Genomic DNA, 41522 nt, shown 5'->3' on the forward strand with positions numbered 1-41522 from the left:
GGCGCAACCCTGAGCATGTTCCCCGGCCCTGACGGCGTCATGGGCGGCTTCATGGCTTGGGATGGCCTCAAGGGCAAGCAAGTCTGGTACAACAAAGAGAAATTCTCTGTCTGGAGCGGTGCGCTGGTAACAGGTAGCGATCTGGTCTTCTACGGCACCCTTGAGCGCTGGTTCAAGGCGGTAGATGGCAAAACAGGCAAAGAGCTGTGGAAATTCCGCGTGGGTTCTGGCGTGATTGGTAATGCCATCACCTACACCCACAAGGGTAAGCAATATGTAGGCGTATTGTCCGGCATTGGTGGCTGGGCGGGCGTCGCCATGAACCTGGGCCTGACCAACGAGAACGATGGTCTGGGCGCAGCAGGTGGTTACAAAGAACTGAAGGAGTGGAATGCAGCGCCAGGCGGCGGTGCACTCAACGTCTTCAGCCTGTAATTCACCTAAGCACTACCCCTGCCTTAGGGCAGGGCTCATCTCCATTTTAGAAGTCTCTTCAACCAGCCCAAGCGGGCTGGTTTTTTTTTCCTCTATAGCCCTGCCGCATAACAGTCAGTCTCGTGGCAGCTTGAGCTACAGGGGCGGCCCGCGCTAAAAACCGTTCACCACATCTCTCTTAGCCACTGCGCTCTTCCGCCTAAATACTGTGCAGGCTTTACTCATAACAAGTCATTAATATAAGCAAATTAAAAGCAAATAAATTTGTCAATAAGGCCCAGTAAAAAGTAAAATCATCCCGGTAATCTTCTGGTGACATACCTCTAAAGCCCGCCAGCACGCCCTCACAAGCTGGCGGGTTTGTTTATGTATCACCACTGAACAAGCTATTGAAATTCGCTTTGGCACATAAGCCAAACAACTGGGAGCCTCACATGAAACGCCTTAACATCGCCCGCAAGTTTTACCCACGCCTGCGCTACATCCGCATCAACATCTCCAAATTACTGGCGGCTTTGCTGCAAGTGGGGGTGTTGCAAAGCAGCCTGGTGCAGAGCACGGGCCTGCCGGTGGTGATGGCGAGCCTGGTGGGGGCGGCAGGCACTGCGCATGCCGCCAGAGAAGAGACACTTCAACCCAGAAACTTCAACCCAGGAATTTCCAACCAGGAACTTCAAACACCCAGGCCCCGCTGATGCGGGGTTTGGTGTTTTTGGTGGGGTGAGAAGGAGAGGTTGGGGCTCCCGCTACGGTTGCTATTGCGAGAGACTGCGTTTCGCCTGGATGGCGAGTCACTCTCTTTTGCTTCGCCAAAAGAGAGTAACCAGAGAAAAGGCGACCCGGATATCCCCGCCCCGGCTTACAGCCGGGTAACCTGCGTTGCTCGGCTTTATCGGGGTCACGCTCAAACTCGCTGCGCTCAGACAGTCGCGCGCCCTGATCCGATAAACCCTGCGCTACTCGGCGGGTCTATACGGGAGGGAAAGTCAAAGACTCCGGATCAAGTTGCCACACTGGTAAATAAGCTCGATTACTTTTGTCTGCATCGCCCGGCAAGGCGAAACAAGATCTCTCGTCAGCGGGGGCAGGGGTCAAGACAACCACACCTCCCGCGAAAGCAAATACAGCGGCCAAGCAATGAAAGTAGTTAGGCCGATTTCAATTTGCTGTGATGCATGGAGTAAGCAAAATACACCACCACCCCTATCCCTACCCAAATCAAAAATCGATGCCAGGTCTCTGCTGGCAGAAACGCCATCAACGCGCCGCAGGAGAGTATGCCCAACACCGGAATCAGCGGGTTCCAGGGATTCTTGAACGGACGTGGCAAGTTTGGCTGGCGTATGCGCAGCACCATCACACCAAAGCACACCATGACAAAGCTGGCCAAGGTGCCTATGTTGACGGTTTCAGCCAGGGTGCCGAGTGGGAAGAAGCCAGCGACTACTGAGATGACGCTGCCGCAGAGCAGGATCAAGCGGGTAGGGGTTTGGCGTTCTGGGTTGACCTTGGAGAAGAAGGCGGGGATTAAACCATCGCGGCTCATGGCGTAGAGGATGCGGGTGAGGCCGTATAGCAATACCAGCAATACGGTGAGTAAACCTGCTATCACGCCTGTGGCCACCAGGGTGGATGACCAGGAATAGCCCAGGCGGCTCAGGGCATAGGCAACTGGGGAAGAGACGTTGAGGTCGGTGTAGTGCACCACGCCTGTGAGTACGCCGGAGACCAGGATGTAGATGAGGGTGCAGAAGCTGAGCGCCACGATCAGGCCTATGGGCAGGTCGCGCTGCGGGTTGCGGGCTTCATCGGCGGCGGTGGAGACGGCGTCGAAGCCGAAGTAGGCAAAGAACACCAGAGATGCGCCAGCGAGTATGCCGGTGTTGCTGCCATCAGAGTGGGCGCTGAACCAGCCGAAGGGGGTGAAGGGTTGCCAGTTGTCGGTGTTGATATGGCCGATGGCGATGGCGAGGAAGATGGCGATGGTGCCTAGTTTGATGGCGACCATGAGGTTGTTGACGGTGGAGCTTTGTTTGACGCCGCTGATGAGTACCAGTGTCAGTAGCCAGATAATGCCAAAGGCGGGGAGGTTGATGATGCCGCCCTGGCTGGGGGCTTTGGTCCATATTTCGGGGATGGTGATATGGAAGTTGGCCAGGGTGTTGATAAAGTAGCCTGACCAGCCGTTGGCAACGGCGGCGGCGCCTACGCCATACTCCAGCAACAAAATCCAGGCGATGACCCAGGCAAAGAATTCGCCAAATGCCACATAGGTGTAGCCATAGGCGCTGCCCGAGCCGCCCACTGAGGCGGCCAGCTCGGCATAGGCAAAGCCTGCAAAGCCAGCGGCCAGGCCAGCCAGCACAAAGGAGATGACAACGGCAGGGCCGGAATAGGTGGCGGCGGCGATGCCAGTGAGGACGAAGATGCCCGTGCCTATGGCGCAGCCTATGCCTAGCAGTGCGAGGTCAAATGCACTCAGACAGCGCTTGAGTCCGCTGTCTTTATGGTGCTCTACGGCTTTGGTACGGAATAACTGTGCAAACATGTGGGCTCCCTGAATTGTATTTTTAGTATGCACGAATTATGCCCGGCACTGCGCCATGCGTGCCGGGATGGGGGTTTAAGCCGTAGGTTGCAGCTTGAGCCAGTCACGCCCGGTGATGAAGTCGGTATATAGCTTGGCTTCCTGTGAGCCTGGCTCTGGGTGCCAGTCGTAGCGCCATTTGACGATGGGCGGCATGGAAAGCAGTATCGATTCGGTACGGCCATTGGATTGCAGGCCGAAGATGGTGCCTCTGTCGTAGATCAGGTTGAACTCGACATAGCGGCCACGTCTATAGGCCTGGAAATCACGCTCACGCTCGCCATAGGGGGTGTCTTTGCGGCGTTGGACTATGGGCAGGTAGGCCTGGATAAAGGCATCACCCACGCTGCGTTGCAGCGCAAAGCTTTGCTCCAGCCCCAGCTCGCTGAAGTCGTCAAAGAAGATGCCGCCTATGCCGCGGGCTTCTTTGCGGTGCTTGAGGTAGAAGTAATCGTCGCATTCCTGCTTGAACTGCGGATAGTACTGGTCACCAAATGGTTGCAGGGCATCACGGCAGCTGCGGTGGAAGTGCACAGCATCTTCTTCAAAACCATAGTAGGGCGTGAGGTCCATGCCGCCGCCAAACCACCAGATAGGCGCTTCACCAGGTTTTTCTGCCACAAAGAAGCGCACGTTCATATGCACGGTAGGCACATAGGGGTTGCGTGGGTGAAACACCAGGGAAACGCCCATGGCCTGCCAGCTACGGCCTGCTGCCTCGGGATGTGCCACGCTGGCAGAGGGAGGGAGTTTGTTGCCCAGCACATGGGAGAAGCCTATGCCAGCACGCTCAAATACATTGCCGTCTTCCAATAGGCAGGAAGTGCCTCCACCGCCTTCCGCTCGCTGCCAGCTATCGTGCAGGAAGCGTTTGCCATCGACCAGCTCTATGGCCTCAACAATGCGGCCCTGCAGGCCTTGAAGGTAGTCGAAAATTGCGGTGGTGTTCATGAAGCTCTCCAGTTGGCACCGGACTCTGGTTCACGGACGCACAATTCTGCCCGTGAGGAGATCCTGTATGGTCGAAGGTTTACGCGCACCGCCAGTTCTGCCCGGCAGCACTCTGACTTGAGAGCCAAACAGACGATAGCAGTCGCGTGTGGTTTTGGCCGGAACCCGGCCATTATGGTTTGCACTGGTGGAGACCAGCGCCATGCCGCTGTTGTGACACAAGGCAGCGGCAAAGGGGTGGGCGGTGACGCGCACCGCCAGTGTGGTGTGCCTGCCTTGAGCCAGGCCGGGCAATGCTGGGCGGTAGGCACCAGCCAGGTATGCGGCCCTGGCCAGCGCGCAAACATTTGTTGCTGCTGGCTGGCAGTGGGTGGGGCAATCAGGGATTTAAGCTGCTTGAAGCGGCTGGCGATGATGATCAGGCCTTTGCGCTGCGGCCTGCCCTTGATGCGCAGCAGGCGCTGCACCGCCAGGCGGTTTTTAGGGTCGCAACCCAGGCCAAAGCAGGACTCGGTGGGGTAAGCAATGACACCACCGCTACGCAAATAATGCTGTAGTGCGCGTGCCTGCATAAGTTTGGGTTCCTGACCTAGGACTTTACGGCGCGGTAGCCGATGTCACGGCGCAGCTGTAGGCCGTCAAACTGGATGGCATCGGCAATTTTGTATGCCTGTAATTGCGCATACTTCACGGTTTCGCCTAGCGCGGCAACGCAGAGTACGCGGCCACCGCTGGTGACTACCTTGCCATCTTTCATGGTGGTGCCCGCATGGAACACATGCGCGTCTTCCAGATCTTTCGGTAAACCTGTGATTTCATCACCCAGGCGTGGGGTGTCAGGGTAGTTGGCCGAGGCCAACACCACGCCCAGCGCACTGCGCCAGTCCCAGTCTGCCTGTGCTTCATTGAGTGTGCCATTGACCGCATGCTCGGCCAGGGTGACCAAATCACTCTTGAGGCGCAGCATAATGGGCTGGGTTTCCGGATCACCCATGCGGCAATTGAATTCCAGCGTCTTGACGTTGCCATCTGGCTGATCATCAGGCCCGCGTAAAGGAAGCCAGTGTAAGGAATGCCATCCTTGGCCATGCCTTCCACGGTGGGGGTAATGATCTCGCGCATGACCTTCGCGTGTATGTCTGGCGTCACCACCGGGGCTGGGGAATACGCACCCATGCCGCCAGTATTGGGGCCTTGGTCGCCATCCAGCAGGCGCTTGTGATCCTGGCTAGTTGCCAGGGCCAGGATATTCTTGCCATCGACCATGACAATAAAGCTGGCTTCTTCGCCAGTGAGAAACTCTTCAATCACCACGCGCGCACCTGCTGCGCCCAGCTTGTTGTCGGCCAGCATGGCATCAATTGCCTCATGCGCTTCAGTCTCAGTCATGGCGACAACAACGCCCTTGCCAGCGGCCAGGCCATCGGCCTTGATGACGATAGGCGCACCTTGCTGCTTGACGTAGTCATGCGCAGCAACGGCATCGGTAAAGGTTGCGTAGGCGGCGGTAGGGATGTTGTGGCGCACCATGAAAGCCTTGGCAAAGTCCTTGGAGCTTTCCAGTTGTGCTGCCGCCTGAGTGGGGCCAAAGATTTTCAGCTTGGCGGCGCGGAAGGCATCTACCACGCCTTGCGAAAGCGGTGCTTCAGGGCCAACGATGGTAAGGCCGATGTGCTCTTTTTCGGCAAACTCAACCAGTTCCTGCACCTTGGTGATGGGCACGTTAACCATGTCCGGGTCCAGCGCTGTCCCTGCATTGCCAGGAGCTACATAAACACGGCTGATACGCTCACTTTGAGCCAGTTTCCATGCAAGTGCGTGCTCACGCCCGCCGCCACCGATGACTAGAACTTTCATCATTAATCCTTTTGTATTTCTTACCCTGGGTATTTCGCTGGTCTGGATAATTTCCAGACCTTGGTACTTCAAATTGTAGTATCACGCTAAAAGGCCCATGCACTTGCACGGGCCTTGAGCTTAATGACGGAAATGACGCACGCCAGTGAAAATCATCACCAGGCCATGCTCATCTGCCGCCGCAATCACTTCATCATCACGGATGCTACCACCCGGCTGAATAACGCAGCTGGCACCAGCCTCAGCCAGTACATCCACACCATCACGGAACGGGAAGAAGGCATCAGAGGCCACGGCAGAACCTTGCAGAGACAAGCCTGCATTTTGTGCCTTGATGGCGGCAATCTTGGTGCTATCCACGCGGCTCATCTGGCCCGCGCCCACGCCCAGGGTGGTGCCATTGCCGCAGAAGACAATGGCGTTGGACTTAACGTACTTGGCCACACGCCAGGCAAACAGCAGGTCTTGCAATTGCTCAGGTGTAGGCTGCTTCTTGGTCACTACCTTGATGTCGTCCAGGCTGATTTCGTGGTTATCCGCGGTCTGGATCAGCAAGCCGGAACCCACGCGCTTGGTGTCGTGGGAGTTGCGGCCATGGCTCCAGGCGCTGTCGCCACCTGTAGGCAGGGCAATTTTCAGCACGCGTACATTGGCCTTGGCCTTGAATACGGCCAGCGCTTCTTCGGTGTAATCAGGTGCTATCAGCACTTCAACAAACTGCTTGGAAACCGCTTCAGCCGCGGCAAGGTCTAGCGTCTGGTTGAAGGCGATGATGCCGCCAAAGGCCGAGGTCGTGTCAGTCTTGAAGGCTTTGTCATAGGCTTCCAGCGGGTTAGCACCTGTGGCCACGCCGCAGGGGTTGGCATGCTTGACGATAACGCAGGCGGTGGTGTCAAAGCTCTTGACGCACTCCCAGGCCGCATCGGCATCGGCGATGTTGTTATAAGACAGTTCCTTGCCCTGCAACTGCTGGGCAGTCACCAGGGAGCCTGGGGCCGGATACAAATCGCGGTAGAAGGCAGCCTGCTGGTGCGGATTTTCGCCGTAGCGCAGGTCTTGCACCTTCACCAGCCTGCCATTGGCCTGACCGGGGAAGGGGTTGCGTGTGCCATCGGCATTGAAGGAGGACAGGTAATCGCTGATCGCGCCATCATAGTTGCTGATGCGGTTGAACGCGGCGACAGACAGGTTGAAACGTGTAGCTTGGCTGGTAGCACCGCCAGTGCGCTGCATTTCAGCCAGCACTTCTGCATATTGGCTGGCATCGGTCAGCACGGCGACATCGCGCCAGTTCTTGGCGGCGGAGCGCACCATGGCTGGGCCACCAATGTCGATGTTCTCAATGGCATCTTCCAGAGTGGCGTCAGGGCGCGCCACTGTGGCTTCAAACGGATACAGGTTAACGACCAGCAGATCGATATTCGGGATATCTGCGGCTTGCATGGCAGCGACATGCTCTGGCAGTTCACGACGACCGAGCAAACCACCGTGCACCTTGGGGTGCAAAGTCTTGACGCGGCCATCCAGCATTTCCGGGAAACCAGTGTAGTCACTGACTTCAATCACGGGGATGTTGTTGTCGCGGAACAGTTTAGCCGTGCCGCCAGTGGAGAGAATTTCGACGCCAAAGCCAAGCAGGGCCTGGGCCAGTTCAAGAATTCCGTTTTTATCGGAAACGCTGATAAGAGCTCGTTTGATGACAGCCATAGGTGAGAGAACTTAAGGACAAGAGGTTATTGAAGATTGTGCTGCTGGAGTTTCTTGCGCAGGGTATTGCGGTTCAACCCCAGAATTTCTGCGGCCTTGCTCTGGTTGCCCCCGGCGCGATTGAGTACATACTCAAGCAGGGGTTTTTCCATGCATTGCAGCACCATGTCATAGACTGCATGGGGCGGTTGCCCATCCAGATCCTTGAAATATTCATCTAGGGCGCTGCGTACGCAGCTGGCAAGATCCTGACTACTCATTATGCCGCCAGTGCCTCGCCATCAGTGGCGGCGGCATCTTCTGGCGCGTACTGCAGGCGCAGATCGCGTTGCTTGAGTTCGCCAAAGAAATCGTTGATGGACTGTAGTTGTTCTTCCACAGTCTGTAACTGGTTCATGTGGTGCCTGAAATTGGCAGAACCCACCAGGCCCTTGGTATACCAGGAGATATGCTTGCGCGCGACGCGCATGCCAGTCAGCTCGCCATAGAAGTCATAGAGGTCGTGGATATGCTCCAGCATGACCTGATGAATTTCATCTACCTCGGGGGCGGGCAAGTGCTCGCCAGTGGCGAGGAAGTGTTCGGTTTCACGGAAAATCCAGGGGCGGCCCTGGGCGGCGCGACCTATCATCACCGCATCGGCCTTGGTGTAATCCAGCACAAATTTGGCTTTTTCTGGCGTGGTGATATCGCCATTGGCAATCAGGGGGATATTGATCGCCTGTTTAACCGCGGCAATGGTGTCGTACTCGGCATCGCCCATATACAAACAGGCGCGGGTGCGGCCATGCATGGCCAGCGCTTGCACGCCTATGTCTTCAGCCATTTTGGCTACGGCGATGGCGTTGCGGTTGTTCTTGTCCCAGCCTGTGCGTATCTTCAGGGTCACTGGCACATCCACAGCAGCCACCACTGCCTTGAGGATTTGCGCAACCAGCGGCTCGTCCTTGAGCAGGGCAGAGCCTGCCATGACGTTACAGATTTTCTTGGCAGGACAGCCCATGTTGATATCGATGATCTGCGCGCCGTTATCCACATTGTGCTTGGCGGCTTCGGCCATCATCTTGGGGTCGGCACCTGCGATTTGCACCGAGATCGGGTCTACTTCGCCTTCATGGTTGGCGCGGCGCAGGGTTTTGGCGCTGCCATAGAGCAGGGAGTTGGAGGTCACCATCTCGCTGACAGCCAGACCTGCGCCCATTTTCTTGCAGAGCACGCGGAAAGGCCTGTCGGTCACACCCGCCATGGGAGCGACGACCAGATTGTTCTTCAGCTTGTAGGAACCGATTTGCACCTGACTATAACCGTATTGTTGGCGTGGAAAAGCTGCCCATTTTATATGCAAACCATGGCAGAACAAAGCACATATTGCGGCGATTTGCGGCGGTGCTAGGCTGCTGCTGCCTTGGTAACACGATGTTTTACTTTAAGTTGTAGTCTTAAGCTTATGCCTGGATTGTGCTTGTGACATGCCTTTGTTGAGTAAGCCTATCTGTGTGGCTAAGCGCTTGAGCAGGCGAGCGAGCTAGAGTTTAAGCCTGAGCTTGAGCAAGGCATTCACCCTATGCTGCCGCCTGCTGCTGGCTTAATTCAACCTGAACACCGACACCGCCTTGATCAATTGCTGCGCCTGCTCATCCAGCGAGTGCGCCGCAGCCATGGCTTCTTCTACCAGAGCGGCGTTTTGCTGCGTCACCTCATCCATGGAGGTAATGGCGATATTGATCTGCTGTATGCCTGTGCTTTGCTCCTCAGACGCATGCGCAATCTCGCGCATGATGGTAGAAACCCGTTGCACTGCCTCCACAACTTCTACCATGGCCGTGCCTGCCCCTGTCACCTGGCGTGAACCCTGGCCTATCTTGCTCACGGATTCATCAATCAAGTGCTTGATCTCCTTGGCGGCACTGGCGCTGCGCTGGGCCAGGCTGCGTACCTCTTGTGCGACCACGGCAAAACCACGGCCTTGCTCACCAGCCCGTGCTGCTTCCACAGCAGCATTTAGCGCCAGAATATTGGTTTGGAAGGCAATGCCTTCGATCACGGCGGTAATTTCGGACATCTTGCGTGATTCTTCGGTGATCTGCTGCATGGTGCCCACGGCGGCCGTGACCGTGCTGCTGGCCTGCTCAGCAGCGCTGGAAGCCTGCGCCGCCAGTTGATTAGCGTTGCGCGCGCTTTCGGTGTTCTGGCTCACGGTGGAGGTGAGCTCTTCCACGCTGGCGGCGGTTTCTTCCAGCGAGGCGGCCTGGTTTTCGGTGCGGCTGGAGAGGTCACTATTGCCTAGCGCAATCTCGGAAGAAGCCGTTGAAACATATTCACTGCTGGCGCGGATATTGGCGACAATGCCATGCAGCTTGTCCTGCATCAGCTTCATGGCATAGAGCATGCTGTTGTTATCACCGGGCTTGAGGTCTACGCGGGTGCTAAGGTTGCCATCGGCAATCTGCTGCGCCAGCACGGCGGCATCGGCAGGCTCACCGCCTATGGGGCGTATCACCATGCGGTCTATCAGCATGCCCAGGGCCAACGACACCAGCACCACACTCAAAATGCCGATGATAATGGCGGTGTTGCGTAGCTGGGTGACGCCAGCAAGGATATTGTCCTTGGGTACGACGATGGCCAAGGACCAGGGGGTGGTGCTCAAACCCAGTTGTATGGGCTGGAAGATGCGCAACACCTTGGTATTCAGCACTGGGTCATGGCTTTCATCTTCATAGGGCTTGCCTTCGAGCACGGCTTGTTTCACCTGCTGCCAGTTTTTGTCTTGCGCCTGCTGCACCAGCGGCTTGCCAACATTCTGCGCATCGCGGTCACCCACATATAAACCCTGGTTGGAGAGCAGGCTGGCAAACCCGGTTTCATAAGGCTTGATTTTGGCGATGCGCTGCTGGAATTCCGATAACAAAATATCCACGCCAGCCACACCCACCACCACGCCATTTCTGCGGATAGGCACGGCCATGCTGGTGATCAGCACTTTTTTGCCGCCTATCTCATATTCATAAGGCTCTAGCAGGGTTTCCTTGCCGCTGTTGCGTGCCAGCAGATAGTAATCGCCCGCGCCTGGGGTGGTGTAATCGGTGAGGGCGGTGACCTCGGCCTTGCCGTCTGGCCTGTTCCAATAGGGCAGGTAGCGGCCAGTGGCGTCTGTGCCGGGCTGGTTGATGAATTCACTGTCTTTACCATCAAAGGCGTTAGGCTCCCAGATGGTCCACACGCCAATCAGGTTGCTATTGCCCTCCAGCACACGCTTCAACATGCTATCGGCCAGTTTGCGGTTGGCATAACCCGCGCCGTGCAGGCCCTCTAAAGATTGCGCCAGTGTACGGGCGGCATCAAACGCTGAATCCACCTCGGATTTCACTTCAAACGCATATTCACGCGACAAAGCCTGGGTGTAATCCAGGGCAGAAGCCTGTTGTAGTTTGGAGGCTTTGTACGTGAGCAGGGAAATGGTGAGGCCGAAGCCAGCGACGATCAGTAAAGTGACGATCAGCAGGACTTTGCTACGTAGGGACAACTGGTGGAATGCTTGCATGATCTCAGGTGTGGATTAAAGACAAGTGATCTTAAGCAAAGACTATTCCTAGTGCTAGCCTATACCAGCATGACTTTGCGCGTGTCATGCACTAACTTGGCGCTTAAGCGCCAAGTTGCCCACTGCACTGCCCCATTATTGGGCTGGGCTCATGATTTTTGAATGAGTGTTGAATAAGTGCTAAGGCGCTGTGGCTTGTTCCAGCTGGGTGAGCCAGAGCAAGGCGTGCTGATTGTTGCTGCCACACATATCCTGGCTAGGCTGCAGCGAGGCGCAGACTGCAGGACGTGTAGGTTGACCAAAAATCAGGCAGCGGTTATCTGCATCCAGCTGCACGCAGCGCTGGCCTGCGGGCTTGCCCAAAGGCATGCCGGGGATAGGGCTGGAGATGGAGGGCGCAATGCAACATGCACCGCAACTGGGGCGGCAGTCTAGGCTCATACTGGGTTTATTTTTCTGCGGATATCGCTTGCCAGGGGAATCCGGCGCTATCCAAAGCTTGTTGCAGGTATTCCATGGCAGCCTGGGCCTGCTCAGCATTGCCCTTGACGCCTAGCTCTATGGTACGGCGTGTATCCAGACGCGGCAGGCTGAACAGCTTGAGGCTGGGATGTTGTGTCAGGATGTGCTGCATTAAATCCAGCAATTGGCTCTCGCCCGCATCAAACACCAAGATAGAAACTTCATGCTGGGCATGCTGATGAAACAGGGCGGAGTAATAGGTATCCAATATCCATGCACTCATGGGCCAGGCCATTTCTGGAAAGCCAGGCATGAAGTAATGACTGCCCAGCGCAAAGCCTGGCACGCGATTGACTGGGTTGGGGATTAGAGCGGCGTTTTCAGGAAAGTCTGCCATCAGCACGCGCTTGGGGTAGGCTTCAGCGCCAAAGCGGGCTTCTATCTCGGCCACCGCGCCGGGATGGCGCGCGATGTTGAGGCCTGCGGCTTCTGCGGCGGCCTGCCGCGTCTGGTCATCCGGGGTGGCGCCTATGCCGCCAAAACAAAACACGATGTCCTGGCTTTGCATGCTACGGCGCAATGTGGCGGCAATTTGTGCACGGTCATCACCCAGATATTCTGCCCAGGCCAAGGCCAGGCCGCGCTCACTCAGCAGGCTGATGAGCTTTGCCAGATGGCCATCCTGCGTTTGCCTGAAAGTATTTCGTCACCAATAATAATGGCGCCAAAGCGTGGTGGGGTGCTCATGCGCGATGTCCTGCTAGGCTTGTTGCCAAAATGTGGGGTGCAGACGAGGCATGAAAAGCGGGAGTAAAATACGACTTGTCACTAATATTTCTCACTAGAATGTCTATCACTGACTTAAGACTTATCGCATGAGTGTAACCAATAATCCCGACGACGAAACGCTGTGCTTTTGCAGCGGCACCAAGCGTGGACAGATACGCAGGTTGTATCTCGCTGGCATGAGCATGCAGGAGATTGCCGAGCAGACCGGAGCGCTGACTGGCTGCGGCGGTTGCGAATGGGAAATTGAGTATTTTCTCAAGGAGCTGGATAGCCAGCGCTCTGCCTAGGGCTAAGGCTGGCCCTTGAGCTAGTGCGGTTTTCAGGCATGACTGCCATGCCTGCGCTAGTCCAGAGACATTCTGTGGACTCAGCCCCAGCATGGCTTAGTGCGCCTCTTCCCAGTTCGGGCCTACGCCCACTTCCGCCAGCAAGGGCACATCCAGCTTGGCTACTTGCTGCATCAGCAATGGTAGTTGGGCTTGCACCAGTTCCAATTCGCTCTCAGGCACTTCCAGCACCAGTTCATCGTGTACCTGCATGATGATTTTGCTGTGCAGCTTTTCTTTGCTCAGCCAACTATCCACCGCAATCATCGCCAGCTTAATCAGGTCTGCCGCCGTGCCTTGCATGGGCGCATTGATTGCCGCACGCTCAGCGCCAGCGCGGCGCATGCCGTTGGGGCTGTTGATTTCCGGCACCCATAGCCTGCGGCCAAAGAGGGTTTCAACATAGCCTTTGTCTTTGGCTTGTTCGCGCGTGTCGTTCATATAGGCGCGTACGCCGGGGTAGCGCGCAAAATAGCGTTCTATATAACTTTGCGCGGCGCTGCGCTCGATATTGAGGTTTTGCGCCAGGCCAAATGCGCTCATGCCGTAAATCAGGCCAAAGTTGATGACCTTGGCATAACGGCGCTGCTCGCTGCTTACCTCGCTGCGCTCCACGCCAAAAATTTCGGCAGCGGTGGCACGGTGAATATCCTCGCCCTTGGCAAAGGCATCCAGTAGGCCTTCATCCTGAGAAAGGTGCGCCATGATGCGTAGCTCAATCTGCGAATAGTCAGCCGAAATGATCTTGCTGCCAGCCGGGGCAATAAAAGCCTGGCGTATGCGCCTACCCTCGGCGGTGCGCACCGGAATGTTTTGCAGATTAGGCTCTGAACTGGCCAGGCGGCCAGTGATGGCCACGGCCTGGCTATAGCTGGTGTGTACGCGGCCAGTGCTAGTGTTGATCATGCGTGGCAGCTTGTCGGTATAGGTCGATTTGAGCTTAGCCAGGCCGCGATATTCCAGAATCACCTTGGGCAGCGGGTAGTCCAGCGCCAGTTCCTGCAACACATCTTCATCGGTGGAAGGTGCGCCGCTAGGGGTTTTTTTCAAAGGCTTGATGCCCAGCTTGCCAAACAGTATCTCCTGCAATTGCTTGGGAGAGCCGAGGTTGAAAGGCTGGCCTGCGATTTCATAGGCTTGCTGTTCTAGCGTCAGGAGTTTTTGCCCTATTTCATGGCTTTGCGCGTGCATGAGCTGCGGGTCTATCAGCACACCGTTGCGCTCTATGGTGTAGAGAATATCCAGCACGGGCATTTCTATCTGGCGATACACATGTTGCAGTTTGTCATCGGCTTCTAGTTGCGGGTACAGACCCTGGTGCAGTTGCAGGGTGATATCGGCATCTTCAGCCGCATAATCGCTGGCGGTGCTGATTTCAACCTGGCTGAACGGAACTTGCTTGGCACCCTTGCCCGCTACTTCTTCATAGGTGATGGTCTTGACGCCGAGGTGGCGCATGGCCAGCTCATCCATGCCATGGCCTCTGTGGCTTTCCAGCACATAGGATTGCAGCATGGTGTCGTGGCGTATGCCTTGCAGCGCTATGCCGTGATTGGCAAACACATGCTTGTCGTATTTGAGGTTCTGGCCCAGCTTGGGCAGGCTGGCATCTTCCAGCAGCGGCTTGAGTTGTGCCAGCACTTCATCCAGCTTGAGCTGCTCGGGCGCGCCCGCGTAGTCATGCGTGAGCGGCAGGTAGGCGGCCTTGCCAGCCTCTACCGAGAAGGAGATACCAACCAGCTTGGCCTGTAGTGGGTCCAGGCTGGTGGTTTCGGTGTCTATGCAAATCAGTGGTGCAGCTTTGAGCAGCAACAGCCATTTATCCAGTGCTGCCTGGGTGGTGATGGTCTCGAATTGCCTGTCGGTCACCGCGGCGGCGGCAAACAGGTCGCCATTGCCAGCAGATGAAGTGGGCGCGCTTACTGGGCTTGCAGCCTGGCTTACGCCAGCGTCAGCATCCAGCTCACGACGCCAGGTCTTGAAGTCATTGTGTTCGTAAAGTGCGGCCAGTGTGGCTGTATCAGCGGGCTGGCTGACCAGATCGGTGATGACATGTGGTAGATCGAGCTTGCAGCGTATGGTGATCAGCTCACGGCCAGTAGGCAGCCAGGGCAGGGCGCGGCGCAGGTTTTCACCCACTACGCCTGTGATGCTGGCTGCGTTTTGCATGATGTTGTCCAGCGAGCCATGTTGCAGCAGCCATTTGACCGCAGTCTTGGGGCCTACTTTTTCCACGCCGGGCACGTTGTCTACGCTGTCGCCTATCAGGGTCAAGTAATCAATGATCAAGTTGGGCGGAATGCCAAACTTGGCTTCAACGCCTGCCTCATCCAGCACTTCATTGCTCATGGTGTTGATCAGCTTGACCTGGGGTGAAACCAGTTGCGCCATGTCTTTATCGCCCGTGGAGATTACCACTTGCATGCCTTGCTGTTCGGCCTGTTTGGCCAGGCAGCCGATGACGTCATCGGCTTCTACACCTTCTATCATCAGCAAGGGCCAGCCCATGGCCTTGATGGCCGCATGCAGCGGGGCAATCTGCTGCCCTAAGTCGTCCGGCATGGGCGGGCGGTTGGCCTTGTATTCTGCGTAGATGTCATCACGAAAGGTTTTTCCCTTTGCATCAAACACACAGGCGCTATAATCGGCCGGGAAGTCCTTGTGCAGGCGGCGTAGCATATTGAGTACGCCATAGAGTGCGCCTGTAGGTTCACCTGACTTGTTACGGAGGTCGGGCAGTGCATGGAAGGCGCGGTAGAGATACGACGACCCGTCTACTAATAACAATGTTTTCATCTTGATAGTGTGGAACCTTATGTCAGCTGCAAAAAAACTTCCCAAGATCCTGGATCCAGAATTACCGAACAAGAAATACTCGGCGCGTGAATCGTGGCGGGCTTTCGAGATTATGGCAGAATTCGTTGAAGCCACCGAACGCATGAAGGAAATCACGCCTGCGGTGTCCATCTTCGGTAGTGCCCGCACCCCGCCTGATCATCCCTATTACAAACTCACTGAGGAAATTGCCCGTCTGCTCTCGGACGCAGGTTTTAGTGTGATTTCCGGCGGCGGCCCCGGCATTATGGAAGCCGCCAACAAGGGCGCTTTTCATGGCAAGTCGCCCAGCATAGGGCTGAATATCGAATTGCCGCATGAGCAAAAGGGCAATGAGTTTCAGGATATCAGCCAGAATTTCCAGCATTTCTTTATGCGCAAGGTGATGTTTGTTAAATACGCCTCGGCCTATGTGGTGATGCCGGGTGGCTTTGGCACGCTGGATGAGCTGATGGAAGCACTGACGCTGATTCAAACCGCCAAGACTCGACGCATCCCCATTATTCTGGTGCACGAGCCTTTCTGGCGCGGCATGCTGGCCTGGTTCCGCGATACCCTGATTGCACAGGGCATGGCTTCACCTGGGATATGGATTTGATACAAGTCATAGACAAGCCACATGAGGTGGTCGAGGCTATCTTCAAGCACTATGAAACCCGTGGTTTCGAGCCTTCGCCTGCCGAGCAGCAGATCATGCAGTTCTATCTCTAGCGCGACAGCTGGGTGAAATAAAGCGCAGCAAAAAGGTGATTTGTGTTGCTTTATGGCAACAAATCACCTTTTGGCAGGGGGCGTGATTTGGTAGAATTGCGCGTGATAAGGTCTGATTAAGCATCATCCCTTTTAAGCATCATCCCTTCAGCGTCTCGTGTGAACGAGACATACGACTTACCAGAATCTAGAAAACCAGAGGTTATCATGCGTATCTCCAGAAGTTTACCGATGTTGGCCTTGCTGCTGCCGCTGATAGCCTTTGCTGCGGACATCCCCAAGGATCTCGAGCCTTTGCCTGAGGCACCACCACCACCCGCAGGTATGGAGGGTGAAAACCCCGAGCCTGAAGTCACCATCACCAAAAAAGGTGCCGATACCATTGAGGAATACCGTATCAATGGAGAGCTTTATATGATGAAGGTGACGCCTGCCACCGGGGTGCCCTACTATCTGACCAAAGACGATCAGAACGCAGGATGGGCGCGTAGTGAGGGTGTGGGCGCACCTATCAGCATCCCCAAGTGGGTTTTGTTCCGCTTCTGATTTATAGCAACCTAATGCACAAGAGGGCTAGCCAGCCTCTTGCCACATTCAAGCACAGCACTGAATTACCTATGTCCGTATTCACCACCGTTACACCTGAGCAAATGCAGCAATGGCTCAAGGACTATGCCCTGGGCGAGTTCCTGGATCTGCAGGGCATAGCATCGGGCATTACCAATACCAATTACTTCCTCACCACCTCTAGCGGGCGCTATGTGCTGACCTTGTTTGAGGAGCATAGCGCTGAGGAATTGCCTTACTTTTTAGACCTCATGACGCATCTGGCGGAGCGCGGCATTGCTTGCCCGCATCCGGTAAAGAATATTCATGGTCAGGCTCTGGGCAGCCTCAATGGCAAACCTGCGGCGCTGGTGAGCTGCCTGGCGGGCAAGTCGCTGGAGCAACCCCAGCCCGTGCACTGCGCCGAAATTGGCGATGTGCTGGCACGCATGCATATTGCCGGAGCCAGTTTCACCGCCAATATGCGTAATCTGCGCTGCGCCGAATGGCGCAAGAGCACAGCCGCCAGGGTAAGCCCGCTGCTGGATGAAGCCAACCGTGACATGCTGCAGGCGCAGCTGAGCTTTGAACAGAGCTTTGATGCCAGCCAGTTGCCGCATGGCGTGATTCACGCTGATTTGTTCCGCGACAATGTGCTCATGGATGGCGATAAGCTGGGTGGGCTGATTGATTTTTACTATGCCTGCAATGATGTGCTGCTGTATGACGTGGCGATTGCGGTGAATGACTGGTGCGTAAATGAAGATGGCACGCTGGATTACGCCAGAGTACAAGCCTTGTTGAGCGCTTACCATGCCGTGCGTCCGCTGAGTGAGGCCGAGCACACTGCCTGGCCAGGCATGCTGCGCATTGCGGCCACACGCTTCTGGCTTTCACGCCTTAATGATCTGCATTTCCCGCAGGCGGGTGAACTCACACACGCCAAGGACCCACGCTATTTCGAGCGCATTCTGCGCAATAGCATTGAGCACAGTGCCGCTATTTACCACCATTGGGTAGGCCAATCATGAGTGAATCTATGCAAGGCAAACCCGGCTTGTTTGCGCAGGTGAATACCTGGTTACGTGAAATTCTTCAGCTGTTCCGCAAGGCACCGGGCAAATGGATGCTGCTGGGCTTGGCGCATGTATTTCTCTTTGTCATGATTCCTGGCCTGCTGGGCATCAAGTTTATTTCCTTCCTGCTGCTGCCCACCTTCCTGGCCATTGTCATGGGCTTTTACCGCAATGCCGATCAAGGGCTTTATGCCGATTTGGGCGATTTGCTCAATGAAGTCAAACCCACGTTCCGCAAATTGCTCTCGCTGGGTGCCATTTGTGTGTTCTATGTGTTTTTGATCAATTTGCTGACCGCCGATGATGCGACGCGCTTGCAGGAGTTTGCCAAGGCCGAGCCTAGTGCCGAAGAAATGATGGCGCAGTTTGGCCCGGTGTTTTTGAAGCTGATGCTGTTGCTCTTGCCGCTGGTGCTGCTGATCTGGTTTTCACCCATGCTGGTGGCTTACCAGCAGTACTCGGTGATACGCGCTATCAAATCCAGCCTGGCTGCCGTGATTCAATACCTGCTGCCGCTGTTGCTGACCTGGTTGGGCGTCACCTTGATCATCATGTTGAGCATGACCCTGAGTGGGGTGCTGGTGGCGATTGTTTCGGCGTTTTCTAGCCAGGTGGGCGGCTTGCTGATGTTGGTGCTGGTGTTTAGTTGCATGCTGCTGGCAAGCGCACTGATGTTTGCTTTCCAGTACATCAGCAATCGTGACATTTTCCGCGTACCGCCTGCGGTAGTGCAGGAAGAACTCTAGCCTGATAATGGCATCACCCTCAGCGCCAGCTGAGGGTGTGTTTTAGAGTGTTTCCAGTTTGGCGTATTCCAGCGCCAGCCATTTCAGGCCTTCGCGGCCAAAATTGACCTGCACGCGCAAGTCATCGGCATTGCTTCGTAATTCACCACCACCCCCTGACCAAACTTGCTGTGGCTGACGGCCTGACCTATTTTCCAGGGCATGCTGGCCTGTGGGCGGGCGGTGGGCGTGGCCACCGGGCTTGAAGAGTACGCGGCGCTCTTGTTGTTGGTGCTGTTGAGGCGTTTGATCAGGTTTTCCGGGATTTCATCCAGGAAGCGCGAGGCAATGCCGTAACGCACCTGACCATGCAGCATGCGGCTTTGCGCATAGCTGATGTAAAGTCGCTGGCGCGCGCGCGTCACCGCTACGTACATCAGGCGGCGTTCTTCTTCCAGGCCGTTGCTCTCAAAACTGCTTTGCTCATGTGGGAACAAGCCTTCTTCCAGGCCGCTGATAAACACGGTCTTGAATTCCAGGCCCTTGGCCGCGTGCACGGTCATCAACTGCAAGGCATCGCGCCCGGCATCTGCCTGGTGCTCGCCTGCCTCCAGGCTGGCGTGGGTGAGGAACTGCGCGAGCAATGATTGGGCGACTTCGCCGTTTTCATCGATCTGCATGCCGATTTCCTGATTGGTAAAAGCCACGGCAGCATTAAGCAGTTCATCCAGGTTTTCCACACGGTCTTCGCCATCTTTCTCGGCGGCGTAATAATCACGCAAGCCAGAAAGATTGGTGGCAAGTTCAACCTGCTCGGGCAAACTCAGGCCTATGGCGTGTTCCTGCATTTGCTTGATCAGCGCGACAAAGCCTTCTATGCCACGCCCCGGCCTGCCATTGCCTACCTTGTTCACCGCGCTTGCCACAGGCTGCAATCCTGCGCCCGCGCCAGTTCTTGCAACTGTTCCAGTGAACGCGCACCTATGCCACGGGTGGGGAAGTTGATCACGCGCAGCAGCGCGGTATCATCATCGCCACTGGCGGTGAGGCGTAAATAAGCCAGTGCGTGCTTGATTTCGGCACGCTCGAAGAAGCGCAAACCGCCATACACGCGGTAGGGTAGCCCCGCCGAGAACAGCGCATGTTCCAGCACGCGTGATTGCGCGTTAGAGCGGTACAGCATGGCGATCTGGCTCATATCCATGCCTTCGGCATGTAAGGCTTTGATCTCATCAACGATGAAATTGGATTCATCTATATCGTTATAAGCGGCATACAAACGTATGGGCTCGCCTTCTCCGGCCGAGGTCCAGAGGTTTTTGCCCAGGCGGTTGCTGTTGTGCGTGATGATGGCGTTGGCGGCATCGAGAATATTGCTGTGCGAGCGATAGTTTTGCTCCAGCTTGACGATGTTTTCTACGGCAAAATCCTGTTCAAAATCGCGCATATTGCCTACCCGCGCACCACGGAAGGCATAGATGGACTGATCGTCATCGCCCACGGCAAAGATGCAGTTTTCACCCCCGGCCAGCAGCTTGAGCCAGAGATATTGCAGGCGGTTGGTATCCTGAAACTCATCCACCAGAATGTAGCGGAAGCGGTTTTGATAATGCTCGCGTATCTGCTGGTTGCGGCTCAGCAGTTCGTAGCAGCGCAGCAATAGCTCGGCAAAATCCACCACGCCTTCACGCAAGCACTGCTTGTCATATTCTTCAAAAATCTCACGCATGCGCTGCGAGTGCGCATCATAGGCATCCACCGCATGCGCGCGCAGGCCTTCTTCCTTGCAGCTATTGATATAGCCCATCACCTGCTTGGGTGGAAACTTCTCGTCATCCACATTCATCACCTTCATCAGGCGCTTGATGGAGGAAAGCTGGTCTGCGGTATCAAGAATCTGGAAGGTGGCAGGTAATTGTGCTTCCCTGTGATGCGCGCGCAACAGGCGGTTACACAAGCCGTGGAAGGTGCCCGCCCACATGCCGCGTACATTGATGGGCAGCATGGCGGTTAGCCGCGTGAGCATTTCCTTGGCCGCCTTATTGGTAAAGGTCACGGCCAGCAGGCCATGCGGCGATACCTGTCCGGTCTGGATCAACCAGGCAATGCGGGTAGTCAATACACGGGTTTTGCCACTGCCAGCACCAGCCAGAATCAGGGCGGATTGATGTGGCAGGGTGACGGCTTCTAGTTGCTTGTCGTTTAAACCTTCAAGCAGGGAGGTGGGGGAGGCTGAATTCATAGATCGCATTATCGCAGGTGCAGCAGATCAAGAGAACTATAAGAGCGTGATAGTGTTGCGCCTGATGGCAGAAGGTGGGCAGATGATGGGCTGGAGTGAGGTTGCAGGCTGTGCTGCGGGCATTTGCCAGCGCCAAGCTCTAGCGCGGCAGATGTGCCAGCATGGTGCAATTTGTAAGCTGATGTAAAAAATGCACCAGGAGTGAACTAATGCATTTGGTGACTGGTCATAATTTCAGACGACGCAATCGTCTCCCGCTTTCCTCCCTGAGCGGGAAGCCTTATCTGATGAGGCTAGCTTGACCCCGATTTTACTCCCCTTTAATCGGGGTTTTTTTTGTCCGGCGTTTGCGCAAGGCTGGTGAGTACTGCTGCTTGCCGCCTGTGTGAATGATTCGCAGTATAGGCGCAAATTATCTGCTTGGGTAAATATATTTTTATCAGTTTTTACATGACATGTCATGAGGCCGTCACGGCACTGGCTTACTGAGTTCAGTATTGAGTTCAATCACCTGCAGCGCTTGAGTTAAGTTTTACGCTACAAAGACTTAGAACGAAAAAAAAAAGCCCCGGCGTACCGGGGCTTTTTGTTTGACACTGCCAGGGGGGTTAAACCTGGCGGGCCGTGGACTATTAGAAGCCCATGCCGCCCATGCCGCCTGCGTCAGGCATTGCAGGTGCTGCATCTTCCTTAGGCAGCTCTGCTACCAGTGCATCGGTAGTCAGAATCAAGGAAGCTACGGAAGCAGCGTTTTGCAGAGCAGAACGCGTTACCTTGGCTGGGTCAAGAACACCCAGTTCAACCAGGTCACCATAAGTGCCGTTGGAAGCGTTGTAACCGTAGTTACCAGTGCCTTCCAGTACCTTGTTCACCACTACAGATGGCTCGTCACCAGCGTTGGCCACGATCTGACGCAGTGGCTCTTCAATTGCGCGCAGCACAATCTTGATACCAGCGTCTTGATCAGGATTGTCACCCTTCAGCTCCTTGATGGAAGCACGGGCACGCAGCAGAGCAACGCCGCCGCCAGGAACAATACCTTCTTCAACCGCAGCGCGGGTAGCGTGCAATGCATCTTCTACGCGTGCCTTCTTTTCCTTCATTTCGGTTTCGGTAGCAGCGCCAACCTTAATCACAGCAACACCGCCAGCCAGCTTGGCTACGCGCTCTTGCAGCTTTTCACGGTCGTAGTCGCTAGTCGCTTCTTCGATTTGCTTCTTGATTTGGTCGATGCGTACCTTGATGTTGTTCTCGGAGCCAGCACCATCAATAATCGTGGTGTTTTCCTTGCCGATTTCAACACGCTTGGCTTGACCCAGGTTTTCCAGGGTCACTTTTTCCAGCTCAGGCCAACTTCTTCAGCAATCACAGTACCGCCAGTCAGAATGGCGATATCTTCCAGCATAGCCTTGCGGCGGTCACCGAAACCAGGGGCCTTAACAGCAACAGTCTTCAGAATGCCACGGATGTTGTTGACCACCAGAGTAGCCAGTGCTTCGCCTTCTACATCTTCAGCGATGATCAGCAAAGGACGGCCAGCCTTGGCAACTTGTTCCAGGGTAGGCAGCAGGTCACGGATGTTGGAGATCTTCTTGTCGTACAGCAGCACGAAAGGATTATCCAACAGCGCGATTTGACGCTCTGGGTTGTTGATGAAGTAAGGGGAGAGGTAGCCACGGTCGAATTGCATACCTTCAACTACGTCCAGCTCGTTTTCCAGGCCAGAACCGTCTTCAACGGTGATCACGCCTTCTTTACCAACCTTGTCCATGGCATCAGCAATGATTTGGCCGATGTCAGTGTCAGAGTTAGCGGAAATAGAACCAACCTGAGCAATTTCCTTGCTGGTGGTAGTTGGCTTGGCAATAGCCTTGATCTCGTTAACGATTTCAGTAACAGCCTTGTCGATACCGCGACGCAGGTCTGTTGGGTTGAAACCAGCAGCCACGTACTTGAAGCCTTCACGTACGATAGCTTGAGCCAGAACAGTAGCAGTAGTAGTACCGTCACCAGCGTTGTCATTGGTCTTGGAAGCCACTTCCTTCACCAGTTGCGCGCCCATGTTTTCCAGGCGGTCGCTCAGTTCAATTTCTTTAGCAACGGAAACACCGTCCTTGGTGACGGTAGGGGAGCCGAAAGAACGCTCCAGCACTACGTTGCGGCCCTTAGGACCCAGAGTAACCTTAACCGCGTTAGCCAGAATGTTAACGCCGTTAACGATCTTGGCACGTGCCTCATCGCCGAAAATAACTTGTTTTGCAGCCATTTAATAAATCTCCTGTTGAATCTTGATGTGCATCAAACGTGCGGGTAATTAGGCTTCAACTACGCCCAGGATGTCGTCTTCGCGCAGTACCAGAACTTCCACGCCATCCACCTTGACGCCTTGACCAGCATATTTGCCGAACAAAACCTTATCGCCAACCTTCAAATCCACGGGAATGGACTTGCCATTGTCATCACGCTTGCCTGGGCCTACAGCAATCACTTCACCTTGATCTGGCTTTTCGGTAGCGGAATCAGGAATCACGATCCGGAAGCGGTCTTACGTTCTTCTTCCAGGCGTTTGACGATAACGCGGTCTTGCAATGGACGAATTGCCATGTGTTTTCTCCTAAAATCTTGAAATGAGCTTGCTAAAAAAACGGGTTATCAAATTCGATCAGGGCAACTGAGTTAGCACTCGGCCTGTAGAGTGCTAATAATAGGGACGGGGAAGGGGTTTTTCAAGTGTGGGGTGGGAGTTTTTTTTGTCGTTTGCAATTTAATTCGAGATTTTTGCAATCGATAATTAGATTATTGCAATCAAAAGCTAGATTTGGTGCTGAGGGCTTAAATTACAGATGCTTATCCTGCTTTGGGGCGGTTGCGCTCAGGTAGGGGTGAGTGAGTTGTAACTACTAGCTATTAAGTCTAGGAGCCAAAACGGCTAGCTTTTTAGCAATATCTTCATGTCTATGCGAAAGGTCGAGTATGAGTGAACCGAGGGAGCCTAGGACTATACCGACCCCAAAAGACTGAATGATTAATGTCAGTCCCGGTACTGCTGCAAGCCATATCCAACAGCTAAACGCTCCTCCTAAAGCCCAAAGGATGTATAAAAGTCCATTTGCCCACTTGATTGGAAGTGGTGCTTGCTTAAGCTTTGCTTCACCATTTGCTGTGAATTTAAAGAGGGGTAACCTCTCCAAGCGCCGTATGTCTTTATTTGATAGGGTATTAGTGCTTTTAAACCATGTGGATAGCGCTTTCTTGGCCTTGCGAGTGTCCGAGTTGAAAGAGCTCCATAGGGAAGGCTGTTTGCTTTTTGCAGTCTGGAGAGTGGGGAAAGCATGCATGGCATGCTCCCACGCTTTCGTTGCCTCCTCAAGGTTTTGATGTGGATGATCTTTCCACATTTTTATAACAGGGGCTAAAAAGGCTGTTGTTGCATCATCATCACTATTCGGATTATCGGCCATGATTCTTCTCAAGGTAGCTGGCTGATAATTGATTTGTGGATTCGTTAAGTTTGCTTTGCACGAGATGAGAGCGAATTAGGTCAAACATTACATATCGCTTCTCTGGCGTGAGCGATTCCCCTAGGGTCTTTTCATTCTGATCCAACAAATCAAAAACCTTACGTTCAATCATCTGCATCTCTTTACTTGGTAGGGCCATGTGATCCACCCTTACTCCGAATAATAGAAATGTCAGGTCTACCCCGATTTCAAGTATAGAAGCCAGATAACGTACTGAAGGCGAATTTACCTCAGCTTCATATTGGTATTGAGTAAATCGCTGTACCCCTGCTTTATCTCCAAAATCGGTTTGAGTGAGGCCAAGGCGTTTTCTTTCGCTTTTTAATCTTTTACCGAAGCCAGCTGGAAGCTTTTCAAATAGTGTAAGCATTTTTTAATTATGAGTTTTTTGTTTGCAATATTCCAATCGATTTATATAATGTAAGTAATTATTGTCATTATTTTGGAATGTGGAGGGTAAATTGAATCCATACAAAGCAAAAGCCAGTCAGGTAAGAACAGCTTTTGCTGAGGCTGGACTTTCAATTTCAGAATGGGCAAGGCTTAATGGATTTTCAGGAAGCTTGGTTTACCAAGTATTAGATGGCAAGAGATCTTGTGTCCGAGGTCAAAGCCACCAAATTGCTGTCGCGTTGGGGCTAAAGGATGGAGTTGTTACTACAGCTGAGAAATTCAGTGGCAGTTTAATCAAGAGCCAAATCAAATAGCTCATTTTTACACTGGAGGCAATATGCAATAAAAAACCGGAATCACCTTAAAGGATCATCCGGCTTCTATCCTGCGTAAGCAGAGGTACGACTGTTAGCACTTTCAGTATCTCCAATTGCGCAAATGAAGTCAAGGCCTTCTTTTGCCAATTAAAACATTCATTTTGATTGGCGCACCTGGAGATATTATGAACCAACGTACTTTAGCTGGTCAGGTTAGACCTGTCCGTCAGCTTACTACTACTTCGCCTCATCGAACTGTAGGTGGAATATTCATACCCGGGATAACTCCTTATATTGCAGAGTATGAATCCTACAACGAAAAACATGCCATTCTGACATTGGCCCTCTGCCATGATGTTCTAGGAATAAAAAGTCAGCCTACCAAGACACACTACATAAAATCTTCTGGAAAAGCTGGATATCACATCCCGGATTTTGAAGTCGATACAAAAGATGGATCGTTATTACTGGAAGTGAAGGCAATAGAAAATCTGCTTGAGACCAGAAACATAGCGAAGTATCTCGTACTGGCTCAGCAATACCATCGTAAGCAAGTTTCTTATCGCTTCTTGGTGAATGTCCAAATCGAGGCAAAACCAAGATTCCAGACCGTGTTGCTGCTTCAGCGATATCTGGCTAGTAAACCTGATGGTGAAAAGTTCGATGTCGCATGCAGTGCTCTTTCTGAAGGGCCTTCCCGTATTTGCGAATTGATTCGCCGAACGCAATTAGCGCTCGCCGAGATTTATGCGCTAGTTGCGAACCGCATGCTATGTATTGATTGGCGGCATCCTCTCACTCCGCAAGCTTATATCTCATTACCAGATCAGCCATTCAAAGGATTGCTGCTTGAAGACGTATTCAGTTCGACCCGGTTTTGTGGTGTTTTGGAAAGCTTGGCTTTGGGTCGTGAGCCGACAGATCAATCAGTCTTGGCAGTTGCGAAGGCTTGGAGACGATCTGACAACATGCCTCAGCTTTGGGGCATGGTCGGAGGCTTTGCTGCAGAGTCGCCTTTTAATAGTATCAACGAGATCAGATTTCTTCGAGCAGCTCACCATAGAAGAAATTACGCGCCAGGTCATATTGACCAAAAGGGAGGCGAGTAATGCGTGCATTTCAGTTGGCCAAGGGATTAACAATTTCAGTTAACAATGAAGTTTTCGAGTTTACTGATAGAACAGAGGATGAGGTCAACTTTCAGCGACCTGGTGATGGAAAGCGTCTGATCTTTAATGTGATTGATTTTTGGACGTCCGTAAATACTGCGGCTATCGAAGTTATTGCGTCGATTTGTACTCCTGATGCATTGATATTTCATAAGGATGAGAACCCTCCTGATGTTGTGCCTTTGATTTCTGAGCTGAAAATCAAATACCAACAGAGTCTGGAGAGAAAGCTTAGATATATTTCGGCACTCAAAGCGCAAGGCATTTCAAGAGGGCAAGGGCGAGCGATTCAGCGGGCATTAGAGCAACTTCAGATAGAGTTCCAGGATCCCAGGCGCCCTGCTGCATCAACTGTGCAAGTTTGGTGGAAAGCTTATGAGACAAGTCTGGATAGCAACGAGTCGCTCATCAGTAAACATGCTTATAAGGCGCGAAGTAAACAACTCGATAGTGAAAGTGAGGGTTTTCTACAGGATAAGATTCGGCAACATTTCATACAGTTGTCTCGGCCTAGTGTGAACAGCGCTTTCTGGCTGTACATGCGTGATTTACGCGAAGCCAATAAAGAGCGAAAAAACAAAGGGCAGATAATTCTTCAGGATGTATCTTTACGCACTTTTTACAACCGTATCAGCGAGTTGCCTCAGCATGAATCATTAGTTGGGCGCTATGGTTATGAGTATGCCCGAAAGCAACTCAAAGTAAGCAAGGGACCTTTGCCTGCAAAGTACCCACTGGATGTAGTAGAGATCGACCATACCTTAATGAATTTGTATGTGATTGATGATCTATCGTTCCTACCATTGGGGCGGCCAACAATAACTGCGATCAAAGATCGTCATAGCAAAATTCTTTTAGGGCTATATCTCTCATTTCATGGCGGTGGACTACCCAGTATTGCAGGTGCCATCAAGCACTCGTTGACCGCGCATCATCTGGCATTCGATTTATGGCCTGACCTGGAGAATCCCTGGCCTGCTTTTGGGTTGGGCATGATCTACAGTTCTGATCGTGGTGCCGATTACTTTTCCCCGCGCTACCGAAATATGATTCTGGATCTGGGTGCCAACTACGAATACTGCCAAGTGCGCACGCCCTGGCTTAAAGGATCAATTGAGCGGTTTTTCCTAACTCTCGAGCAAACCTTCTTTGAAACGTTGCCTGGGAAAACTTTCAACGCACTCGCGAATCGCCATGGGTACGATCCAGCCAAACAGGCGGTCATTCGATTTTCCTCATTGGTGTACTTGCTCCATAAGTGGGCAGTCGACTATCACAATGTCACTCCACACTCCCGTCACATGGCGACTCCTCTGGAACTCTGGCAAGAAGGTATTGGAGAAGCCCCGCCATCTATGCCAATGTCAGTACAGAGGCTGAATACCATTCTAGGTGATCGCTATTCAGGTACTTTGAGAAACGAAGGCGTGCAGTTCTTAGGTTTGCATTACGCGGACGATAATTTGCAGCGCATGGTAGATCGATTTGGCAAAGGTGTTGAAGTGGATTTTGTTGTGACGCCAGATAATCTTGGGACTATTCACGTCAAGGATCCTGGAACTGGGGGGTATGTTCCTGTGTATTGTACTCGGCCAGATTATGCCAACGGACTATCGTTATTCCAGCATAAATACATTCGCCATGAAGCAAGGCTACATTTCAGCCGCAATAACTCCCTAGATCTATTATTCGATACCCGTCAGCGTATTGAACAGAAAGTCAGTGAGGATATTGATGCAAAATCAACGCACCAAAAAAAGCAGCTCGCACGTATAGCTGGTATTAACTCCAACGCGGTACTGGATGGTGAGGCACGATCTACCAAAACGCCATTTCAGAATACTCAGAACGCTCAACCGGCTAGTAGTAAGTCCGACGAGAGCCCCTTCACGGCAGTGCCAAGTTATACCTGGGTGAATAATGCAAAATGCCACCCTATTCGATAACGTAGAGTTGCGGTCATCAACTCAAGTTACTCCCCTGTCGTTGACCAGGATTCAGGCATTGGATGGGACACCAGCTCAAAAGGCAGATTTTGTTCGTCAGGTGAAGGTCAATGTGGAGGGGTTTAATCAAGCTCGTAAATTTATTGATAACATACTGGCCCGCGCAAAGCATACGCGCAAACCTGGTGGTCTCTGGATACTGGGCAGTGGTGGTGTCGGGAAGAGCTTTATCCTGGACGATATTTATTATCGATATCCACCACAGGAAACGCAATCTAGCAGATATACCCCGGTGTTGAGTCTCAGCTTCGAGGTACTCCCGTCTGGTCCACCATATTACTTAGTCTGATTTTGCAATTAGGTCAGGATCCCGATCTTTTGCACTACCGCAAAAATGATGACCTGCGGGATTACTTGGTAGATGCTCTGCCGCAGTGTGGCACGGTAGCCATCATGTTTGACGAGGCGCAGCACCTCTGGCTCAACACCAAAGCCAAACGCGTTCAGGATCGCATGGGGGGTGCATTAGGGGATGCCATTAAAAGGTTATATGACGACTTGCATGTGGCCTTCATTTTTACCGGCACTCCAGGACTGATGAAAGTTTATGAGGAAGATGCGCAGGCAAAAACGCGCTGGAGCGGCTTGCTGCAGCTACAAGAGTTTGAATTTGATAGCAGATTCATAGGATTGTTAAAGGCGCTTGAAGAAGCAATTCCTTTAGAGGAGCAATCTCAACTCACCGACCAAAGTACTGCCTTGAAGCTATACCAGGCATCGAAGGGTAATTTCCGTTTACTCAAGGATCTATTAGCTGAGGCGGTTTTCCTGGCGGCTAATGCAAATAGCGCATCCATCTCAACCAAGCATCTTGCCAATGCATTTTTTAACCGATTCTGTGCTGTGGAGAACCCATTCTTATGAACTCCACCCACAGGCTGTTGCATCGGGTAAGACCCTATCATGACGAATTGCTGAGTGGCTTCATGATGCGTGTCTCCCTTAAGAACCGTTTACTGGGGCCAGATGAGCTTATGTACAAGTTGCTTGGTGGCACTCGCAACATGCTCATTACCGATATACCGAATTTGGCTTATATGACCCTCAATACAGTAGAAGCAGTACAACAGCTGTCTGGTATCGAGCAATGGCAGCAGGGTGAGCCACGTTGGTGGGTCGGCTCAGAATGGATTAGTAAATCCATGTTTGTCACCCCGCGCCGTTCCAAAATCTGCCCAGCCTGTATGGTTGAGCAGCCTTATCTGCGCGGCATCTGGAATCTGAGCTTTTACGCTGTCTGTGCCAAGCACAAGATCAGATTAATTGAAACATGCCCGAACTGCCAAAAGCGTTTGAAATGGAATCGCCGCCGCCCCGACTATTGCGGCTGCAAGCAAAGTCTTGCAAATATTGAAGCTCCTTTAGAGGTTTCTCATACTGCATCGCTGTCCAGCCTGATTGCCTATCGTCTTGAGGGGAAATCACATTACTTGGCAAATGTTTTGGCACTTCACCCCGTTGTTGAAAGGCTGGCAGGCTTAAGCGTAGATGGATTATGCAAAACAGTCTGGTTTCTTGGCCATTGCCTGGAAAACATCGGGCGATATGGCGTTGGGCATGGCAGAAAGAAACCTGACTCTGTTTTGTTAGAGTCCATGGTAGAAAAAACATTTGAGGTATTGCAAGAGTGGCCGCATGCCTTGGGGCAGGCATTGCAGCAGCACTTGCAACACAAGTTTGGTCCTCGTTTTACCGCGGTTGAGTGTCATCAACTCTTTGCGCCACTAGATCACTACTTCCGCTCCAGCATTGTGCAGCCCGAGCTGAGCTTCCTGTCTCATGCCTATGAACAATACTTGCAACGATTATGGCGTATTTCAGGTAAGCCGCATCATTGCACATCCCTGGGGCAGCAACTGGTATTGGAGTTTTGATCATGGTGAGCCGCACAAACGTTATGGTGCTAGCGCAACAAGTGAAATCAGAACTCAGCCGTCGTGGAGAGGCTTGGCAGATTGATCAACAAAAACTACTTGGGTTGCCTGACATCGTTGCTGGTGAGGTATTCAGCTCATGGGTATGGCGATGTATTGCATCAGGTCGATTATCCAAGGAACAGCTTCGCAAAAGCTGGAAGCTGAAACAATCTGTCACTTGGGCCGATATCGCCCCCAGCCTGGTGAATTTCCAGAAAATAGCTAACACCTTGAACGATGTCTCCAGCAAGGCTTTACAAGCCAGTGCCTGGGATGCCAACTCCAATCTTGCTCACCCAGAGACTATATGTCTGAGCACTGATATCTTTGGACAACGCCCCATCTATCGCTATTGCCCGGATTGCTTAAGTGAAGACCAAATACCTCATATCCGCAAAACTTGGCGCCTGGCATGGACATACATCTGTGCCAAGCATCAACGCCTGATGGAGGAAAAATGCCCCCATTGCCATACCTACATGGACCTGGATCAGGCGATCGTAAAAGCAAAGGAAAGCGCGTCTATCAGCAACTGTCAGACATGTGGGCAAGACTTAACCAGTTGCCCGACTCGCGATGACGGTGCAAAGTTACTAGAGCCGCTATTTCATGCACAGAACATTCTGGGTCAATCTCTTAAGCATAACCAGGCTCTGAATGTATACCAGCAACTACCGCTAGGCCTGCAAGGGAACGCAGAAGAAAAGAACCTCACTGAGCTCTCCAGGATATTAATGATCTTCCGGAGCTACGATGGCATGGATGTGCAATCGGTGTATGCAGGCATTTGCGGCCCCAAGTTATTTGCCGAGGATACTGAGCGCATATGCAGCTTCTTTGCCAAGCATAGGCTGTTCAGGAACACCTTTTGGTTCACAGAAAGTGTGGTTTATAACGCCTATGATTTAAAGACGCTGAAAAGAGCAAAAAAATGGCTGCATAAACAAATAAAGATCAAATTGATCCATCAGGACATACCATGAAAAATAAACAGGTCGAGCGCAGACGCCGTTTAGCTAAGCAGTACCATCAGAACAAGCGTGGTACGCCATTCGTTGATGGCATTATGGTATGGCTTCAGTACGAGCATCTCATGGAAGGTGGACTCTCTTGGTGGAACGGTGTGGAGCTCATCTTGGGTGAGATACGTATCTCAGTGTTCTGGCAACATCCGCGTCATGAATATCGTGAGCGGATAGAAGAAAAAGCCGCCAACATAGCAGTTGAAGTATCCCAGGCAGATAAAAATATCAATTGGCTTGAAGAAGCAGAAACACAGAGGAAACGTTTGTGGAAGGAGGCCAGCTTTACGATACATCCCTCAATTAATGTCAATGTTTTTGAGGAAGCACGTGGGGTAGATATTGTTGCACCAATAGAAGTGCGGAATGCGGATGATATGCACAAGCTAGTCGATTTGGTCCAACGCCTTCTGAAGCAAGAGACTACATTGGATATTGAATTTCCCCGCTATGTTTATGGCAGAGAACAATGGATCAATGAGGGTATCTTAGACATCAAATACTACCCAGGTTAAGCAGCATGACCAATGTGTGGAAATGAGACAATTAACGTCAGTGTGAAGGAGCGACAATGAAAACTAATGTGAAAAAGATCGGTGATGAGCTAGTCATCCCTGTACCAGATAACTTGGCTCATCACATGGGGATTTCCTTAGGGACGCCAATCACTATAGAAATCAATAATGGAAGTCTTGTTGCAACAGTAAATTGTAGCCAAGAGAGAAAGTCACCAACCCTGAAAGAGATGATTGCCATGTGTGACCTGAGTGCTCCTAGTCATCCTGACTTGGTTGCGTTTGATGGGGCTCCTGCTAAAGGTAAAGAGCTATTGTAGCCAATCTGCATAAGCCATACCGCATTGAATGAATCATTAGGGGCCGCATTAATAAGCTAATTATTTAACTCTCAACTCGTCATGAATGTAAGCGTTCATAAGTTTTAGCTGCTTTGCTTACTCATTAATCCTCGTCAACCTCCCTAATTCAGAACTTTAGAACTGTTCAGAAAATGGGAGCGATTCAGAAAAATGTTTGCCAGATGCGTAAGAAGGTCAAAAAAATTCTTTTCAAAAGTTATAATTAAGCTAATTATGACTAATAACTTTCAACAGCTCGTCAATTTCATCTGGTCGGTAGCCGACCTGCTGCGCGGCCCCTACCGTCCGCCACAATATGAGCGCGTCATGCTGCCGCTCACTGTGCTGTGCCGCTTCGATGCCGTGCTGGCGCCGAGCAAGGAGGCAGTGCTCAAGCAATACGAGCAACTCAAGGCAAAGAATATCCCGAACATCGACGCCATCCTCAACAACCTGGCCAAGGATGAGGATGGCACCCCGCTGGGCTTCCACAACCACAGTCAGCTCGACTTCTACAAGCTCAAGGGTGACCCAGACAACATCGGTCGGCACTTGGCCGATTACATCAACGGCTTCTCCGAAAATATCCGCAAGATTTTCGAGCGCTTCGAATTCGACAAAGAAATCGAGAAGCTCGAAGAGTCCAACCGCCTGTATCAGGTGGTCTCTCAGTTCGCGGAGATCGACCTCCATCCCAGGCGAGTCGACAACATCACCATGGGGCTGGTGTTCGAGGACCTGATCCGGCGCTTCAACGAAGCCGCAAACGAAACGGCAGGCGATCACTTCACCCCGCGTGAAGTCATCCAGCTGATGGTCAATCTGCTTCTGGAGCCCGATACCAACGTGCTCACCCAGGCAGGCGTCATTGTCACCATCTGTGACCCCGCTTGCGGCACCGGCGGTATGCTGGCCGAGGCGCAGAACTGGATTCGCGCTCACAATGATCAAGCCACGGTCAAGGTGTTCGGGCAGGACTACAACCCTCGCTCTTACGCAGTGGCTGCCTCTGACCTCTTGATCAAGGGCCACAAGGATGGTCAGGTGGTGCTGGGCAACACCCTCACCGACGATCCGTTTCCCGACCATCGCTTCGACTACCTACTGGCCAACCCGCCCTTCGGCGTGGACTGGAAAGCAGAGAAAAAGATCATCGACCGCTGGCCCAACTTCCGTGGCTATAGCGGCAAGCTGCCGCGCATTAACGACGGCGCCCTGTTATTCCTGCTCTACATGATGAGCAAGTTCCAGGACTACAAAGCCGGTGATCGCGACAAGCCCGGCTCGCGCACCGCTGTTGTCTTCAACGGCTCACCGCTGTTCACCGGCGGCGCCGGCAGTGGCGAGAGTGACATCCGCCGCTGGATAATCGAGCGCGACCAGCTTGAAGCCATAGTCGCTTTGCCCGAGCAGATGTTCTACAACACCGGTATTGGCACCTTCATCTGGGTGGTCACCAACCGCAAAGCCGCGCACCGCAAGGGCAAGATCCAGCTCATCGACGCCCGCGAGCGCTACACACCGATGAAGCGCAGCCTCGGTGACAAGCGCCGCTACCTCGACCAAGTTGCGCTAGATGCCGTTACCCGCGAACACGGCGCCATGGAGAACAACAAGACCAGCCGCGTGTTCGACAACACCGACTTCGGCTACCGCCGCATCACCGTGCTGCGCCCATTGCGACTGCGCTTCGAGATTACCGACGAGGCGCGCGAGCGCTTCCTCAACACCTGCCCCGAACTGTACGACGCCCTGCAGGCTGTGCAGGACACACTCGGCAGCGAACCGCTATTGGACTGGAACGAAACCTGGGACACCGTGCAGCAGGTCTTCAAGACCCTGCCCAAAGAGGTCGAAAGCTGGGCCAAGGGTGCCAAGGGTACGGCGCAGAAGAAAATCTTCCGCGACTGCTTTACCACCACAGACTCAGAAGCCGCGCCCGTCATTGCCAAGCGCCACAAAAAGGGCGACGTTGCCATCGGCTCGGAGTTGTTCCCGCAGCAGACGCTGCCGACGATGAATGCCGGTGAGCTGTATGCGCTGCTCGGGCTGCACACCGAAGGCAAAGCCTAGTGGAATACGAACCCGACCCGGCACTCAAGGATACCGAGAACATCCCGCTAAAGGAGGACATCGTCAGCTACGTGCTGCGCGAGGTGCGGCCCTACGTTGCCGATGCCTGGATCGACCGCGAGACGATGGATGAGCTGGATGGCGGCATTGGCAAGGTCGGTTACGAAATCAATTTCAACCGCGTGTTCTTCCAGTACCAGCCGCCGCGTCCGTTACACGAGATCGATGCGGAACTGGCTGGTGTGGAGCAGCGGATTCTTGATTTGTTGCACGAGGTGACAGAGTGAATCCAATCAGCATTGCATCCTCTCTGCCAAGCCACTGGCGTGAAGTAAGGTTTAGGTACATTGCAGCTACATCTAAAGGGCGCTTACCTACAAAAGAAGAGGAGGATGTTGCTGTCGATGCTCTCCCCTATCTTTCAATGGAGTATTTACGTGGTGATACGGAAGCTTCCCAATATGTACCTGCACAGGGAATGCTTACTGCAGAGAATAACGATGTCTTATTGTTATGGGATGGTTCAAATGCGGGCGAGTTTCTGAAAGCTAAACGTGGTGCTGTTTCCTCCACTACCGCACTCGTCACACCTCTGCAGTTTGATCGGCAGTTTCTTTTTTGGATTTGTAAAGCTGTTGAACCTGTTCTGAAGACATTTACAAATGGTATGGGAATTCCACATGTTGATGGCGAATTCCTAAAAAACTTGGCATTGCCATGCCCAACGAATCCTGATGAGCAAAGCCGAATTGCAATCTACCTAGACCGAGAAATAGCCCGCATCGACGGCCTGATAGCCGAGAAGGAATTGATGCTAGCTTTGCTGGAGGAAAAGCGTGCTGCCCTTATAAGCCGCTTCGTCACCCGCGGCCTCGACCAAAACGTGCCGCTCAAACCCTCTTGCCAGGAATGGCTGGGAGAGATTCCGGCACATTGGCGCGTGGAGCGCGCCAAGAATCTTTTCATGGTTCGCGATGAACGTTCGGACGATGGATCAGAAGAACTGCTTACCGTATCCCATATCACAGGCGTTACCTCACGCTCCGAGAAGGACGTGTATATGTTCGAGGCCGACGACAAGGCGGGTTACAAGCGCTGTATGCCTGGTGACCTTGCCATCAACACCCTGTGGGCCTGGATGGGCGCGATGGGTATTAGCCCCTTGGCAGGCATCGTTAGTCCTGATTATCACGTCTATACGTCGAAAGGCGAGCTGCTGCCCGAGTACGTCGATCTGTTGTGCCGTTCGCTGCCTTTTGTGGCGGAAGTGAGCCGATGGTCAAAGGGCGTCTGGTCCTCTCGCTTGCGCCTGTACCCTGAGAACTTTTTTGAAATGCGGCTACCTGTCCCGCCACATGATGAGCAGGCTGCTATCGTTCGCGCCGTCAAGGTGGATCAACGCAAGGCGAACGCGCTGCGAGAGAGCTTGCAGTTGTCGATCACTCTCGCTAATGAACGTCGCGCTGCACTGATTACTGCTGCCGTTATCGGTCAGATCCCGCTGCAGGAGATGACTGAGTGAAGTTGAAGAAACTTACTCTCGCTAACTTCCGGGGCTTTGAGCAGATCGATCTCGATTTTGCGGATGACTTGACGGTGATTGCTGGTGTCAATGGTGTCGGCAAGTCCGGCGTATTGAAGGCGTTGACGACTGCAATGTCGCTGGCTCTACCCAATTTCACAGTTTCAAGGGAGTCACCACTCGGATTGAGCGACACCGACGTGCAGTCGGGCAAGCTCGGACTCTCAATGTCCACCACGCTCGCATTAGACGCCGCATTTGTCATTGTTGATCTCACTCGCGCAGCGCCGCTGGAAGCTGACAAAGCAGAGACCTTGATAAAACGCCGCGATGAGCTGCGCTTTGCCATACGCGAGACGAAGAAAGGTTCGAAGGAAGAGCAAGACATCAACGACGAAATTCGGCTCCTTGAGATTCAGCTTGATCAGGCTTCGGACATCGCTGCAGTGCGCATACTGCCCAATGATACGGCGACTAAAGCAGATGAGCTGGTTACTACACTGAGGGGGGGGCCTAAGCAGCCTCTTGCGGTTTTCTATAGCACATCGCGATTCTTGTCTCGACTACCGCCTACGCTCCCTAAAATAAAGAAAATTGATGCCGCTTCTGCCTATGACAAGTCGCTCAACCAACTGGAAGTGTCGTTGAACGATTTCGCCAACTGGTATCGGGTTGTAGTTGCGGAGGCCTCTGCAGCAGATAAAGACCGCCTATTTCTGCAGTTGGAGCAGGCGATAAAGACCTTCTTGCCTGAGGTCAGCAACCTAAAGCTTCACGAAGGTCGACCGCCACGATTCAGTGTTATGAAGAGTGGTCAGGTGTTGTTCTTGGAGCAACTTTCCGACGGTGAGCGCGGCCTGCTAGCCTTGTGTTCGATCTCACTCGGCGCCTGGCCATAGCCAACCCCGATAGTGACAACCCCATCGCCGAAGGGGCGGCGCTGGTACTGATCGACGAGATCGAGCTGCACCTGCATCCAAGCTGGCAACGTCGAGTACTGAGATTTCTCCAGAGCACTTTCGCTGGATGCCAATTCATTGTCACCACGCATTCGCCGCAAGTAATTGGTCAAGTTCGACCTGAGAAATTGCGTCTTTTACATCATGACGATGCCAGAAGAGTCGTCCTTGCGGACGCATCGCAGTCCTTTGGCATGGACAGCAGTTGGATTCTACAGAACATCATGGGAGTGCCGGCCCGTGATTACGAGACTGAACAGCGTCTCTCGGCGATATATCTTGCGATTGATGAAGACAGCTTGGAAAAGGCGCAAGAGCTTGCCGAACAACTACGAGCCGATATCGGCGATTTTCCTGATCTGCAGGAGGCTCTTGCACTGCTGGACCGGTTTGCGTTGTTGAGGTCTTAATGAGAAGAATCACAAAAGCTCACGCCCCGCAGGAGCTCACTGCGTGGCGAGACGCGAATCAGGAATTCAATCATACCTATCGGGACTTGCTGGGCACAGAGGCACACGATTCCCTGAAGTCAAAGCTGCTTGAGGAACAAGGCTGGCTTTGTGCCTATACGGGGCGGTCCATCGACAGCGATTCGTCCCACGTCGAGCATGTCAAGCCGCAGTGCGAATGTTCGGAATGGGAAGATGTTGAATACAGAAATGTTGTTGCCTGTTTTCCAGTCGACGGCGGGGATACTTCGCACGGATACGGCGCACCGATCAAGGCAAGTTGGTGGGACGAGCAACGATTCGTATCACCCTTGTCTGCTGAATGCGAACGACGCTTTCGTTTCGCTTGGAGTGGTCATGTACATCCTAACCCGGACGACCATGAGGGTGCGACGGCAACTATTGCGGCACTTCAGCTGGATGCTGACTCACTGCGTCAGCTAAGAAAGGCAAGGATTGACGGCTTCTTTGGTTTTGGCCCAAGGTCTCGGGCTCGACCTCTGACCATTGCGGATGCAAGAGTCGCATTAGCCAATATTGAGAGTCGCGACAAAAATGGCCGATTGCGAGAGTTCTGCTTCGTACTAAAACAATTACTTCCTAAGTATATCGAACAAGCCAGGGGATAACGATGAAACGCACCGGTGAAGCCGCATTCGAAACCGCCATCGAGAAGGTATTGTTGGGCGAGGGCTACACCCTTGTTGACGCTAAAGGCTTTGACCGCGAGCGCGCCATCTTCCCCGATGAGGCGCTAGCCTTCATCCGTGCTACCCAAACCAAGGTGTGGGAAAAGCTGGAGGCGCTACACGGCGAACAGACCGGTGGGCGGGTGCTGGAATCACTGTGTAAATGGCTGGATACTCATGGCGCGCTGGCCACGTTGCGCCATGGCTTCAAGTGTTTTGGCAAGACGCTGCGAATTGCCTTTTTCCGCCCGGCCCACGGCCTGAATCCTGAGCTGGAGGCGCGTTACAGGGCAAATCGGCTGGGACTGACCCGCCAATTGCATTTCAGCCTGAAGTCTGAAAAGTCGCTGGACGTGGTGTTGTCGGTCAACGGTATTCCGGTGGTGACTCTGGAACTCAAGAATCCCTTGAGCGGCCAGACGGCGGCGAATGCCATCTACCAGTACCGCCACGACCGCGATCCGCGTGAACCAATCTTTGAGTTCACTAAGCGCGCGCTGGTGCACTTCGCTGTTGATACCGAAGAAGCGCACATGGCCACTCGTTTGTCCGGGACCTCCACCTATTTCCTGCCGTTCAATCGAGGTTTTAATGGTGGTGCGGGCAACCCGCCCGACCCGGACGCTCGCAACTACAAAACAGCGTATTTGTGGGAAGAGGTTCTACAGCGCGACAGTTTGCTTGACCTACTTGCCCGCTTTTTGCACCTGAACATTGAAGAAAAAGTCACAGATGATGGCAAAAAGGTACGCAAGGAAAGCTTGGTCTTCCCGCGCTACCACCAGTTACAAGCAGTGCGCGAAATGGTTTCGGCTGCAGCCACCGAGGGGGCTGGACATAACTATCTGGTGGAGCATTCGGCTGGCAGTGGCAAGAGCAATACCATTGCCTGGCTGGCGCATCGCCTTTCCAGCTTGCATAACGAACGCGACGAGCGGCTGTTTGACAGCGTGGTAGTGATCACCGACCGCGTGGTGCTGGACCGTCAATTGCAGAACACCATCTACCAGTTTGATCACCGCCAGGGTGTGGTGCAAAAAATCGACGAAGACTCGCGCCAGCTCGCAGAGGCTCTTGAAGATGGCGTTCCGATCATCATTACCACGCTGCAGAAATTTCCATTCGTGTCTGGACAGCTAGCCAAGTTGAGCGAGGAGCGCGGCGAAGGCGGCAAGAGTCATTTACCAGCGCGCAAGTATGCGGTGATCATCGACGAGGCACACAGCTCGCAGTCGGGCGAGACAGCAACCGAACTCAAGGGCGTGCTGGGCGGTGCCGAGCTGCGCCGCAAGGCACAAGAGATGGCCGAGGAGGAAGACGAAGTCGAACTGGAGCGACTGTTTCGCTCCATGGCCAAGAGGGGCCATCAACCGAACATGAGTTTCTTCGCCTTCACCGCTACGCCCAAGCACAAGACGCTGGCGATCTTCGGCCGCAATGGCGAGCCATCCCACCGTTACACCATGCGCCAGGCTATTGAGGAGGGTTTCATCGAGGACGTGCTCAAAAGCTACGTTACCTACAAGACCTACTACAAGCTGATCAAGAAGGCCGAGGAAGACCCCAATGTTGAACGCAAGAAAGCCGCCAAGGCGCTGGCCCGCTTCATGCGCCTCCATCCGCACAACATCGGCCAGAAAACGGAGGTGATGGTCGAACACTTCCAACACTTCACTCGACACAAGATTGGCGGGCATGCCAAGGCGATGGTAGTGACTGGGTCAAGGCTGGAGGCCGTGCGCTATAAACAGGAGTTCGACCGCTACATCCAGGAGAAGGGCTATCCGATCAAGAGCTTGGTGGCATTCTCAGGCGCAGTGGAGGACGACAAGATTCCAGAGAAGTCGTACACAGAGGTTGAGATGAATGGTGGCCTAAAAGAGAAAGAGCTGCCCGACACCTTCGCCAAGCCGGATTTCCGCGTTCTGTTGGTGGCCGAGAAATACCAGACCGGCTTCGATCAGCCTTTGCTGCACACGATGTATGTGGACAAGCGCCTGGCGGGTATTCAGGCGGTGCAGACTCTGTCGCGCTTGAACCGTACCCATCCGCTTAAGGACGACACTTTCGTGCTCGACTTTGTCAATGAGCCCGGCGAGATCCAGGAGTCTTTCCGCCAGTACTACGATGGCTCAGTCATGGGCGAGCAAGTCGATCCCGACAAGCTCTACGAGGTCAAAGCTGAGCTTGATGCGTCTGGCGTGTACCTGCAGACCGAGGTGGCTGAGTTCGCGCGCGTGTTTTTCGCGCCAAAGCGCCGCCAAAGTCTCAACGATCACAAGATGATGAACGCGATTCTCGATCAGGCAGTCGCGCGCTTCGTGCAGTTGCAGAACACGGAGGAGGCAGAAGCCGAGCTTTGGCGCGGCAAACTACAAGCCTTTCGTAATCTTTACAGCTTCTTGAGTCAGGTGATCCCCTATCAAGACAGCGATTTGGAAAAACTCTTTACGTACCTGCGGCACCTCGCGTTGAAGCTGCCTAAGCGCAAGAGTGGGCCGGGCTATCAGTTCGACGAAGAAGTCGAACTCGATTACTACCGCTTGCAGAAAATCAGCGAAGGCTCTATCAGTCTCAATGAGGGATATGCCAAACCGCTCGACGGCCCGCGAGATGTGGGATCAGGCATGGTGCGTGAGGAACCCGTTTCCCTGTCACGCCTGATCGACATCATCAATCAGCGCTTCGGCGGCGAATTGAATGATGCAGATCAATTGTTCTTTGATCAGATTGCCGAAGCCGCAAGCCAGAACGAGTCATTACAAAAGGCAGCGGGGGTCAACTCCCTCGACAAGTTCCAGCTCGTGTTTCGACAGGTCCTTGAGTCACTGTTCATCGAACGCATGGAGCTGAACGAAGAGCTGTTCACTGATTACATGGGCAAGCCAGAGATGCGGGAGCTGGTGTCCAAGTGGTTGGGTAGCCAAGTTTACGCTCGTCTTTCGGATAGGGCATCGCCGAGCTAAATGTGCCGTGGAGTGAGCATGTTTTGGTAGAGATGAGTCGGGAGTAGTCTAGATATGTTTACGTTCTATGTTTATGTCATCAGAGTTTATCCATGGTTGATGACGCACTGACAACTACACATCCGTTAATGCCGTTAATTTTCAAGACGCCCTCCTTGAACTTTGCGTGTTCCTGCGTCGAGCGAGTGCAATCCCAAAGAAAGCTGACGATTCGCGCATCCTGATATTTCGTATCAGCGCGGTAGAGTGAGGCATCTTCACCGATCTCGCCGATCAATACTGAGAATGACTTCTTTGTATCTTTCCGGTACTTAACCTCGATGATGGTATGTAATGAAGGCAGGTAGAGATCAATGCGCGGATTCTTCTGGCCTACGGGTGAGAGGTTTACTTCGTCTGCGATATTATTGAAGGTTGGCGCCAGTAGTATATACAGTAGATTCTGAACATGGTATTCGTTTTCAACCAGCCATTTGACAGGCTTAGCTCCTCTCGTGCGTCCCTCATCCTCCCATGTCCATCGTTTCATGCCGACAGGTATATGCTCCAGAAAATTCAGTAGGTCATCAAGACTCCAACCATTTGGAGGCACCACGCCCATATCCTGACTGACCTTATCGAATACGTAAATCATCAAGCTCAAGAGCGCTGTTGAAGTGTTTGCTTGCGCCAGTGCTCGGAACTCGGCCATGAAACGGTTAATTAGAGAAAGACGAATCTGGTGATCATCAATCCGCCGAATCTTCTGATAGTGGAGAAATAGAGGTATGCATGCTGTTTCATGAACGGCGGAGTCGTTACTACGGATATATGCCGCAATATCCTTTTCGAAGAGATTAAAATGATCGCTCGTGACCTGTTGAGCTAGAAA

The 41522-nt window shown here is 53.1% G+C and carries 34 protein-coding genes and 6 pseudogenes (1 of these 40 only partly in view); 23 read left to right on the plus strand and 17 right to left on the minus strand.

The features are described from left to right. Both JCM2850_RS13165 and JCM2850_RS13170 read left to right on the plus strand, forming a co-directional pair. Nucleotides 1–435, plus strand: the end of a protein-coding gene (locus tag JCM2850_RS13165) for a methanol/ethanol family PQQ-dependent dehydrogenase (RefSeq protein ID WP_025872426.1). 1437 nt of this gene lie to the left of the window's left edge; the window shows 435 of its 1872 coding nt (coding positions 1438–1872); the start codon falls outside the window, past its left edge; its stop codon occupies nt 433–435. A 434-nt stretch (nt 436–869) separates the two neighbouring features. Continuing rightward, on the plus strand, nt 870–1130 hold the full coding sequence (locus tag JCM2850_RS13170) for a hypothetical protein (protein ID WP_025872428.1): 261 nt from the start codon (nt 870–872) through the stop codon (nt 1128–1130). Nucleotides 1131–1582: 452 nt separating this feature from the next. On the opposite strand, the gene JCM2850_RS13175 is transcribed toward JCM2850_RS13170, so the two are convergent. The 10 genes and pseudogenes from JCM2850_RS13175 to JCM2850_RS19335 form a co-directional block, all read right to left on the minus strand. After that, nucleotides 1583–2983 carry an APC family permease gene (locus JCM2850_RS13175; RefSeq protein ID WP_025872430.1) on the minus strand — a complete coding sequence of 467 codons (1401 nt, stop codon included), beginning with the start codon at nt 2981–2983 and terminating at the stop codon, nt 1583–1585. 75 nt (nt 2984–3058) lie between these two features. Beyond that, entirely contained in the window at nt 3059–3973 is a 915-nt protein-coding gene (gene hemF / locus JCM2850_RS13180) for an oxygen-dependent coproporphyrinogen oxidase (protein WP_025872431.1), read from the minus strand. Further along, a complete protein-coding gene (locus JCM2850_RS19315) occupies nt 3970–4545 on the minus strand; it encodes an L-threonylcarbamoyladenylate synthase (protein WP_439645872.1) in 576 nt (191 codons plus the stop codon). The genes hemF and JCM2850_RS19315 overlap by 4 nt, the downstream gene beginning before the upstream one ends. A 17-nt stretch (nt 4546–4562) precedes the next feature. Continuing rightward, nucleotides 4563–5830 (minus strand): annotated as a pseudogene (gene purD, locus JCM2850_RS19320) (phosphoribosylamine--glycine ligase). Between the two features lie 120 nt (nt 5831–5950). Beyond that, nucleotides 5951–7537 (minus strand): bifunctional phosphoribosylaminoimidazolecarboxamide formyltransferase/IMP cyclohydrolase, encoded by a 1587-nt coding sequence (gene purH, locus JCM2850_RS13195; protein ID WP_025872433.1) that lies wholly within the window; start codon nt 7535–7537, stop codon nt 5951–5953. Between the two features lie 26 nt (nt 7538–7563). Then, on the minus strand, nt 7564–7797 hold the full coding sequence (locus JCM2850_RS13200; RefSeq protein ID WP_025872435.1) for a Fis family transcriptional regulator: 234 nt from the start codon (nt 7795–7797) through the stop codon (nt 7564–7566). Further along, nucleotides 7797–8831, minus strand: a complete 1035-nt coding sequence (dusB, locus tag JCM2850_RS13205) for a tRNA dihydrouridine synthase DusB (RefSeq protein ID WP_025872437.1) — start codon at nt 8829–8831, stop codon at nt 7797–7799. The genes JCM2850_RS13200 and dusB overlap by 1 nt, the downstream gene beginning before the upstream one ends. 291 nt (nt 8832–9122) lie before the next feature. Then, the gene (locus tag JCM2850_RS23640) at nt 9123–11081 is read right to left on the minus strand and encodes a methyl-accepting chemotaxis protein (protein ID WP_036266239.1); all 1959 of its coding nucleotides are present in this window, start codon (nt 11079–11081) and stop codon (nt 9123–9125) included. A 180-nt stretch (nt 11082–11261) separates the two neighbouring features. Further along, nucleotides 11262–11522, minus strand: a complete 261-nt coding sequence (locus tag JCM2850_RS19330; RefSeq protein ID WP_036266241.1) for a YkgJ family cysteine cluster protein — start codon at nt 11520–11522, stop codon at nt 11262–11264. Nucleotides 11523–11529: 7 nt separating this feature from the next. Beyond that, a pseudogene (locus JCM2850_RS19335) lies at nt 11530–12290 on the minus strand (competence/damage-inducible protein A). Between the two features lie 128 nt (nt 12291–12418). Between JCM2850_RS19335 and JCM2850_RS13225 the strand changes: the two are divergent. After that, nucleotides 12419–12619 carry a (2Fe-2S)-binding protein gene (locus JCM2850_RS13225; protein WP_025872441.1) on the plus strand — a complete coding sequence of 67 codons (201 nt, stop codon included), beginning with the start codon at nt 12419–12421 and terminating at the stop codon, nt 12617–12619. Nucleotides 12620–12715: 96 nt separating this feature from the next. Here the strand turns inward: JCM2850_RS13225 and polA are convergent, their stop codons facing one another. Continuing rightward, nucleotides 12716–15454, minus strand: a complete 2739-nt coding sequence (gene polA, locus JCM2850_RS19340) for a DNA polymerase I (RefSeq protein WP_036266243.1) — start codon at nt 15452–15454, stop codon at nt 12716–12718. A 19-nt stretch (nt 15455–15473) separates the two neighbouring features. Between polA and JCM2850_RS19345 the strand changes: the two are divergent. The 4 genes and pseudogenes from JCM2850_RS19345 (at nt 15474) to JCM2850_RS13250 (ending at nt 18572) form a co-directional block, all read left to right on the plus strand. Then, nucleotides 15474–16204: pseudogene (locus JCM2850_RS19345) on the plus strand (LOG family protein). Between the two features lie 207 nt (nt 16205–16411). Next, nucleotides 16412–16750: a DUF2782 domain-containing protein gene (locus tag JCM2850_RS13240; protein ID WP_036266246.1), complete on the plus strand. Its 339-nt coding sequence runs from the start codon at nt 16412–16414 to the stop codon at nt 16748–16750. 71 nt (nt 16751–16821) lie between these two features. After that, on the plus strand, nt 16822–17781 hold the full coding sequence (gene thrB / locus JCM2850_RS13245) for a homoserine kinase (RefSeq protein ID WP_025872447.1): 960 nt from the start codon (nt 16822–16824) through the stop codon (nt 17779–17781). Then, nucleotides 17778–18572: a BPSS1780 family membrane protein gene (locus JCM2850_RS13250; protein ID WP_148301270.1), complete on the plus strand. Its 795-nt coding sequence runs from the start codon at nt 17778–17780 to the stop codon at nt 18570–18572. Before thrB ends, JCM2850_RS13250 begins: the two co-directional genes overlap by 4 nt. A 42-nt stretch (nt 18573–18614) precedes the next feature. Here JCM2850_RS13250 and uvrD read toward each other — a convergent pair. The 5 genes and pseudogenes from uvrD to JCM2850_RS20605 form a co-directional block, all read right to left on the minus strand. Continuing rightward, nucleotides 18615–20793: pseudogene (uvrD, locus tag JCM2850_RS19350) on the minus strand (DNA helicase II). 632 nt (nt 20794–21425) lie between these two features. Further along, nucleotides 21426–23059 (minus strand): annotated as a pseudogene (gene groL / locus JCM2850_RS19355) (chaperonin GroEL). 48 nt (nt 23060–23107) lie between these two features. Continuing rightward, nucleotides 23108–23397, minus strand: a pseudogene (locus JCM2850_RS19360) (co-chaperone GroES). Between the two features lie 296 nt (nt 23398–23693). Further along, on the minus strand, nt 23694–24254 hold the full coding sequence (locus JCM2850_RS13275; RefSeq protein WP_025872452.1) for a hypothetical protein: 561 nt from the start codon (nt 24252–24254) through the stop codon (nt 23694–23696). Further along, complete coding sequence (locus JCM2850_RS20605; protein ID WP_025872454.1) at nt 24244–24684, minus strand: helix-turn-helix domain-containing protein; 441 nt, start codon at nt 24682–24684, stop codon at nt 24244–24246. Before JCM2850_RS20605 ends, JCM2850_RS13275 begins: the two co-directional genes overlap by 11 nt. Before the next feature lie 91 nt (nt 24685–24775). Here JCM2850_RS20605 and JCM2850_RS21120 point away from each other — a divergent pair, with 91 nt between their 5' ends. From JCM2850_RS21120 to JCM2850_RS13345, 16 genes are all read left to right on the plus strand, one after another. After that, entirely contained in the window at nt 24776–25021 is a 246-nt protein-coding gene (locus JCM2850_RS21120; RefSeq protein ID WP_081775075.1) for a DNA-binding protein, read from the plus strand. A gap of 188 nt (nt 25022–25209) precedes the next feature. Beyond that, nucleotides 25210–26133: a TnsA endonuclease N-terminal domain-containing protein gene (locus JCM2850_RS13285; RefSeq protein WP_148301271.1), complete on the plus strand. Its 924-nt coding sequence runs from the start codon at nt 25210–25212 to the stop codon at nt 26131–26133. Beyond that, complete coding sequence (locus tag JCM2850_RS13290) at nt 26133–28139, plus strand: TnsB C-terminal domain-containing protein (protein WP_025872458.1); 2007 nt, start codon at nt 26133–26135, stop codon at nt 28137–28139. The genes JCM2850_RS13285 and JCM2850_RS13290 overlap by 1 nt, the downstream gene beginning before the upstream one ends. Beyond that, entirely contained in the window at nt 28114–28488 is a 375-nt protein-coding gene (locus tag JCM2850_RS13295) for a hypothetical protein (RefSeq protein ID WP_148301272.1), read from the plus strand. The genes JCM2850_RS13290 and JCM2850_RS13295 overlap by 26 nt, the downstream gene beginning before the upstream one ends. A 2-nt stretch (nt 28489–28490) precedes the next feature. Continuing rightward, the gene (locus tag JCM2850_RS13300; protein WP_305079991.1) at nt 28491–29063 is read left to right on the plus strand and encodes a TniB family NTP-binding protein; all 573 of its coding nucleotides are present in this window, start codon (nt 28491–28493) and stop codon (nt 29061–29063) included. Further along, complete coding sequence (locus JCM2850_RS13305; RefSeq protein ID WP_081775074.1) at nt 29060–30073, plus strand: TniQ family protein; 1014 nt, start codon at nt 29060–29062, stop codon at nt 30071–30073. Before JCM2850_RS13300 ends, JCM2850_RS13305 begins: the two co-directional genes overlap by 4 nt. 2 nt (nt 30074–30075) lie before the next feature. Further along, the gene (locus tag JCM2850_RS13310; RefSeq protein WP_036266250.1) at nt 30076–31098 is read left to right on the plus strand and encodes a TniQ family protein; all 1023 of its coding nucleotides are present in this window, start codon (nt 30076–30078) and stop codon (nt 31096–31098) included. Next, complete coding sequence (locus tag JCM2850_RS13315; RefSeq protein ID WP_025872467.1) at nt 31095–31652, plus strand: hypothetical protein; 558 nt, start codon at nt 31095–31097, stop codon at nt 31650–31652. Before JCM2850_RS13310 ends, JCM2850_RS13315 begins: the two co-directional genes overlap by 4 nt. A 56-nt stretch (nt 31653–31708) precedes the next feature. Next, nucleotides 31709–31972 carry an AbrB/MazE/SpoVT family DNA-binding domain-containing protein gene (locus JCM2850_RS13320; protein WP_025872469.1) on the plus strand — a complete coding sequence of 88 codons (264 nt, stop codon included), beginning with the start codon at nt 31709–31711 and terminating at the stop codon, nt 31970–31972. A 255-nt stretch (nt 31973–32227) separates the two neighbouring features. After that, nucleotides 32228–34066, plus strand: coding sequence for a type I restriction-modification system subunit M (locus JCM2850_RS19370; protein WP_199898344.1), 1839 nt, complete (start codon nt 32228–32230; stop codon nt 34064–34066). Next, nucleotides 34066–34353 (plus strand): hypothetical protein, encoded by a 288-nt coding sequence (locus tag JCM2850_RS22010; protein WP_199898345.1) that lies wholly within the window; start codon nt 34066–34068, stop codon nt 34351–34353. The genes JCM2850_RS19370 and JCM2850_RS22010 overlap by 1 nt, the downstream gene beginning before the upstream one ends. Then, nucleotides 34350–35588 (plus strand): restriction endonuclease subunit S, encoded by a 1239-nt coding sequence (locus JCM2850_RS13330; RefSeq protein ID WP_025872471.1) that lies wholly within the window; start codon nt 34350–34352, stop codon nt 35586–35588. The genes JCM2850_RS22010 and JCM2850_RS13330 overlap by 4 nt, the downstream gene beginning before the upstream one ends. Then, nucleotides 35585–36487, plus strand: a complete 903-nt coding sequence (locus JCM2850_RS19375; RefSeq protein WP_036266251.1) for an ATP-binding protein — start codon at nt 35585–35587, stop codon at nt 36485–36487. The genes JCM2850_RS13330 and JCM2850_RS19375 overlap by 4 nt, the downstream gene beginning before the upstream one ends. Next, the gene (locus tag JCM2850_RS19380; protein WP_036266254.1) at nt 36457–36957 is read left to right on the plus strand and encodes an AAA family ATPase; all 501 of its coding nucleotides are present in this window, start codon (nt 36457–36459) and stop codon (nt 36955–36957) included. Before JCM2850_RS19375 ends, JCM2850_RS19380 begins: the two co-directional genes overlap by 31 nt. Beyond that, on the plus strand, nt 36957–37625 hold the full coding sequence (locus JCM2850_RS13340) for a retron system putative HNH endonuclease (RefSeq protein ID WP_025872473.1): 669 nt from the start codon (nt 36957–36959) through the stop codon (nt 37623–37625). The genes JCM2850_RS19380 and JCM2850_RS13340 overlap by 1 nt, the downstream gene beginning before the upstream one ends. Before the next feature lie 2 nt (nt 37626–37627). Continuing rightward, nucleotides 37628–40651, plus strand: coding sequence for a type I restriction endonuclease subunit R (locus tag JCM2850_RS13345; RefSeq protein ID WP_025872475.1), 3024 nt, complete (start codon nt 37628–37630; stop codon nt 40649–40651). A gap of 79 nt (nt 40652–40730) precedes the next feature. Here JCM2850_RS13345 and JCM2850_RS13350 read toward each other — a convergent pair. Beyond that, on the minus strand, nt 40731–41522 hold a 792-nt coding region (locus JCM2850_RS13350), incomplete at its 5' end, for a PD-(D/E)XK nuclease domain-containing protein (protein ID WP_025872477.1).

Source organism: Methylobacillus glycogenes JCM 2850, from assembly GCF_000617925.1.
Classification (GTDB): Bacteria; Pseudomonadota; Gammaproteobacteria; order Burkholderiales; family Methylophilaceae; genus Methylobacillus; species Methylobacillus glycogenes.

Bases quoted from the DNA above. Each gene is read 5' to 3' on its own strand.
- JCM2850_RS13175 (WP_025872430.1), bottom strand. From the start codon at position 2,983: ATGTTTGCACAGTTATTCCGTACCAAAGCCGTAGAGCACCATAAAGAC.
- hemF (WP_025872431.1), bottom strand. From the start codon at position 3,973: ATGAACACCACCGCAATTTTCGACTACCTTCAAGGCCTGCAGGGCCGC.
- JCM2850_RS13240 (WP_036266246.1), top strand. From the start codon at position 16,412: ATGCGTATCTCCAGAAGTTTACCGATGTTGGCCTTGCTGCTGCCGCTG.
- JCM2850_RS13290 (WP_025872458.1), top strand. From the start codon at position 26,133: ATGCGTGCATTTCAGTTGGCCAAGGGATTAACAATTTCAGTTAACAAT.
- JCM2850_RS13305 (WP_081775074.1), top strand. From the start codon at position 29,060: ATGAACTCCACCCACAGGCTGTTGCATCGGGTAAGACCCTATCATGAC.
- JCM2850_RS13285 (WP_148301271.1), top strand. From the start codon at position 25,210: ATGAACCAACGTACTTTAGCTGGTCAGGTTAGACCTGTCCGTCAGCTT.
- JCM2850_RS13225 (WP_025872441.1), top strand. From the start codon at position 12,419: ATGAGTGTAACCAATAATCCCGACGACGAAACGCTGTGCTTTTGCAGC.
- JCM2850_RS13320 (WP_025872469.1), top strand. From the start codon at position 31,709: ATGAAAACTAATGTGAAAAAGATCGGTGATGAGCTAGTCATCCCTGTA.
- JCM2850_RS13170 (WP_025872428.1), top strand. From the start codon at position 870: ATGAAACGCCTTAACATCGCCCGCAAGTTTTACCCACGCCTGCGCTAC.
- JCM2850_RS20605 (WP_025872454.1), bottom strand. From the start codon at position 24,684: ATGCTTACACTATTTGAAAAGCTTCCAGCTGGCTTCGGTAAAAGATTA.
- JCM2850_RS13310 (WP_036266250.1), top strand. From the start codon at position 30,076: ATGGTGAGCCGCACAAACGTTATGGTGCTAGCGCAACAAGTGAAATCA.
- JCM2850_RS13340 (WP_025872473.1), top strand. From the start codon at position 36,957: ATGAGAAGAATCACAAAAGCTCACGCCCCGCAGGAGCTCACTGCGTGG.
- purH (WP_025872433.1), bottom strand. From the start codon at position 7,537: ATGGCTGTCATCAAACGAGCTCTTATCAGCGTTTCCGATAAAAACGGA.
- JCM2850_RS13315 (WP_025872467.1), top strand. From the start codon at position 31,095: ATGAAAAATAAACAGGTCGAGCGCAGACGCCGTTTAGCTAAGCAGTAC.
- JCM2850_RS13275 (WP_025872452.1), bottom strand. From the start codon at position 24,254: ATGGCCGATAATCCGAATAGTGATGATGATGCAACAACAGCCTTTTTA.
- JCM2850_RS19315 (WP_439645872.1), bottom strand. From the start codon at position 4,545: ATGCAGGCACGCGCACTACAGCATTATTTGCGTAGCGGTGGTGTCATT.
- JCM2850_RS13295 (WP_148301272.1), top strand. From the start codon at position 28,114: ATGCAAAATGCCACCCTATTCGATAACGTAGAGTTGCGGTCATCAACT.
- JCM2850_RS13345 (WP_025872475.1), top strand. From the start codon at position 37,628: ATGAAACGCACCGGTGAAGCCGCATTCGAAACCGCCATCGAGAAGGTA.
- JCM2850_RS13250 (WP_148301270.1), top strand. From the start codon at position 17,778: ATGAGTGAATCTATGCAAGGCAAACCCGGCTTGTTTGCGCAGGTGAAT.
- JCM2850_RS19330 (WP_036266241.1), bottom strand. From the start codon at position 11,522: ATGAGCCTAGACTGCCGCCCCAGTTGCGGTGCATGTTGCATTGCGCCC.
- polA (WP_036266243.1), bottom strand. From the start codon at position 15,454: ATGAAAACATTGTTATTAGTAGACGGGTCGTCGTATCTCTACCGCGCC.
- JCM2850_RS13200 (WP_025872435.1), bottom strand. From the start codon at position 7,797: ATGAGTAGTCAGGATCTTGCCAGCTGCGTACGCAGCGCCCTAGATGAA.
- thrB (WP_025872447.1), top strand. From the start codon at position 16,822: ATGTCCGTATTCACCACCGTTACACCTGAGCAAATGCAGCAATGGCTC.
- JCM2850_RS19370 (WP_199898344.1), top strand. From the start codon at position 32,228: ATGACTAATAACTTTCAACAGCTCGTCAATTTCATCTGGTCGGTAGCC.
- JCM2850_RS23640 (WP_036266239.1), bottom strand. From the start codon at position 11,081: ATGCAAGCATTCCACCAGTTGTCCCTACGTAGCAAAGTCCTGCTGATC.